The 57,042-nt window shown below is 71.0% G+C and carries 50 protein-coding genes, 1 other RNA gene and 1 pseudogene (1 of these 52 only partly in view); 36 read left to right on the forward strand and 16 right to left on the reverse strand.

Annotated elements, in window-relative coordinates:
* Positions 1-126: 126 nt before the first annotated feature.
* The 4 genes from ACZ53N_RS15590 to ACZ53N_RS15605 all read right to left on the reverse strand — a co-directional run bounded on the left by ACZ53N_RS15590 (position 127) and on the right by ACZ53N_RS15605 (position 7,583).
* Positions 127-1,008, reverse strand: a complete 882-nt coding sequence (locus tag ACZ53N_RS15590) for a carbohydrate ABC transporter permease (protein WP_469141384.1) — start codon at positions 1,006-1,008, stop codon at positions 127-129.
* The gene (locus ACZ53N_RS15595) at positions 1,005-2,369 is read right to left on the reverse strand and encodes a carbohydrate ABC transporter permease (protein ID WP_469141385.1); all 1,365 of its coding nucleotides are present in this window, start codon (positions 2,367-2,369) and stop codon (positions 1,005-1,007) included. The genes ACZ53N_RS15590 and ACZ53N_RS15595 overlap by 4 nt, the downstream gene beginning before the upstream one ends.
* A gap of 13 nt (positions 2,370-2,382) precedes the next feature.
* The gene (locus ACZ53N_RS15600; RefSeq protein WP_469141386.1) at positions 2,383-3,783 is read right to left on the reverse strand and encodes an ABC transporter substrate-binding protein; all 1,401 of its coding nucleotides are present in this window, start codon (positions 3,781-3,783) and stop codon (positions 2,383-2,385) included.
* 203 nt (positions 3,784-3,986) lie between these two features.
* Complete coding sequence (locus ACZ53N_RS15605; RefSeq protein ID WP_469141491.1) at positions 3,987-7,583, reverse strand: FtsK/SpoIIIE domain-containing protein; 3,597 nt, start codon at positions 7,581-7,583, stop codon at positions 3,987-3,989.
* 512 nt (positions 7,584-8,095) lie between these two features.
* Between ACZ53N_RS15605 and ACZ53N_RS15610 the strand changes: the two genes are divergently transcribed.
* The 4 genes from ACZ53N_RS15610 to ACZ53N_RS15625 all read left to right on the forward strand — a co-directional run bounded on the left by ACZ53N_RS15610 (position 8,096) and on the right by ACZ53N_RS15625 (position 14,305).
* On the forward strand, positions 8,096-9,949 hold the full coding sequence (locus ACZ53N_RS15610; protein ID WP_469141387.1) for a serine/threonine-protein kinase: 1,854 nt from the start codon (positions 8,096-8,098) through the stop codon (positions 9,947-9,949).
* 215 nt (positions 9,950-10,164) lie between these two features.
* Positions 10,165-11,490: a serine/threonine-protein kinase gene (locus ACZ53N_RS15615; protein WP_469141388.1), complete on the forward strand. Its 1,326-nt coding sequence runs from the start codon at positions 10,165-10,167 to the stop codon at positions 11,488-11,490.
* Positions 11,491-12,016: 526 nt separating this feature from the next.
* Positions 12,017-13,123, forward strand: a complete 1,107-nt coding sequence (prfB, locus tag ACZ53N_RS15620) for a peptide chain release factor 2 (RefSeq protein ID WP_469141389.1) — start codon at positions 12,017-12,019, stop codon at positions 13,121-13,123.
* 222 nt (positions 13,124-13,345) lie between these two features.
* On the forward strand, positions 13,346-14,305 hold the full coding sequence (locus tag ACZ53N_RS15625; protein ID WP_469141390.1) for an LPXTG cell wall anchor domain-containing protein: 960 nt from the start codon (positions 13,346-13,348) through the stop codon (positions 14,303-14,305).
* Between the two features lie 163 nt (positions 14,306-14,468).
* Here the strand turns inward: ACZ53N_RS15625 and ACZ53N_RS15630 are convergent, their stop codons facing one another.
* Complete coding sequence (locus ACZ53N_RS15630; RefSeq protein WP_469141391.1) at positions 14,469-14,663, reverse strand: hypothetical protein; 195 nt, start codon at positions 14,661-14,663, stop codon at positions 14,469-14,471.
* Between the two features lie 276 nt (positions 14,664-14,939).
* Here ACZ53N_RS15630 and ftsE point away from each other — a divergent pair, with 276 nt between their 5' ends.
* The 6 genes from ftsE to ACZ53N_RS15660 all read left to right on the forward strand — a co-directional run bounded on the left by ftsE (position 14,940) and on the right by ACZ53N_RS15660 (position 20,237).
* Positions 14,940-15,629, forward strand: a complete 690-nt coding sequence (gene ftsE / locus ACZ53N_RS15635) for a cell division ATP-binding protein FtsE (protein WP_130878113.1) — start codon at positions 14,940-14,942, stop codon at positions 15,627-15,629.
* Between the two features lie 9 nt (positions 15,630-15,638).
* Positions 15,639-16,550 carry a permease-like cell division protein FtsX gene (ftsX, locus tag ACZ53N_RS15640; protein ID WP_469141392.1) on the forward strand — a complete coding sequence of 304 codons (912 nt, stop codon included), beginning with the start codon at positions 15,639-15,641 and terminating at the stop codon, positions 16,548-16,550.
* A gap of 114 nt (positions 16,551-16,664) precedes the next feature.
* Entirely contained in the window at positions 16,665-17,903 is a 1,239-nt protein-coding gene (locus ACZ53N_RS15645) for a S41 family peptidase (protein ID WP_469141393.1), read from the forward strand.
* Between the two features lie 18 nt (positions 17,904-17,921).
* Complete coding sequence (gene smpB / locus ACZ53N_RS15650) at positions 17,922-18,428, forward strand: SsrA-binding protein SmpB (RefSeq protein ID WP_469141394.1); 507 nt, start codon at positions 17,922-17,924, stop codon at positions 18,426-18,428.
* 113 nt (positions 18,429-18,541) lie between these two features.
* Positions 18,542-18,912: a transfer-messenger RNA gene (gene ssrA, locus ACZ53N_RS15655) on the forward strand.
* Positions 18,913-19,091: 179 nt separating this feature from the next.
* The gene (locus ACZ53N_RS15660; protein ID WP_469141395.1) at positions 19,092-20,237 is read left to right on the forward strand and encodes a hypothetical protein; all 1,146 of its coding nucleotides are present in this window, start codon (positions 19,092-19,094) and stop codon (positions 20,235-20,237) included.
* Positions 20,238-20,345: 108 nt separating this feature from the next.
* Here the strand turns inward: ACZ53N_RS15660 and ACZ53N_RS15665 are convergent, their stop codons facing one another.
* Together ACZ53N_RS15665 and ACZ53N_RS15670 are read right to left on the reverse strand one after the other, a co-directional pair.
* Complete coding sequence (locus ACZ53N_RS15665) at positions 20,346-21,044, reverse strand: antibiotic biosynthesis monooxygenase (protein WP_469141396.1); 699 nt, start codon at positions 21,042-21,044, stop codon at positions 20,346-20,348.
* A 53-nt stretch (positions 21,045-21,097) separates the two neighbouring features.
* Positions 21,098-21,271: a hypothetical protein gene (locus tag ACZ53N_RS15670; RefSeq protein WP_469141397.1), complete on the reverse strand. Its 174-nt coding sequence runs from the start codon at positions 21,269-21,271 to the stop codon at positions 21,098-21,100.
* An 84-nt stretch (positions 21,272-21,355) separates the two neighbouring features.
* Here ACZ53N_RS15670 and ACZ53N_RS15675 point away from each other — a divergent pair, with 84 nt between their 5' ends.
* Positions 21,356-22,321 carry a LysR family transcriptional regulator gene (locus ACZ53N_RS15675; protein ID WP_469141398.1) on the forward strand — a complete coding sequence of 322 codons (966 nt, stop codon included), beginning with the start codon at positions 21,356-21,358 and terminating at the stop codon, positions 22,319-22,321.
* On the opposite strand, the gene ACZ53N_RS15680 is transcribed toward ACZ53N_RS15675, so the two are convergent.
* The 5 genes from ACZ53N_RS15680 to ACZ53N_RS15700 all read right to left on the reverse strand — a co-directional run bounded on the left by ACZ53N_RS15680 (position 22,318) and on the right by ACZ53N_RS15700 (position 26,010).
* On the reverse strand, positions 22,318-22,515 hold the full coding sequence (locus tag ACZ53N_RS15680; protein ID WP_469141399.1) for a DUF397 domain-containing protein: 198 nt from the start codon (positions 22,513-22,515) through the stop codon (positions 22,318-22,320). The genes ACZ53N_RS15675 and ACZ53N_RS15680 overlap by 4 nt on opposite strands.
* 483 nt (positions 22,516-22,998) lie before the next feature.
* On the reverse strand, positions 22,999-23,376 hold the full coding sequence (locus ACZ53N_RS15685) for a hypothetical protein (RefSeq protein WP_469141400.1): 378 nt from the start codon (positions 23,374-23,376) through the stop codon (positions 22,999-23,001).
* 137 nt (positions 23,377-23,513) lie between these two features.
* Positions 23,514-24,410, reverse strand: a complete 897-nt coding sequence (locus ACZ53N_RS15690; protein ID WP_469141401.1) for a helix-turn-helix domain-containing protein — start codon at positions 24,408-24,410, stop codon at positions 23,514-23,516.
* A gap of 533 nt (positions 24,411-24,943) precedes the next feature.
* On the reverse strand, positions 24,944-25,189 hold the full coding sequence (locus ACZ53N_RS15695) for a DUF397 domain-containing protein (RefSeq protein ID WP_469141402.1): 246 nt from the start codon (positions 25,187-25,189) through the stop codon (positions 24,944-24,946).
* Positions 25,186-26,010: a helix-turn-helix domain-containing protein gene (locus ACZ53N_RS15700; protein ID WP_469141403.1), complete on the reverse strand. Its 825-nt coding sequence runs from the start codon at positions 26,008-26,010 to the stop codon at positions 25,186-25,188. The genes ACZ53N_RS15695 and ACZ53N_RS15700 overlap by 4 nt, the downstream gene beginning before the upstream one ends.
* Before the next feature lie 112 nt (positions 26,011-26,122).
* Here ACZ53N_RS15700 and ACZ53N_RS15705 point away from each other — a divergent pair, with 112 nt between their 5' ends.
* The 5 genes from ACZ53N_RS15705 (at position 26,123) to ACZ53N_RS15725 (ending at position 28,781) form a co-directional block, all read left to right on the forward strand.
* A complete protein-coding gene (locus ACZ53N_RS15705) occupies positions 26,123-26,566 on the forward strand; it encodes an ATP-binding protein (protein ID WP_469141404.1) in 444 nt (147 codons plus the stop codon).
* Positions 26,470-26,799 carry a DUF6255 family natural product biosynthesis protein gene (locus tag ACZ53N_RS15710; RefSeq protein WP_469141405.1) on the forward strand — a complete coding sequence of 110 codons (330 nt, stop codon included), beginning with the start codon at positions 26,470-26,472 and terminating at the stop codon, positions 26,797-26,799. The genes ACZ53N_RS15705 and ACZ53N_RS15710 overlap by 97 nt, the downstream gene beginning before the upstream one ends.
* Before the next feature lie 25 nt (positions 26,800-26,824).
* A complete protein-coding gene (locus tag ACZ53N_RS15715; protein ID WP_469141406.1) occupies positions 26,825-27,442 on the forward strand; it encodes a hypothetical protein in 618 nt (205 codons plus the stop codon).
* Between the two features lie 20 nt (positions 27,443-27,462).
* The gene (locus ACZ53N_RS15720; RefSeq protein WP_469141407.1) at positions 27,463-28,059 is read left to right on the forward strand and encodes an HD domain-containing protein; all 597 of its coding nucleotides are present in this window, start codon (positions 27,463-27,465) and stop codon (positions 28,057-28,059) included.
* A gap of 113 nt (positions 28,060-28,172) precedes the next feature.
* The gene (locus ACZ53N_RS15725; RefSeq protein ID WP_469141492.1) at positions 28,173-28,781 is read left to right on the forward strand and encodes a CGNR zinc finger domain-containing protein; all 609 of its coding nucleotides are present in this window, start codon (positions 28,173-28,175) and stop codon (positions 28,779-28,781) included.
* Between the two features lie 23 nt (positions 28,782-28,804).
* On the opposite strand, the gene ACZ53N_RS15730 is transcribed toward ACZ53N_RS15725, so the two are convergent.
* Entirely contained in the window at positions 28,805-29,809 is a 1,005-nt protein-coding gene (locus ACZ53N_RS15730; RefSeq protein ID WP_469141408.1) for a CHRD domain-containing protein, read from the reverse strand.
* A 321-nt stretch (positions 29,810-30,130) separates the two neighbouring features.
* Here ACZ53N_RS15730 and ACZ53N_RS15735 point away from each other — a divergent pair, with 321 nt between their 5' ends.
* The 5 genes from ACZ53N_RS15735 (at position 30,131) to ACZ53N_RS15755 (ending at position 36,543) form a co-directional block, all read left to right on the forward strand.
* Positions 30,131-30,619: a sigma-70 family RNA polymerase sigma factor gene (locus ACZ53N_RS15735; RefSeq protein ID WP_469141493.1), complete on the forward strand. Its 489-nt coding sequence runs from the start codon at positions 30,131-30,133 to the stop codon at positions 30,617-30,619.
* Positions 30,616-31,344, forward strand: a complete 729-nt coding sequence (locus ACZ53N_RS15740) for an anti-sigma factor family protein (RefSeq protein ID WP_469141409.1) — start codon at positions 30,616-30,618, stop codon at positions 31,342-31,344. The genes ACZ53N_RS15735 and ACZ53N_RS15740 overlap by 4 nt, the downstream gene beginning before the upstream one ends.
* 166 nt (positions 31,345-31,510) lie before the next feature.
* Positions 31,511-33,904 carry a HelD family protein gene (locus ACZ53N_RS15745; protein ID WP_469141410.1) on the forward strand — a complete coding sequence of 798 codons (2,394 nt, stop codon included), beginning with the start codon at positions 31,511-31,513 and terminating at the stop codon, positions 33,902-33,904.
* A gap of 651 nt (positions 33,905-34,555) precedes the next feature.
* Positions 34,556-35,989, forward strand: coding sequence for an NAD-dependent malic enzyme (locus ACZ53N_RS15750; RefSeq protein WP_469141411.1), 1,434 nt, complete (start codon positions 34,556-34,558; stop codon positions 35,987-35,989).
* Positions 35,990-36,261: 272 nt separating this feature from the next.
* The gene (locus tag ACZ53N_RS15755) at positions 36,262-36,543 is read left to right on the forward strand and encodes an HU family DNA-binding protein (RefSeq protein ID WP_004951951.1); all 282 of its coding nucleotides are present in this window, start codon (positions 36,262-36,264) and stop codon (positions 36,541-36,543) included.
* Between the two features lie 349 nt (positions 36,544-36,892).
* On the opposite strand, the gene murA is transcribed toward ACZ53N_RS15755, so the two are convergent.
* A complete protein-coding gene (murA, locus tag ACZ53N_RS15760) occupies positions 36,893-38,239 on the reverse strand; it encodes a UDP-N-acetylglucosamine 1-carboxyvinyltransferase (protein WP_130878078.1) in 1,347 nt (448 codons plus the stop codon).
* Between the two features lie 252 nt (positions 38,240-38,491).
* Between murA and ACZ53N_RS15765 the strand changes: the two genes are divergently transcribed.
* The 15 genes and pseudogenes from ACZ53N_RS15765 to ACZ53N_RS15835 all read left to right on the forward strand — a co-directional run.
* A complete protein-coding gene (locus ACZ53N_RS15765; RefSeq protein WP_469141412.1) occupies positions 38,492-39,139 on the forward strand; it encodes a YqgE/AlgH family protein in 648 nt (215 codons plus the stop codon).
* Positions 39,140-39,303: 164 nt separating this feature from the next.
* On the forward strand, positions 39,304-39,597 hold the full coding sequence (locus tag ACZ53N_RS15770; protein WP_130878076.1) for a DUF3039 domain-containing protein: 294 nt from the start codon (positions 39,304-39,306) through the stop codon (positions 39,595-39,597).
* A 274-nt stretch (positions 39,598-39,871) separates the two neighbouring features.
* A complete protein-coding gene (locus ACZ53N_RS15775; protein WP_469141413.1) occupies positions 39,872-41,173 on the forward strand; it encodes an extracellular solute-binding protein in 1,302 nt (433 codons plus the stop codon).
* A complete protein-coding gene (locus ACZ53N_RS15780; protein ID WP_469141414.1) occupies positions 41,170-42,078 on the forward strand; it encodes a carbohydrate ABC transporter permease in 909 nt (302 codons plus the stop codon). Before ACZ53N_RS15775 ends, ACZ53N_RS15780 begins: the two co-directional genes overlap by 4 nt.
* Positions 42,075-42,917: a carbohydrate ABC transporter permease gene (locus ACZ53N_RS15785; protein ID WP_469141415.1), complete on the forward strand. Its 843-nt coding sequence runs from the start codon at positions 42,075-42,077 to the stop codon at positions 42,915-42,917. The genes ACZ53N_RS15780 and ACZ53N_RS15785 overlap by 4 nt, the downstream gene beginning before the upstream one ends.
* Before the next feature lie 4 nt (positions 42,918-42,921).
* A complete protein-coding gene (locus ACZ53N_RS15790) occupies positions 42,922-44,574 on the forward strand; it encodes a beta-N-acetylhexosaminidase (protein WP_469141416.1) in 1,653 nt (550 codons plus the stop codon).
* A 298-nt stretch (positions 44,575-44,872) separates the two neighbouring features.
* Positions 44,873-45,799 carry an FAD binding domain-containing protein gene (locus tag ACZ53N_RS15795; protein ID WP_469141417.1) on the forward strand — a complete coding sequence of 309 codons (927 nt, stop codon included), beginning with the start codon at positions 44,873-44,875 and terminating at the stop codon, positions 45,797-45,799.
* Positions 45,796-48,249 carry a 2Fe-2S iron-sulfur cluster-binding protein gene (locus ACZ53N_RS15800; protein WP_469141418.1) on the forward strand — a complete coding sequence of 818 codons (2,454 nt, stop codon included), beginning with the start codon at positions 45,796-45,798 and terminating at the stop codon, positions 48,247-48,249. The genes ACZ53N_RS15795 and ACZ53N_RS15800 overlap by 4 nt, the downstream gene beginning before the upstream one ends.
* 50 nt (positions 48,250-48,299) lie before the next feature.
* Complete coding sequence (locus tag ACZ53N_RS15805) at positions 48,300-50,585, forward strand: xanthine dehydrogenase family protein molybdopterin-binding subunit (RefSeq protein WP_469141494.1); 2,286 nt, start codon at positions 48,300-48,302, stop codon at positions 50,583-50,585.
* Between the two features lie 457 nt (positions 50,586-51,042).
* Positions 51,043-51,525: a hypothetical protein gene (locus tag ACZ53N_RS15810; protein ID WP_469141419.1), complete on the forward strand. Its 483-nt coding sequence runs from the start codon at positions 51,043-51,045 to the stop codon at positions 51,523-51,525.
* Positions 51,526-51,584: 59 nt separating this feature from the next.
* Positions 51,585-53,126, forward strand: a complete 1,542-nt coding sequence (locus tag ACZ53N_RS15815) for a WXG100 family type VII secretion target (RefSeq protein WP_469141420.1) — start codon at positions 51,585-51,587, stop codon at positions 53,124-53,126.
* 158 nt (positions 53,127-53,284) lie between these two features.
* Entirely contained in the window at positions 53,285-54,352 is a 1,068-nt protein-coding gene (gene mycP, locus ACZ53N_RS15820) for a type VII secretion-associated serine protease mycosin (protein WP_469141421.1), read from the forward strand.
* A gap of 106 nt (positions 54,353-54,458) precedes the next feature.
* Positions 54,459-54,803 (forward strand): hypothetical protein, encoded by a 345-nt coding sequence (locus tag ACZ53N_RS15825; RefSeq protein ID WP_469141422.1) that lies wholly within the window; start codon positions 54,459-54,461, stop codon positions 54,801-54,803.
* Positions 54,800-55,318, forward strand: coding sequence for a WXG100 family type VII secretion target (locus ACZ53N_RS15830; protein ID WP_469141423.1), 519 nt, complete (start codon positions 54,800-54,802; stop codon positions 55,316-55,318). The genes ACZ53N_RS15825 and ACZ53N_RS15830 overlap by 4 nt, the downstream gene beginning before the upstream one ends.
* Positions 55,216-55,461: pseudogene (locus ACZ53N_RS15835) on the forward strand (RHS repeat-associated core domain-containing protein); the annotation flags it as partial. The gene ACZ53N_RS15830 and the pseudogene ACZ53N_RS15835, both read left to right, overlap by 103 nt.
* A gap of 872 nt (positions 55,462-56,333) precedes the next feature.
* On the opposite strand, the gene ACZ53N_RS15840 reads toward ACZ53N_RS15835, so the two are convergent.
* Entirely contained in the window at positions 56,334-56,747 is a 414-nt protein-coding gene (locus ACZ53N_RS15840) for a hypothetical protein (protein ID WP_469141424.1), read from the reverse strand.
* 98 nt (positions 56,748-56,845) lie between these two features.
* Positions 56,846-57,042, reverse strand: partial view of a DUF4190 domain-containing protein gene (locus ACZ53N_RS15845; protein ID WP_469141425.1) — the 3' portion only. The gene runs 121 nt beyond the window's last position; the window shows 197 of its 318 coding nt (coding positions 122-318); its start codon lies beyond the right edge, outside the window; the stop codon is at positions 56,846-56,848.

Genomic DNA, 57,042 nt, shown 5'->3' on the forward strand with positions numbered 1-57,042 from the left:
TTTTTTTTCCTTCCCCTCCCTCTTCCTCCCCCCCCCCCCCCCCCCCCCCCCCCCCCCCCCCCCCCCCCCCCCCCCCACCGCCGCGCAGCGGAGGTGCACACGCGCCGATCCGCTGGACAGGCCCTGTCACTTGACCCCGCCCGCCATGATGCCGTTGACGAACTGGCGCTGGAAGGCGAAGAAGACCGCCAGCGGCACGATCATCGAGAGGAAGGCCCCCGGGGCGAGGACGTCGATGTTGCTGCCGAACTGCCTCACCTGCTGCTGGAGGGCGACTGTGATCGGCGGGTTGCCGCTGTCCGCGAAGATCAGCGCGATCAGCATGTCGTTCCACACCCACAGGAACTGGAAGATGCCCAGCGAGGCGATGGCCGGGCCGCCCAGCGGCAGCACCACCCGGGTGAACAGCCGTAGCTCCCCGGCCCCGTCCAGCCGGGCCGCCTCCAGCAGTTCCCGGGGGATCTCGGCGAAGAAGTTGCGCAGCAGGAAGACCGCGAAGGGCAGCCCGAAGGCGGTGTGGAAGAGGATCACCCCCGGTGTGGTCTCGAAGACCCCGAGCGTGTTGAAGAGCTTCGCGACCGGAATGAGCGCCACCTGCACGGGGACGACGAGCAGGCCGACCACGACCATGAACCACCAGTCCCGGCCCGGGAAGTCGAGCCAGGCGAAGGCGTAGCCGGCGAGCGCGCCGATCAGGATGACCAGCACCGTGGAGGGAACGGTGATCAGGGCGGTGGTGAGGAGGGACTCCATCACCTTGTCGTTGCCGAGCAGATTGCCGTAGTTCTCCGTCGTCAGCCCGCCGGGGTGGCTGAAGACCTGCCACCAGCCCGAGGCCTCGATGTCCGCCTCGTCGCGCAGCGAGGAGAGCAGCAGTCCGACCGTGGGCATCAGCCAGAACAGGCCCACGACGAGGAGGAAGACGCGCAGGGCGCCCCCGCCGGCCCGGGCTGCGATCCGCGCCGGAAGCGAGCGCTTCGCCCGTACGGCCGTGTCCGTGGTGGTCATCGCCGCCGCTCCCTTCGGATCCTTCGTATGTTCACGAGCATCACCGGCAGGACGAGCAGCAGCAGGAGCACGGCGATGGCGCTGCCGACACCCTGGTTGACGTCCGTGCCGAAGGACGACTGGTAGAGCTGCAGGGCGAGGACGTTGGCGTTGTCGAGGCTGGAGCCGGGGGCGATGATGTAGACGAGGTCGAAGATCTTCAGCACATTGATCATGAGGGTGATGACGACGACCGCGAGGACGGGCGCCAGCAGCGGCACGGTCACCCGGCGGAAGACCTGCCACTCGCTCGCGCCGTCGACCCGGGCCGCCTCCAGCAGTTCCCGGGGCACCCCCGCCAGGCCCGCCGCGACGAGGACCATCGCGAAGCCGGCCCACATCCAGATGTACGAGCCGATGATGGCGGGGGTGACGAGGGTGGGGCCCAGCCAGTCGACGCCGCCGTAGGAGGCGGCGAAGTTGGCGGCGGGAAGGCGCAGTCGGGCGCCCGCCGCGGAGTCGGGCAGGGTGAAGGTGCCGTCGGCGGCCGAGGTCGTCGAGGCGACGGTCTTCCCGTCCTTGACCGCCTCGACCCTGACGCCCGCCAGGGCCTTCTCGCCCTTGTCGATGCGTCCCGCCGTGCCGCTGCCGCCCTTGGCGAAGTCCAGCCACACCGTGCCGGTGACCTTCCCCGCCACCTCCCGCGGCGGGGCGGCGTCCCGGGCACCGGTCACGTCCTCCGGTTTGACGGCCACCAGCGGCAGAGCCGCCGGGGAGCCCGCCCGTACGGCCGACTTGGTGGTGAACGCACCGCCGCCGCTCGCCACCAGGTCCCCGGTCGGCCGGGGGTGCGCGCCGGGGAAGGGCGCGGGGTCGGCGAAGGTGTCGTGGACGCCGACCCACACCGCGTTGGCCACGCCGCGGTCCGGGTCCTGCTCGTACACCAGCCGGAAGATGATGCCCGCGGCGAGCATGGAAATCGCCATCGGCATGAAGACCACCAGCTTGAACGCCGTGGCCCAGCGGACCCGTTCGGTCAGGACCGCGAAGATCAGACCGAGGGCGGTGGCGACGGTCGGGGCGACGGCCACCCAGACGACATTGTTCCGCAGGGCCGTGCGGATCCGGTCGTCGGTGAAGACCTCGCGGTAGTTGTCGACGCCCACGAAGCCGCCGCCGGAGGCGTCGAAGAGGCTGCGGTGGACGGAGTAGCCGATGGGGTAGACGACGAGGGCGCCGAGCAGGGCCAGCGCGGGCAGCAGGAAGCAGGCGGCGACCCACGGCCGGGTGCCGAGCACGCTCCTGGGCGGGGTGACGGGCGGGTCGCCGGGCGTCGGCACGGGCCCGGAGGCCGGTCCGCCGCCCGCTGTCGCGGTCGACATGATGACGCGGCCGTCAGTTCTTGAACGCCTTGGCCGCGTCGGACTCCAGTTTCTGCTGGGTGCCCGCCACGTCCTTGGGGTTGCGCAGGAAGTCCTGGAGGTGCTTCCACTCGCCCTGCCCGGGCTTGCCGCCGAAGGAGGCGGGGGCCTGGTCGGACATGTCGAAGCGGAAGTCGTCGCCCGCCGAGACCAGCGCCTTGGCGATGGAGCGCAGCACGTCGTTGGGGTACACGGACAGGTCGAGGTTCTTGTTGGCCGAGATGAAGCCGCCCTCGTGCGCCCAGATGCCGGCGGCGTCGGAGGAGGCGAGGAAGGTCAGCAGCGCCTGCGCGGCCTTGCTGTCCTTGAGGGCCACCCCGACGTCGCCGCCGGTCACCACGGGCGCGTCGGAGCCCACCGCCGGGAAGGGGAAGACCTTGGCGTCGGTGCCGATCTTCACGTTCGCGCCGAGGATGTTGGCGGCCGCCATGTCGCCCTCGAAGACCATGCCCGCCTTGGCCTTCTCGCCGCCGACGAAGGTCTGCGTGACGGAGGCGGGGAAGGTGACCTGGATGGCGCCGTCGTTGCCGCCCGCCAGCAGCTCCTTCTTGCCGAAGAGCTGCCCGAGGGCGGTCAGGGCTTCCTTGACGGACGGGTCCGTCCATTTGATCTTGTGCTGGGCGAGCCGGTCGTACTTCTCCTTGCCCGCCTGGGAGAGATAGACGTTCTCGAACCAGTCGGTCAGGGTCCAGCCGTCCGCGCCGCCGACCGACACCGGCGGGACGCCGTAGTCGGCGATCACCTGGGCGGTGCGCAGGAAGTCGGCCCAGGACCGGGGTTCCTTCGCGCCCGCCGCATCGAAGATCTTGGTGTTGTACCAGACCAGGGACTTGTTGCTGGTCTTGAAGTACACGCCGTACCGCTTGCCCTCGTACGAGGCGAGGTCCTGCCACCCCTTGGCGTAGTTCTTCTCCAGCTGCGCGGTGACATCGCCGCCGAGCGGCTTGAGCCAGCCCTTCCGCGCGAACTCCTTGAGCACGCCCGGCTGCTGGAGCATCGCCACGTCCGGCGCCTCGCCGCCGGCTATTTTCGAGCCGATGAACGAGGACATGTCGTCGCCGCTGGGCACGAACGACACCTCGGCGCCCGTCCGCTTGGCGAATTCGTCCAGCACCTTCGTGAAGTTCTTCTGCTCCGCGCCCGTCCAGACGGCGGTGACCTTGAGCTTCTGCCCCTTGAGCTGGGGAAGGTCGACGGTGTTCGGGAGTGGTTTCGACGAGCCCGTCTTCCCGCCGCCCTGCGGATCCTTGTCGGCGTCGTCCCCGCAGCCGGCGGCTGTCAGGGCCAGTGCCACCGCCGCGACCAGAGCCAGCGCGCCTCGCGCCGCGCGGGCCCCGCGCGGCGAACTGCGAAGCGGTGAACGCGATATACGCATAGCCGTCCTCCCCGTGCCCGGTTCCCCGTGGACGGCCGCGCGCCGTACGTCGAACCGGCGTACGGCCTGTCTCCCGTGCCGACAGTCCTACGCCCGGTCCGGAGCTGCCGCAATACCGCCGCCGGTATCAACTCACCGATCGTGACCGGGCTGTGATGCGGCGTCACACCGGCGGTGCCGCGCGGGCCCCGTGGACCCGCCCGTCACGCCGGGCGGGGCGGGTCCGGCGGGAGGAGGGGCGGGGCCGGGGACGTGCCCGCCGACTGGGCGGCGCGCAGCAGGGCGCTGGCGAGCAGGGCCAGGTCGGTCGGGCCGTTGCCCAGCTCGCGCAGGGGGCGGCGGGTGGGCGGATCGCCCATGCGCTGCCAGTCCACGGCCACGACCGTCGGGCGCAGTGTCGCCGTCCGGGGGATCCGCCCCGTGACCCGGCCCGCCTGGAACGGGGTCATCGCGTCGTCGTCCGGCCGTTGCAGTCGGCCGCGCCCCGGGGCGGGTTCGCCCGAGCCGCTGCCGTCGCCCGCGCCGTCCGCCGACGCGGGCGCGATCTCCAGCGTGACGCGCAGCCCCGACCGCTCGACCGCCGCCGTGTCGGCCGTGCGGTCCGGGCGCCCGGACGCGGCGACCAGGTGCACGCCGAGCCGCTCGCCGTCCCGGGCCACGGACTCCAGCGCCCGCACGACGGAACCGGCCGCCGGGCGGCCCGTGCTGCCGAGAGCGGGAGCGACGAGCGCGTCGAAGTCGTCGACGAGGACGACGAGGCGGGGCAGGGCCGTCTCGGCGGTGCGCGCCGGACCGTCCTTCTGCGCGCGCAGCTTGAGGGTGCCGCTCGGCGCGGGGTCGAGGTCGCCGGACGCCGCGTCCGCCGGGCGGCGGGGCGAGATGATCTGCGCGGCGGTGTGCTGCGCGTGCCATCCGCAGAAGTCCAGCCGGCCCAGCAGCTCGGCGCGGCGCTTGAGCTCCGAGCTCAGCGCCTGCGCGAACTCCCGCATCCGCACCGGGTCGGCGGCGGCCAGATACGTCGACACATGCGGCAGGTCCGTACAGACCCGCAGCCCCTCGCCGCGCTCGGCGCCCGCCCCGTCGACCAGGACGAGCGAGAGCCGGTCGGGGCGGTCGGCGGCCGCCAGCGACGCGGCGAGCGAACGCAGCAGCTCGGTCTTCCCGCAGCCGGGCCCGCCCTCGACGAGCAGATGCGGGCCGTCGGCGGCCAGATCGACGGTCAGTGGCCCGTGCGGACCGGCGCCGAGGACCGCGACGGCCCGGCCGCCGGGCCGGGCGCCCCGGTCCGTGGCCGCCGCCCAACGGGCCGTCAGCGAGGCGGGGGTGGCCCGGGCCAGGCCCAGCTCGTCCAGTAGCCGCGCGGTCCGCGGCAGCGCCGCGACCACCCGCCCGGCCTGTCCGTGCGCCCCCTGCGCGTCCGCCATCCGCAGCGGCGCCAGGGCCCGCGCGAACCGCTCGGCCCACGCCGCCGAGACCGCGTCGACGGCGGCGATGACGGTACTGCCGCCGAGCGCCGCCGCGGGGTGGGCGCCGGGGCCGTGGGCGGGCGCCGGGACCGTACCGCCGTACTGCGTGGCGTGCCCGCCGGCAGGCGCGTACCCACCGGGCACCGCGACGCCGGCCTGCGGGCCCGCGCCCGCCTCGAACGCCGCGCCGCCGCGATGGAGCACCTGGACCACCGTGGCCACGTCCCCGCTCAGCAGCGCCACCGCGCCGCACTGCGGGAAGGCCGGGGAGAGCGCGCGGGCCGTATCGAGGGTGGCGGAGACGGGGGAGGCGGGGGTGGTCGCCGGGGTGTCCGCCAGGCACAGGAGGTGGATGCCCGCCGCCGGGCCGCCCGTGGCCAGCCGCGAGACCGTCTCCCGCAGCGCGGGCGAGCCGGGGTCGCCGTCGACGATCAGGATCGTGTACGGGCCGCTGTGGTGCTCGACGACCGACGCCACGGCCTCGGGTGCCGCACTCGCCCAGTTCGGCCCGAGGGGGCCGTCGTCGAGGCGGCGCACGAGCTCCGCCGTACGGGCCTCGGCCTGCTCGCGGTCGTAGGCGACCAGCAGCCGGCAGTCCTGCCCGTGGGTGGGCCGCAGCTGCGGCAGCCAGCCGAGCCAGGACCACTCCGCCAGCCGCTCCTCCGCGCTCCGCGAACGGTCGGCACTGATCAGGACGAATTCGAGCGCGGCGGGCGGGTGCAACGCCGCGAGCTGCGCGAGGACGGACCGGGCCAGCCCGGACAGCCGCTCCCGGGGGCCCGCCAGGCCGAGTGCCCCGACCTCCCGCAGCGCGACCGTCACCGGCACGGACGGCAGCAGCCCGCTGCCGTCGGCGGCGTACCGGTCGGTGGTGCCGAGCCGCACGGTCAGCAGGTCCGCGTGGTCGGGGCCGCGCTCCCACAGCCGGGGCCCGGGCCCGAGCGCGGTCAGCAGCACGCACGCCGGGTCGGGCCACCGCTCGCGCAGCGACTCCGCCAGGGCACGGGCCCGCTCCGCGTCGCCCTCGGCCGAGGGCGGCCACTCCTCGGCGACGACCGCCCGCTCGGCTCCCCGCCCGCCGGCCAGCCGCCGGGCCCAGGCACCTATGCCGCGCTGACGGCCGCCCCGCTTGCCCTCGGCCCGCTCCTCGCCCGCGGCGGGCGGTGCGCTCCGGTCGTCGGGAACGTCGAACTGGGTGCCGCGCCCGCCGTGGGTGATGTGCCCGCCGGGGGCGTACCCGTCGGGGGTGTGGTCCGGGGTGTAGGGGTCGGGTGCTCCGATGAAGCCGTTGTGGTGGCGCGGTCCGGGCACGGAGGGGTCGCCGAAGCGGCTCGGCGCCACGGCATCGGCCGAGCCGAAGTAGCCCTCGGTGAAGCCGGTGGGCCCGGGGAAGCCGACGATCCCGACCGACTGGTGGGTCTCGGCGGTCCTGGCCGAGCCCGCGGTGGCGTGCGCCATCGCGGGGCCGCCGCCGGCGTCGCCGAAGCCGTCGGCCGGGGCGGGACCGGCGCCTCGGGGGGCGCGGGCGGGCCCGGGGACGCCGCCGTATCCGCCGCCCGCGCCCGGCCCCGCGAACGCGGCGGAGCCCTCGGCCCACGAGGTCGCCCCCCGGGGCTGCCCGGCGCTGCCGGGGACCGTGCCCCCCGCCGCCACCCGGAGGTGCCCCTCCCCGTCCGGTGCCGCCGGAAGGACGCGCGGCGAGGTGTCGGAAGGGCTGTGCAGACTCAGCGTGGACTCGCCGACCCGCAGCAGCGTGCCGGGGGGGAAGGGGACCGGGCGCCCGTCGACCGGAGTGCCGTCGAGCACGGTGCCGTTGGTGGAGCCGAGGTCGTGCAGGGTGACGGCGCCGTCGTCGGTGACGGTGACCGCGCAGTGCAGCCGGGAGACATCGGGGTCGTCGAGGGGCACGTCCGCCGAGCTGGAGCGGCCGATGCGGACCTCGCCGCCGTGCAGCAGGTGCACCCCGCCCGCGTCCGGTCCCGAGACCACGTGCAGCCGGGCGGCCGCCTCCGGCACGCCGGACAGGAGCACGCCCGCGTGCCGGTCCGGGTCGGCCGGGGCGCCCAGGGACAGCACGGCGCCGTCGATCAGTGGTGGCTCGCCCAGCGCGCAGCGCTGCGCGTCGAGCCGCTCGGCGCCGGCATAGACGACGACGGCACCGCTGCCGAGATCGCAGCCCGCCGCCGCGGCGGCGGCCGCGAGGCCGCTCGCCACACTGGCGAGGGCCGTCCCGGCGGGGGCGGTCACCAGCACATCGCAGGCGCGCGTCGCGTGAGGGCCATGAGGGGGTGTGTGGCCGCTGAGCGGCCCGAGGACGGTCAGCCGGATCTGCATCGCCGTCAACGGTCCCTTCCTGCCCGGAGTGCCCGGCAGGGTTCCGCACTTCCCCCACCACGCACGGGCGCGTCGGCACGTACAGGTCACCACGTTCGCGCGGGGCCTCCCGCTCCCTCCCCGCCGCATCCGTGCTGTGAGCATCCTCGCACCTGCCACTGACGACGCGCCCGGCGAGAGCCAATTCGTGATCTTGAACGACCATCCGAAGGTGCGAAAACGTGAGGTCACGAACGCCGGATGGCGAAGTCGTGCCGCACCGTGTTCGCTCAGGGTTCGCTAAGGCCCGCTCCCGGTCCATCCCCGTCCCGTACCGTCAGCCGCCCGTGCCCGGTTCCCTCGCACGGGGGGCGTGGCGGGACGCGTGTGGCAACCATCTGTCCGGAACGCGCGTCTTTCCCGTGAGCCCCACTGAATGAGACCCGTCAACGGGCGGTGCGGCAGCACTACAGTGGGCGAATGGCCGGGCAGCGGCCACCGCAAGCTTGGATCACGATCAGGGAGCGCATGACGTGCGGCCGGTAGGCAGTAAGTACCTGCTCGAGGAGCCGCTCGGACGCGGAGCCACGGGCGTCGTCTGGCGAGCCCGCCAGCGAGAGGCGGCCGGCGCCGAGGCCGCCGTGGCCGGCCAGCCCGGCGAGACCGTCGCGATCAAGGTCCTCAAGGAGGAGCTGGCCAACGACGCGGACGTCGTGATGCGCTTCCTGCGGGAGCGCTCCGTCCTGCTGCGGCTCACCCACCCCAATATCGTCCGCACCCGCGACCTCGTCGTCGAGGGCGATCTGCTGGCGCTCGTCATGGACCTGGTCGACGGCCCGGACCTGCACCGCTATCTGCGTGACAACGGCCCCTTCACCCCCGTCGCGGCCGCGCTCCTGACCGCCCAGATCGCCGACGCCCTCGCGGCCAGCCACGCCGACGGCGTCGTCCACCGCGACCTCAAGCCCGCCAACGTTCTCCTGCGGAACGACGGCCAGGCGATGCACCCGATGCTCACCGACTTCGGCATCGCCCGCCTCGCGGACTCGCCCGGTCTCACCCGCACCCACGAATTCGTCGGCACCCCGGCCTACGTCGCGCCCGAGTCCGCCGAGGGCCGCCCGCAGACGTCCGCCGTCGACATCTACGGCGCGGGCATCCTGCTGTACGAGCTGGTCACCGGCCGTCCGCCGTTCGCCGGCTCGACCGCCCTGGAGGTTCTGCACCGCCACCTCAGCGAGGAGCCGCGCCGCCCCACCACCGTCCCCGAACCGCTGTGGACGGTCATCGAGCGCTGCCTGCGCAAGCGCCCCGAGGAGCGGCCCAGTGCCGAGAACCTCGCCCGCGCCCTGCGCGTCGTCGCCGCCGGCGTCGGCGTGCACGCCTCCCCGGCGCAGGCCGAGGCCGCGCTCGGGGTCGCCGCGCTGCTCGCCCCGGACCCCGAGCCCGCCCAGGTGCCCGGCACCGGCGCGGACGGCGGCACCGGCGGCGCCGCTTTCGGTGACGCCGAACCCACCCAGATGCTCCCGTCGAACGCGGGCTCCTACGACCCGAACGCCGCGACCAGCCTGCTGCCGAACACGCCGCCCGGCCCGGCCGGCTCGAACGCCGACCCGACCCAGGTCCTGCCCGCCGGCCCCGGCGGTCCGCAGGGGGGTGACCCCACCCGCGTCATGCCGCCGGTGCCCCCGGGCCCGCCGCAGCCCTCGGGCGACGACCCGCACCCGTGGCAGACCCAGCTGCGCGCGGCCCGCGACCGCAACGACCAGACGCAGGTCCAGTACCTGGACCCGAGCGAGGACCCGCTGCGCCGCCGCCCCACGCGCCGGGCCGGCGCGCCCCAGCAGCCCCCGCAGCAGCCTCCGCGTCACCAGCAACAGCCGCCGCAGGGCCAGCAGTACGGGCAGCAGCAGTACGGCCAGCAGCACGGGCAGCCGCAGTATGGCCAGCAGCACGGGCAGCCGCAGTATGGCCAGCAGCCGCCGCAGCCCCAGCCCCAGCAGTACTCCCCGCAGCGACCGCCCCAGCGGCAGCCGAGACAGCAGCCCCAGCGGCAGCCGCAGCCGCGCTACCAGCAGCCGCCGCAGCCCCAGCAGCAGCACCAGCCGCAGCGCTACGCCCCGCCGCCCGCACCCGAGCCCGCCGCCCCGCGCCGCGAGCCCAGGCCGCCGCGGCAGCGCAGCGCGAACCCGATGCGGATTCCGGGACTGGGCTGCCTCAAGGGCTGTCTGTTCATGATCCTCATCCTTGTCCTCGGGTCCTGGCTGGTCTGGGAGTTCACCCCGCTCAAGGACTGGGTCGCCGACGGCAAGAGCTTCTGGGACGCCACCTGGGACTGGGTCACCGACGTCAAGAACTGGGTCTCCGACCTCGGGTCGGGCACGTAACCCCGCTTCGGCACCGGCCGGGCCGGGGGCAGTCCCCCCGGCCGTCCCCTCTCCGGCACGATCTTGGAGACTTGTCGACATCTGAAGGGTGTTTTCTGCCGCAGAAGCGGCGGTCGGCACAGATCGGTGCCCCTAACATCCCTTCAGCCGCGTAGCTTTGTCGCCAACGCGCCCTCCCCGGGGGTCGGAGGACCAGGAAAGGAAGCCGAAGAGTCTTGGCACGGAAGATCGGCAGCCGGTACACCGCCCACCAGGTCCTGGGGCGCGGCAGTGCCGGCACGGTGTGGCTTGGCGAGGGCCCCGAGGGCCCGGTCGCCATCAAGCTCCTGCGTGAGGACCTCGCGTCCGACCAGGAGCTCGTCGGCCGGTTCGTGCAGGAGCGCGCGGCCCTCCTCGGCCTCGACCACCCGAACGTCGTCGGGGTGCGCGACCTCGTCGTCGACGGCGCCGACCTCGCCCTCGTCATGGACCTCATCCGAGGGACGGACCTGCGCACCCGCCTCGACCACGAGCGCCGCCTCGCCCCCGAGGCCGCCGTCGCCATCGTCGCCGACGTCGCCGACGGGCTCGCCGCCGCGCACGCCGCCGGGATCGTGCACCGCGACGTCAAGCCGGAGAACGTCCTCCTCGACATGGCGGGCCCCCTCGGCCCCGCCGGGGCGCACCCCGCGCTGCTCACCGACTTCGGCATCGCCCGCCTCGTCGACACCCCGCGCCGCGCCGCCGCCACCGGTGGGGTCGGCGGCTCCGCCGCCCCGGGCGGCCGTTCCCCGAACCCGCGCAGCGTCATCGGCACCCCCGACTACCTCGCCCCCGAGATCATCGAGGGCCTGCCGCCGCGCGCCTCCGTCGACGTCTACGCCCTCGCCACCGTGCTCTACGAGCTGCTGGCGGGCTTCACCCCCTTCGGCGGCGGCCACCCGGGCGCCGTCCTGCGGCGGCACGTCACCGAGACGGTGGCGCCGCTGCCCGGCATCCCCGACGAGCTGTGGCAGCTCATCGTCCAGTGCCTCGCCAAGGGCCCCGCGTCCCGGCTGCGGGCCTCGGAGGTGGCGGTGCGGCTGCGGGAGCTGCTGCCGAGCCTGGCCGGGTACCCGCCGCTCGACATCGACGAGCCCGAGGACGGGCAGAGCGCCGCGGACACCGGGCGCGACGGCGGCTACGACGACCGGTCCGCGACGACGGCCATGGCCGCCGAGCCGCGCCGCCGGGGCGTGGTGCCGCTCGTACCGGGCGCCGTCGCCGACTCCAGCCGCGAGACCCATACGAGCATGCGCGTGCCCGGTCCCGAGGAGCTGGCGGGCGGCGCCCACGGCACGGCCCGCGCCCCGCGCGCGGCCGGGGAGCGCCGGGCGGGCTCCGCGCGCCACCGGTCGGCTTCGGAAGCGCTGCGGCGCCGCCGTGTGAAGCTCGGCGCGGCCGCGGTGGCGCTGGCCGCGGCGGCCGGGGTGGGCGGCTGGTTCGCCGTGGCCGACCACGACTCCGGCGACGCCAAACCGGGCGTCCACCGCACGGAGCCTGAGCCCTCGCCGGGAAGGTAGCCCCAGGAGCGGGTGGCCCTCCGGCCCCGGTGGAAGCCCGGGGCACGGCGGTCGGCCGCGAACGCGAGCCTTCGCCGGGCAGGTGGCCCGCCCGCGGGCGGGCCGCGCCTTCGCCGGGCGGATCGCGTGGCGGGCCGTGGCAGCGCACCGGTGGCCTCCGGCCCGGTGGAAGGCCGGCCGCGGCGGCCGGGTGCGAGCCGCGAGCCTTCGCCGGCAAGTGCCCCCGGCGGGCAGGCCGCGCCTTCGCTGGGCGAACTCACGGCGGGGCCGTGGCAGCGCACCGGTGGCCTCCGGCCCGGTGCAAGGCCGGCCGCGGCGGCCGGGCGCGGCGCGATACACGGGGCCCGTTGGACGCCGCCCCGGCGACATGGCGCCCGGCCCCCTGCCGAAGGGAGACGCTCCACTCCCACCCCGGCTATTGAGGCAGCCCCCTATATAGCCGTTATGGCCCGGAAATACCCGCCCCGGAGATCTTCGGCGCCGACCTTCGGGCCGTGCAGCCCGGCGCAGCCGTTAGGCTGGGTGCGTGGCAGTCGTTGATGTATCCGAAGAGCTGAAGTCCCTCTCCTCGACCATGGGGTCGATCGAGGCCGTCCTGGACCTCGACAAGATGAGGGCCGACATCGCCGTGCTCGAGGAGCAGGCGGCGGCCCCGTCCCTGTGGGACGACCCGGACGCGGCGCAGAAGATCACCAGCCAGCTGTCGCACCTCCAGGCGGAGCTGCGCAAGACCGAGGCGCTGCGCAGCCGCATCGACGACCTCGCGGTGCTCTTCGAGCTCGCCGAGGCCGAGGACGACGCGGACACCCTCGCCGAGGCCGAGGCCGAGCTGACCTCGGTCCGCAAGGCGCTGGACGAGATGGAGGTCCGTACCCTCCTCTCCGGCGAGTACGACTCCCGCGAGGCGCTGGTCAACATCCGCGCCGAGGCCGGCGGCGTCGACGCCTCCGACTTCGCCGAGCGCCTCCAGCGCATGTACCTGCGCTGGGCCGAGCGCCACGGTTACAAGACGGAGATCTACGAAACCTCCTACGCGGAAGAGGCCGGCATCAAGTCGACCACCTTCGCCGTGCAGGTCCCGTACGCCTACGGCACGCTCTCCGTCGAGCAGGGCACCCACCGCCTCGTGCGTATCTCGCCCTTCGACAACCAGGGCCGCCGCCAGACGTCCTTCGCGGGCGTCGAGGTGCTGCCCGTCGTCGAGCAGACCGACCACGTCGAGATCGACGAGTCCGACCTGCGCGTGGACGTCTACCGCTCCTCCGGCCCCGGCGGCCAGGGCGTCAACACCACCGACTCCGCGGTCCGGTTGACCCACCTTCCGACCGGCATCGTCGTCTCCTGCCAGAACGAGCGCTCGCAGATCCAGAACAAGGCGACCGCGATGAACGTCCTCCAGGCGAAGCTCCTTGAGCGTCAGCGCCAGGAGGAGCGCGCCAAGATGGACGCCCTCAAGGGTGACGGCGGCAGCTCCTGGGGCAACCAGATGCGTTCGTACGTCCTGCACCCGTACCAGATGGTGAAGGACCTGCGTACCGAGTTCGAGGTCGGCAACCCCACCTCCGTGCTCGACGGCGACATCGACGGCTTCCTCGAGGCCGGTATCCGCTGGCGCAAGCAGCAGGAGAAGTAGTCCAACCGCTGACATAGCCGGGCATCACGCCCGTAACCGCCTTGACGCCACCCTGAAAACTGTGAAGGGTGGCGTTCGGCATGCGTATCACTGGGGCGCGTGTGGCGGGGGGCGAGCGGCCCGGCTGATTCGGCCGGTTCAGCCATGTGTGGTCCCCAGAGCGCCAAGGCCCCGTGAAGAGCTGCTCCAATGACGAGTTCAGCTACTGGGGGTAGCAGGCAGATGACGAAGAACACGCGACTGCGCGTCGCGCGAATAACTGCCGGTGCGGTGATCGTGGCGGGTGCGTCGCTGACCGCCGCCGGCGCGGCATCGGCCGCCGGGGTGGACGTCGAGGTCGGCGGCATCGGTGTGAAGGCGACCGTCGGGGCCGACCCGACGACCGAGCCCACCGTCGACCCGACCGTCGACCCGACCGAGATCCCGCAGCCGACGCAGCCGCCCACCACCGGCGGTTCGACGACCACGGGTGGCACGACCACGGGTGGCACGTCGGAGGGCGGCACCACGACGGGTGGCACCACCACGGGCGGGACCACGACCGGTGGCACGACCACGGGCGGTTCGACCACGGGCGGTACCACCACCGGCGGTTCGACGTCCGAGGGCTCGACCAGCGGCGGCAGCACCAGCGGTGGCTCGACCAGCGGCGGTTCCACCTCCGGTGGTTCGACCTCCGGCGGTTCGACCTCTGAGGGTTCGACCTCCGGCGGTTCCACCAGCGGCGGGACCACGACCGGCGGCAGCACCACGACCGGCGGTTCGACCTCCGGCGGCTCGACCTCCGAGGGTTCCACCTCCGGCGGCTCGACCAGCGGCGGCTCGACCTCCGAGGGTACGACCGGCGGTGGCACCACGACCGGTGGTTCCACCGGCGGTGACGACGACGGTGACAGCACCGGCGGTTCCACCGGCGGCGACGACCACAGCGGCTCCGCCACCGGCGGCAGCGGCAAGGGTGACGACGCCACGACCTGCCCGGTGGACACGGACTCCAACTGCGGCACCAGCACCGACGGCGGCGGCTCCAAGCCCGTGCAGCAGGCCAAGCCGAAGGAGCAGCTGGCCCAGACGGGTGCCGGTCAGACGTCCTTCCTGCTGATCGGCGCCGCGACGATGATCGCCGGCGGCATCGGCTTCCGGATGCTCCCGCGCCTGGTCAACCGGAACACCGCGGCCTGATCGGGTACACGTGTGATGACGGACAGAAGGCCCGGAGCGGGCAACGCTCCGGGCCTTCTGCCATGTCTACGGTGAGTAACCGTGCTCCGCGGGGGTTACGTCCCCGTGAGGATGCGCATACGCTCCGTCCGTACGCCGATCGTCGTCGAGCGTGGTCGAGTGATTACGCGGCGAAGCCGTGGGCGACCAGGGCCACCGCGATGAGCGCCACCAGCAGCGCGATCAAGGTGGCGGGCGTCAGCGCGGCGAACGCGCCTTCCTGCTGCTCAAGCCGCTGACGGCTGGCCCGGCAGACCGGGCACCTGCCCTCGCTGACCCGGCCCGCGCAGCTGGCGCACACCAGTCGGTCGCATGTCATGCGATCTCCTCCTCCGGCACGTCCAACGCGCGGGATACCCGTGTGGTTCCCCTTACCACTGTGCCAGCTTTCCCGCCGTTCGGCGCGACTGCTCGCGCGCAGCGCAAAACGAGGCCCAAATGTCCTCGTTTTGTCCCCGATGGTGTTGGTAATAAACGCGTCAACCCCGGATGCCGACTGCGCGTGCACCGGTGGTTCGCGTATGGTCACGCACACCGACGGGAGCCGCGCGCGCGGTGTTCCGTGCCACTATCCAGGTCGACGCGTGGTGCACTCGTGATCCGATTCGACAACGTCTCCAAGTCCTACCCGAAGCAGAACCGTCCGGCGCTCCGCGACGTCTCGCTGGAGATCGAGAAAGGCGAGTTCGTCTTCCTCGTCGGTTCCTCGGGTTCGGGCAAATCCACCTTCCTGCGGCTGCTGCTGCGCGAGGAGCGGGCCAGCCACGGTCAGGTCCATGTGCTCGGCAAGGACCTCGCCCGGCTCTCCAACTGGAAAGTGCCGCAGATGCGCCGCCAGTTGGGCACCGTGTTCCAGGACTTCCGGCTGCTGCCCAACAAGACGGTCGGCGAGAACGTCGCCTTCGCCCTGGAGGTCATCGGCAAGCCGCGCGGTGAAATCCGCAAGGGCGTGCCCCAGGTCCTCGATCTGGTGGGCCTCGGCGGCAAGGAGGACCGGATGCCCGGCGAGCTGTCCGGCGGTGAACAGCAGCGCGTGGCCATCGCTCGCGCGTTCGTCAACCGTCCGATGCTGCTGATCGCCGACGAACCGACCGGCAATCTCGATCCGCAGACCTCCGTCGGCATCATGAAGCTGCTGGACCGGATCAACCGGACCGGGACGACCGTCATCATGGCCACGCACGACCAGCAGATCGTGGACCAGATGCGCAAGCGCGTCATCGAATTGGAAAAGGGCCGGCTCGTGCGCGACCAGTCGCGCGGCGTCTACGGCTACCAGCACTGAAAGGACGCCATGCGCGCCCAGTTCGTCCTGTCGGAGATCGGCGTCGGTCTCCGCCGTAATCTCACGATGACCTTCGCGGTCATCGTCTCCGTCGCCCTGTCGCTCGCCCTCTTCGGCGGGTCACTGCTCATGCGCGAGCAGGTCAGCACGATGAAGGGCTACTGGTACGACAAGGTCAACGTCTCGATCTTCCTCTGCAACAAGGTCGACGTCGAGTCCGATCCCGCCTGTGCGAAGGGCGCGGTCACCGAGGACCAGAAGAAGCAGATCAAGGCCGACCTGGAAAAGATGCGGGTCGTCCAGAGCGTTCAGTTCGAGACGAGCGACGAGGCGTACAAGCACTACAAGGAACAGTTCGGGAAATCCCCGATCGCCGGTTCCCTGACGCCGGACCAGATGCAGGAATCCTTCCGGGTCAAGCTCAAGGACCCGTCCCAGTACAAGGTCATCTCCTCCGCCTTCTCGCAGCGCCCGGGCGTCCAGGTGGTGCAGGACCAGAAGACGCTGCTGGAGAACCTCTTCAATCTCCTCAACGGCATGAATCTCGCGGCGCTCGGCGTGATGGGCCTGATGCTCGTCGTGGCGCTCATGCTGATCGTCAACACGGTCCGGGTCTCGGCGTTCAGTCGCCGCCGGGAGACCGGGATCATGCGGCTGGTCGGCGCGTCCAGCATCTACATCCAGATTCCCTTCATCATGGAGGCGGCCTTCGCCGGGCTCCTCGGCGCGGGCTTCGCCTGCGTCCTGCTCGTCTGCGGCCAGTACTTTCTGGTGAACAACTGGCTCGCGCACCACGTCGACGTGATCCAGTTCATCGGCTGGGACGCGGTGCTCGCCAAGCTGCCGCTGGTGCTCGCGATCGGCCTGCTGATGCCCGCGCTCGCCGCCTTCGTCGCGCTGCGGAAGTACCTCAAGGTGTAGCCGCCCGCGCACCGGAGCACAGGACATGCGCCGAGGGCGCCGTGCGGCTTCGCCGTTACTTCGTTGACGGTCAACTCCCCGTACGGCGCCCTCTCGTGTCCTAGACTCTCGCGCATGCCCGGCCCGACGATGTTCGTTCCGCCGCGCCGCGTCCGTCGTGGAGCGGCTCTGACACTGGTCTTCGCGAGTGTGCTCGCGGCCGGTGCCACCGCCGGTTCCTGGGGGATGGACCGGCAGGACGGCGGGGAGCGCGAGGGCGGCAGGTCCTCCCGTACGGTCGCGAGGGCCGTCGACCGCCGGGCCGTGGAGGCAGCCGCCGCGCAGGCCGCGCGGAAGGGCAAGTCCGGTTCGGAGGCCGCCGCCGAGGTGGTCAGCCGCAGTGGCGACCGCTGGAGCGCGGTCTACAGCGCCCGCGAGTACGAAGGCTTCCAGCGCGCGTTAGACGGCGCGTACGTCGGCGTCGGTCTCTCCGCCCGGCGCGGGCCGGGCGGAGAGACCGAGATCGACGGAGTCCAGCCCGGCAGCCCCGCCGAGCGCGCCGGGCTCCGCCCCGGCGACCGGGTCCGCACGGTCGACGGCGCGGACACCACCGGCCGTCCCGTCACCGAGACCGTCGCCCGGCTGCGGGGCGACGCCGGCAGCCCGGCGCCCGGCGACGACGCGGGGAAGTCCTCGGTCCGGTCCGCCGCGGCCACACCCGGTACCCCCGTGCGCCTGGGGCTCCAGCGCGGGGACCGCACCTGGGAGCACACCCTGTACCGGCAGCGGCTGACCACCCGGAGCGTCACCGTCGACCGGCTCCGGGACGAGGAGGCGCCCGCCATCCGGATCAAGGTCGCCTCCTTCACCAAGGGCAGCGGCGAGCGGGTCCGGCAGGCGGTGCTGGCCGCCGGGCGCGGCGAGGGCATCCTGCTGGACCTGCGCGGCAACTCCGGCGGTCTGGTCACCGAGGCCGTCGACGCCGCCTCCGCCTTCCTCGACGGCGGCCTCGTCGCCACCTATGACGTGCACGGCGAGCAGCGCGTGCTCCAGGCGGAACCCGGTGGTCACACCCGGCCGCCGCTGGTCGTCCTCGTCGACGGCGGCACGATGAGCGCCGCCGAGCTGCTGGCCGGCGCCCTCCAGGACCGGGGCAGGGCCGTCCTCGTCGGCGGGCCCACCTTCGGCAAGGGATCCGTGCAGATGCCCAGTCGGCTCCCCGACGGCTCGGTGGCCGAGCTGACCGTCGGCCATTACCGCACTCCCGCCGGGCGGGCGGTCGACGGCCGGGGCATCACCCCCGACCTGGTCGTCCGTGGTGACGCCGAGCAGCGGGCCCGCACAGTATTGAGTGGCCTCGGGGTGGGGTCCTAGTGCGAGAATGACCGCGCTATGGCTAAGCAGAAGAAAGAGACCCCAGGTCGCAAGCTGGTCGCGCAGAACAAGAAGGCGCGCCACGATTACCACATTCTGGACACCTACGAGTGCGGCATGGTGCTGACGGGCACCGAGGTCAAGTCGCTCCGCCAGGGCCGGTCCTCGCTCGTGGACGGCTTTGTGCAGATCGACGGCGGCGAGGCATGGCTGCACAACGCCCACATCCCCGAGTACACCCAGGGGACGTGGACGAATCACAGCGCGCGCCGCAAGCGCAAGCTGCTGTTGCACCGTGCCGAGATCGACAAGCTCGACTCCAAGTCACAGGAGACGGGTCACACGATCGTGCCGCTGGCGATCTACTTCAAGGAGGGCCGGGCCAAGGTCGAGATCGCCCTCGCCAAGGGCAAGAAGGAGTACGACAAGCGGCAGACGCTGCGCGAGAAGCAGGACACGCGGGAGTCGAACCGCGCGATCGCCGCCGCGCGCAGGCGCCAGCGGGCGAAGCAGCAGACGCTGTAGCCCTCCCGGGGACCGCCCCCGGGAATACGCTGGCACCCTCGTGCGTTGGTCACGTACGATGGGCATCGCACACCACCGGGTGGTGCCGGGTGTGCACTTTGAAAAATCAACATGGGGATGATCGGTTTCGACAGCGGATGTCGAAGCAGGGGAAGCGTGTCGAGGAAGCGGCAATGATCTCGTAAACCATATGTCGCAACCTATAATCGCCAACACCAAGCGCGATTCCTTCGCCCTCGCTGCCTAAGTAGCGACTGCGTGAAGTGTCAGCCCGGGCTTGTTCCCGACCCGGATCCTGGCATCAGCTAGGGAACTAAACTTCTAGACCCGGTCACGGGGTCTGGAAGGAAATCAAACAGTGGCTGGGCCCGTCGGAGACTTGTTCGCGTGATCTCCGGGGCCGAGAAAAGCGCAGCGAACTGCACACGGAGAAGCCCTGATTCTGCACCGTTGGACGCGGGTTCGATTCCCGCCATCTCCACTCATCCCATGTGAGCCTGAGGCCCGAGACTACGTCTCGGGCCTCAGGTTTTTTTCCGGCTCTGTACGGGGAACGGCCGGAGTTGCTTTTGCCACCTGCGCAAACCCGGGAACATCCGCCGGATACGGGCAACCATCGGGCCGGGGCGGCCATCTTCCTCATTGACCGACAGGGGGTGTGCGGTGAAGTGGACTCGGACGGCGGTGGCCGTGGTGGGTGTGGGGCTGATGTGGCCGACGGCCGGCCTCGCGGTGGCCGACGACGGGCCGGGCGAGGGGGTGAACGTGCTGCTCAACGGCGCGTTCGACAACCGGCCCGGCGAACTGATCGACATCGACGTCCGGGGCGTCCGGGCGGGCGCGGACGTCACCGTCAGCTCGCCCGTCTTCGACCGGCCGGTCCGGCTGGCCCCCTCGGACGGCAGCCATCACGCGCGGCCCGCCGTCGAGATGTCCACTCCGCCCGGTACGTACCCGCTCAAGGTCAGGGCGGACGGCAAGATCGTGGCCAGGGAACAGGTGGAGGTCAAGGCCTCGGAACGGCCGACGTTCCACGTGAGCACGCCGGGTGACGAACTGCGGCCCGGCGAGGAGCTGGGGATGTGGTTCGACGATCTCTATCCCGGCGAGACCGGCGACGCCTTCACCGTGCGTTCCCCGGCCTTCCCCGCCCCCATCCGGCTGGCCCACGACCCCAAGGGCGCCGACTGGAACAACCCCCGGATGTTCTCCGCGCCCGTACGGCTGCCGGCCGACGCGAAGGACGGCACCTACAAGGTGGAGCTGACCGGCCCGGACGGTCGGACCCTCCAGAACGCGGACCTCGTGGTCCGCGCCGCCCGGCCCGGTGACAGCGACTACGTGGGCAAGGCGCGCGGCCCCGCCTTCTTCGCCGACAAGGACCGGCCGGAGGACGCCCGCAGCTCCGGCGCGAAGGTCGCGGCCGGTGGCTCGGTCAAGGTGCTGTGGAGCGACGAGTCACCCGATCCGGGCGAGGAGGACCGGCTGACCGCCACCTCCCCGGCCTTCGAACGCGCGGTGATGTTGAAGCGCGACGACAGCAAGGCGGGCGACGGCGACGACCCGCGCTACTACGGCCCGGCCCGCATCCGGACCGATCTGGAATCCGGCCGCTACCCCGTCACCGTCGTGAGCCACCACGGACGGGTGAAGAGGACCGGTCACCTCGTGGTCGCCGGGTCCGCCCCCACGTCCCCGGACGACGGCCCCGACCGCACGGTGCTCATCGTCGGCGCGGGCACGGGCGGGGCGGCTGTGGCGGCAGCGGCGGGCGTGGTGATCTTCCGGCGCGTCCGGAGCCGGGCGTAGCGAGCCCAGCCGAAACCAGCCCGTCCGGCGATTGAGGACGCGCCCGCAGGGCGCTCGCCGCCGCAGGCGGCAACGACGGCCCGCAGCCGAAGATCCGTCGGACACCCCCTAGCGGGCGGCGCCACGCGTCACAGAGCCATAGATCTCGTACCGCTTGAAGCCCAGGTGCCGCGTCCCGGCATGCTCCAGGACCTTGCCCCAAGCAGGGGAGGAGGCCAGGACGGGCAGCGCCGCCTCGTGGGCGGCGACATCGGCCCACTCGGAGTACTTCAGGACGCGAGTGCCGTCCTTGGTGAGGTGGAAGTGGGCGGCGACCAGCCCGGGCAGCGGGGTCTCCCGCTGCGCGGCGACGACGGTGTCGGCCCATGAGCGCTGCCGCTCGGGGGTGGTCGCGTCGACGGTGGCGAGGACGATCAGACGCGGTGTGAGGGACGTGTCCGCCGTGATGCTCCGGTAGACGTGGGTGCGGTGCAGCCCCGGGCGCTCGATGCCGGGGACGACATCGTCGAGTTTGCTGATCATGCCGTCGCGGCGGGCGCGGGCCCAGGCGAGATGGGCCTCGTCGCTGGTCCACTGGGAGTAGTGCAGAAGGCTGCTGCCGTCGGTGTTCAGGAAGATGTGCAGGGCGAGGGACCCGTCGGCGTCTCCGCCGGGGCCCCGGCCCATGGTGTCCGACCACTCTGCGAGAGCCATGTCGGCGGCGGTGCGGGAGCCCTCGGCGCTGCCGACGATCCATTCACTGACGAGGTGGGTGCCGGCGTCGGGGCGGCCGACGCGGGGCAGTTCGAGGCGCGGGGCGGTGGACATGGGTGGCCGGACTCCTTGCGGTGATCGCTGGCAGATGCGCTCAGCGTCGAACATCAACCGCGCTTGAGGTCAAGGCGGTTCGTGAAGAGACGGGCGAGCCGCCCGGGGCGCCGGCGCAGCGTGTTCCGTGCGGCCGCCGGGTCTGTGGCCGGGCGGGGCATGGCGATCAGGGTGCCGCCACTGACGGCGAAGAAGGGGGAGGGGCTGTGATGGGGCTGATTCGGCATGTCTCCAGCCTCGCTGGAGGGGGATACGGCGGTCCAACACCTGATCAGTGGCCATTAACGCGTCTGTGTTGTTAACTGCGCCGCATGCCGCACGACATGGAACCGCGACTGCTGCGAGCGTTCGTCGCCGTCGCCGACGAACTGCACTTCACCCGGGCGGCGGCGCGGTTGTACGTGGCCCAGCAGGCGCTCAGCCGGGACATCCGGCGACTGGAACAACGGGTGGGCGGCGAGCTGTTCGCGCGTACCACCCGGCAGGTGACCCTCACGGCGGAGGGCACCCGGCTGCTGCCGTACGCGCGGGCGGTACTCGCCGCGCACGACGAGCTGGCGGCGGCCTGCGTACGGGAGGAACGGCCGCTGCTCGTGGACATCGGCGCCGGCGTCGGCGTCCCGTCCCAGGTGCTGACGGCGGCCCGGGAGGCCGCACCCGAACAGGAGTTGATCGCCCGGTACCTCAGCGGCCTGACGGGCGCGGCGGGGGAGATCACCACCGGACGCCTGGACGTCTCCTTCGGCCGCGTCGCCGGCCTCGACCCGGCAGTACGGGCCCGCCTCGATCACCAGCCCGTGCGGTACGAGCCGATGGCCGTGCTGCTCCCGGAGGATCACCGGCTGGCGGAGCTGCGGGAGGTACCGCTCGGCCAATTGGCGGGCGAGACCCTCTACGCGGCTGCCGGAAACCCGATGACGGCGGAGTGGACCGACCTCGCAGAAAGGCTCTTCGAGGGACGGGGAATTCGCATCGCCGAGCCCTTCCCCGAAATCGAGGGGGACGAGGAGTTCATCCGCGTCATCCGCAAGCGGGGGTGGTCGGTGCTGGCGAGCGTCGAATTCATCGACGTGCCGGGCATGGTGCTGCGACCGCTGGTCGACCCGGTGCCGCTGTCGCCGGTGGCGATGGTGTGGCGGAAGGGCCTGCGACATCCGGGGCTGGACGCGCTCCGGGCGGCGGCGCGTGGGCTGGCCGCGTCACGGGGGTGGCTGGGAGGTCCGGTGGGGGCGGGGTGGCTGCCGCCGGATGACGCGGCGCTGATGGGGGCGGCTTAGCCCGTCGGCGACTCCAGGTGGGCGAGGAATTCCCGCCAGGGGCGGTGGGCGAAGGAAAGCGGGGGGCGGGTGGGGGCGTTCGAGTCGCGCACCCACACTTCGTGGAGGAGGAATGCGACCTCTACGCAGTTCCCCTCGATGTTCTGACTGAAGGTGCTCCTGCGCCAAAGTGGCCGAAAATTCTGGTCGCCCACGCGAGTCTCCCTCCCGCTCGGCCGGTGATTGATTGCTGACCGGGGAGGGATGCGGCCCAACTCCCCTGCTATCCCATCAGATTGGCAAGTAATTGGTGATCAGGGAAGGGCGGGTCGGAATGCAATTAAATATCTGGGAAATTCGGCATTTGCTCGTATGTGCTGCGGACTGTGCGCACCGAGGTCGTACACACTGTTTGTACGGCCGAGTACCGTTCCGGCGGTGCGGTCCATCGCCTAATCTGAGTTAGTGCCCGGCCCCGACTGTGTGTGGCAGAGGAGACGTCATGGGGAACTCGACCTCGGCCGGTCCGTCTCGAGGCGCCAGGCGAGCCTTGTGGTACGTGTACCTACTGGCTGCCGGCATTGCCGCGACGGGCTTCGGAGCCTTGATCGCGGCCGCCACCGGAGGGTCCGTGCTGGTGCACGTACTGGCCTCCGGGGCGGTGGTTGTCGCGGCAGGGTGGGCGGCGCCGTCCCTGCTCAGCTGGGCGTATCGCTGGGCTCGCCCTCGTTCGACGGGCTCGCGGGCTCCTCGCCGCGCGGGTTCGACCCGGTGAGCGACGATCTGCGGGAAGCGCGTGGCTGACGTCGGCGACTGGCTGCCGCGACCGCGGTGGTGCCCGCGCAACACCCGGCCGCCGTCAGCCAGGCCGAGGGGTTCGGTATCAGCAGAAGGGCCACGGTCACCAGCGCTCCGGCGCTCAACAGCACGCTGATGACGAGCAGGATCAAGTTCCGTGTCCTGCGGGAGTCCGTCACGATCTCCCGCAGGACGATGACGGCGATGTCCCAGGCGCTGGACGAGTCGTCAGGGTTCTGGCGTCGGCGAGGGCTCGGTCGATCGCTACGGCCGGCCATCGTTCCGCAATTCGTTGGTGCGTCCCCGTAGATGTGCTGCTCCGCCGCGCGTGAATCCGGGCACGGCAGGGCTGATTATGCTGTTCACGAATCGCTCCGAATCAACCTACTGCTGTAGGCATGGGAGACGGCCTCTCCTACGCCTCTACGCTCACTTCCACCGAGGGTCGGGCCTCCGGGACTCCGTTCATTCCTTCGATCGCCCGGTCGATCAAACGGGGTAGGTCTTCCCGAGGGGCCTGTGCTTCCAGCGCCCAGAAAGTTTCCAGATAGCGGCTGGTCGCTTCGGTGTCGTCACTGAAGACGGAGTCCCCGGACGTCTTCTCCAGATAGAGGATGTCGTCCATCTCGCCGTTGAATTCGAGAAGGACGAAGGAGCCTTGCAGGCCGACATGGGCGCCGACGCTGAAGGGGACGATCTGGATGGAGATGCCGGGGCGGGTCGCCATCTCCTTGAGATGGAGCAGTTGACTCTTCATTACCCCCGGGCCGCCGGTCCACCGATGGATCGCTGCCTCGTCGATGATGAAGAAGAACTCGGGGCGGTGCTCGCTCTCCAGCAACTCCTGTCGCTGGAGCCTGGCTTCGACGGCACGATCCATTCGCTCCCCTGTGATGTGCGGTGCGAAGGCCAGACTCGTCGCCCGCGTGTACTCCTCGATCTGCAGCAGGCCGGGGATCACGAGCGGTTCGAAGGACCGCACGATGCTTGCGGCCACCTCGTACGACAGCAGGTCCATGTAGGGCTTGGGGAGCAGCCCTCGGTACTCCCGGTACGGCATCTTCCGGCTGGCGCGGGCCAGCTCCAGGAAGTAGTCCATGCGCTGCTGGTCGGTGATCCCGTACTCGTGGAGCAGCGCCCGTAGGTCGTTGGTGGAGATCCCCACCTGGCCGGCTTCGATCCTGATCAGCTTGGAGGGGCTCCAGTCCATCCTGGCAGCCACTTCCAGCTGAGTGAGTCCGGCCTTGGTGCGGGCCTTCTTGAGCTCGGTGCGCAGTTGCCGCCGCTGTACCACGGCGCCCGGAGTAGCCACGATCGCTGGTCCTTCCCCGCAGGACAGGCAATCAGAGACTGCCCTGACGAAATCAGTGTGTGGTCGTTGTCAGCCCTCCGGCAAGTGGCTCGGACGCCACGCGGAAGGGGCCTGTCGGGGAGATGGCACCTCGCCCGCGCAATGTGCCAGCTGGCAGATGGCGCACCGGATGGCTGAGGGTTGGCAGGAAGGGCACTCCCAGGCAAGATGTTGATCTATTGCCTCATGCCGAATGAGCCTTCACAGGCAGGCTTCAAGATCATGCTAATGGGCTAAAAACGGCAGGCCAGAGCCACTCTTGTGCCGTAGGGCTGCGGCGCCGGAGCCTGATTAATCGCCGTGCGATTCACCCGTGAGGGGCGGATCGGATGCACTGGGGCGCACCTCACGCCCGGGGGCTCACGCGGTGCGGCTCGCCTCCGGCGGGGCTGCTTGTGGGTTCGTGCGTCCGGGGGACCGCCGACTACTCCACTCGGCGTGCGGTGGGTGGGCCGGTTGGCCTACGCGGGTGGGCCGGTTGGCCTACGCGGTACCTAGTCGGCGGTGCGGGCGAAGGCCGTGAAGGCCGACCAGGCCTCGGGGGTGACGGTCAGGCGGGGGCCGTCGGGGACCTTGGAGTCGCGGATGTGGATGGTGGTGGGGAGGGCGGCGACGCGCTTGCTGCCGCTGTAGCTCGACGTGTGCCAGGCGTGGGCGACTTCGACACAGTTTCCGCCCTGCTCTGTGCTGTAACTGGACCTGAACCACGCAAGGTTGTGGCTGAGCTGTGCGCTGGTCATGTCTCTCCTAGCAGCCGGTCCAACAGGCTCTTTGACTCTTCGGAGTTGAGAGCCTGTGCACGCAGCATTCCATATTTCCGTGTGAGGACGCTGACGTCGTCCGGCTCGGAAAAGAGGCGTCCCCCGAGCTGCGCTTCCACATAGGCGAGCTGCTGGTGGCTGGGTGTTTCCAGCAAGACAAAGGGACCGGAGAGGCCGGCGTGGGAGGTGTAGGCGAGGGGCATGACCTGGATGGAAACACCCGGCAAGTCGGTGGAAATTCGCAGATGGCGGATCTGCTCGTGCATGACCTTGGAGCCGCCGAGGCGGCAGTGCAGCACGTCTTCGGAGAGGATGAAGCTGAAAGTGACGGGCACCGTGCGATGTAGCAGCTCTTGTCGTTCGATCCGAGCCGCGACGCGCAGCTCGATCTCCTCCTCGCTGAGCGAAGGGGTGGTCGTGCGGAAGGTGGCGCGGGTGTAGTCCTCGGTTTGGAGCAAGCCAGGAATGACCTGGTTCTCGTACGAGTAGTGGGAGATCGCCTCCTTCTCGTGCGCCATGAACTCCTCGGCCCAGGCGGGGTACCTCTCGCGCGCGGACACGTACTCCACGCCTACCGCCAGTGCGCCGCCCGTGTTCAGGATTCGATCCAGCTGTTCCGCCACGTCAGGCAGGAGGGGCCGCCTTCCCTGCTCGATCGAAGCGATCGTCTCTTCGTGCACGCACAGACGATCGGCAAGCGCGCGCTGAGTGAAGCCCGCGTTCGTGCGGAACAGCGCGAGCTGGGCGCCAATGAGCTGCATGGACGTGGACTGCTTCTTGGCGTTCTTCCGGGTCTGCATGGAGACCAACTCCCCACCCACGGGTGCGAATGACCGGTGCGGGACCCGTACAAAAAATCTGTACGGGCTGACGCACTGGTCCACCCTAGTTACCCGCTGCGACCGTTGTGGCATGAAAGACGTGACTCAACTCCCGTACTTCCACAAGCGGTTCTACCGCCGTACTTCCAGATCCGTACCCATGGCCAGAGACTTCGGCCGTAAGACGCTGGAACGTTGGGGCCTCACCGACCGAGCCGAAGACATGTTGCTCTGCGTGAGCGAGTTGGCCACGAATGCCCTGCTGCACGGGGTGCCCGTCGGGCGGGGGTTTCTGCTCCACATGTGGCTGCTCGACGATCACGTCGTACGGCTGGAAATGCACGACAGCGGCGACGGGCGCCCCGTAGCCCGTACGACCACTCCGGCGGAGGAAGAGCGGGGCCGGGGGCTGCTGCTCGTGGACGCGCTGGCGGACAAATGGGGGGTCGGGGAGCGGGACCCCGGAAAAGTGGTGTGGTGCGAGTTCCATTGCGCCCCGCCCGAGGGGGCGGCCCCGCCCGAGGGGGCGGTGTGAGGGCCGTGGGGCGGCTCGTCCGGCCGTGCGTGCACCACTCGGGTTGGACGGAGACCGGAGGCGAAGCCCGGTGCGTGGATTGCGGGACGCGACGGTTCACGGACTACGGGGCGCTGAGGCCGCCCGAGCTGCCGGAGGCGGTGACTCCGTCCGATCACGCCCGCGACAAGGCGGACCGGGCGGCGGCCCGGCAGGTGTGGCAGCGTATTCGGCTCCGGTTACTCCCTGGGTAGGGTGACCGCCGTGCGAATAAAGAACGTGTCAGTGGTCGTAGTCAGTGCGGTGTGCCTGTTGGCCGCGGGATGCTCGGACGGCAGCTCCGGCAAGGACGACGGTGCCAAGCCCAAGCCGACCCATTCCGTGCTGCCGCAAAGGCTGGACAAGCCGGCGCCCATGCCGGAGGGGGAGCTACAACCCTCTCCGGCCGCCGACGCCCCTTTCAGCGAGAACCTGGCGTACGAGCTGCGACGCAAGACGCGGGACATGGCGCACGCGACGGGAAAGATCACCGCCGAGTGCCCCAAGGACGTGGGGTCGAAGAGCGGAACGCAGGTGACCTGCACCACCACCTTCGAGGACCTCAAGGTCGAGTGGAATGTGAGCATCGGCGGCAAGTCCGCCTTTTCGAACAACCTGGTGGAGTACAAGGCGACCCCGCGCCAGGGGATCCTCACCCGGGACGGTGTCGCCCGCCTCCTCTACGGCAACTACCGCGACAGCATCGATCACGCCCTCTGCAATGACATCCCCAAGGCCGTTCTGGTGCCTCTGGGCGTCCAGTCCAAGTACCGCTGCGAGGTCGTCATGAAGGGGAAGGAGCCTACGGGGTACGCGGATCCCGTGCGGGCCACCGACTCCGGGCCGCGCGCCTACTGACCGGTGGTGTAATCACCGCCATGAAGATCAACGAGCTGGTGATTCCCGATTCCTCGGCATGTTCGGCGGCGCTGGAGGTGGCGACCGCCTATTGCTCGCCCGCGTTGCTGAACCACTCGATTCGGTCCTATCTCTGGGCGGCGGCCCACGCGCAGGCGTCGGACATCGCCTTCGACGCGGAACTCCTCTACGTCTCGGCGTTGCTCCACGACCTCGGTCTGGTGAAGGAGTTCGACAGCCACACGGTTCCGTTCGAGGAGGCGGGCGGGCACGTGGCGTGGGTCTTCGGAGCGGCGGCCGGGTGGCCCGTCGAGCGGCGGGTGCGGGCCTCCGAGGTGATCGTGCGGCATATGGGGGACGGCGTGGACGTCGCGGAGGACCCCGAGGGGCACCTGCTGGCGTACTCGACCTCGGTGGACATCTCCGGTCGCGGCGCGGACGCGCTGCCCGCGGAGCTGCGCGCCGAGGTGCTGGGCCGCTACCCGCGGCTGGGGCTGGCCGAGGAGTTCACGGCGTGCTTCCGCGACCAGGCGGACCGCAAGCCGGACAGCGCCGCCGCCGCGGCCATGCGCGGCAACATCGCCGCCCGCATCGCGGTGAACCCCCTGGACGCGTAGCCGCACCGCCGGGCCCGTCCCCAGGGGTTACGGACTCCCCTTTCCGGCGGGCACCCTGGGGGTCTGTGGTGGTGACGCCACAGACCCCCAGAGGGAAGCGGGTGACAGGACACATGGCGGCGGCGAGGGCCTCCTACGACCCGCGGTTCGACTCCGGGCGGCTCTGTCTGGACCTGTTGGCCACGGGCGGGGGGCGGCTGGGCGAGGGAGCCGTGGAGCGGCTGGGCGGGCCGGAGGAGTTGCGGGCCTGGCTGGTCGGGGCCGGGGTCGTGCCGCCCGGCACTCCGCTCGGCGGCGTGGACGCGGGCTGGGTCGGGCGGTTCCACGCGGCGCGGGAGCTGTTGCAGCGGGTCGTCCACGCGGAGGTCGACGGGCGGGCCGCCGATCCGGATCTGGAGCGGGTCAACGCCCTCGCCGCGACCGTGCCGCCCGCCCTGCTCGCCGTCCGGGGCGGGGACGGGACGCTGGTCCGTCACCTCGCCACCGCGCCCGGCTGCGACGCCCTCGTGGGCCAGGTCGCCCGCGACGCGGTGGAGCTGCTCACCGACCCCGTCGCCCGTGGGCTGCTGCGGCGGTGCGCGGGGGAGACCTGTTCGCTGGTCTACCTCGACACCTCGCGGGGGCGTCGGCGCCGCTGGTGTTCCAGCGAGGTGTGCGGCAACCGCGAGCGCGTCGCCCGGCACCGGCGGCGTGCGATCGGCGGCGGTACCGGCCGGGGGTGATCCCCCCCGGCCGACAAGTGCCCTTACTTGGCCACGAACACGTAGTCCGCCTCGTACGGCACCGCCGCCTTCGGCTGCCGCTTCGGGTCGCACGAACCGGCCGGGGCCACGCCGCCCCGCGTGTTGAGCCGCAGGATCTCCGTGACCCGTGCGAGAAGCCCCCGGGCGGCACCCGACTGACCGGCCCGCAGGTCGAGTTCGGGAATGTTCCCGTCGCCGTTCGGGACCTTGGAGACCAGCTTCCCCGTGACCGCCGAGCCGTCGCGCGCGATCCACTGCGGGGCGCCCCCGGACCGTACGAAGGAATGGGCGATGGAACCGCTCAGCGTGGCGCTGACATTGTCCTGCGTGAATCCGTACGTCCCGTCGTCCTTCTTCGTGCAGGCGTAGATCTGGCTGCCCTTCACCACCGACGACTGGAAGCTGTTCACGGCGGTCGTCATGTCGAGCGGCGCGCTCAGTTCGTGGACCTGGCCGCGCACGGCCCCGCCGGGGAATTCGCCGGTGTGGAGATTGAAATAGAAGCCGTTCGGGTCGGACTTCAGCACGCCCAGCAACTTCTTGTCCGTGACTTTCACCGTGCCGGTCGCCGTCGTGCGGCCGTCGGGCAGTTTCTCCGCGAAGAAGGGGATTTTGACCGCGCCGTTCTTCCCCCGCGCGCCCTGGTGGACGTGCGCGGCCGTGGGCGTCGCGATGCCCCGGAACGAGAAAGCGAACGACACCTCGTCGCCCTGCACGCGCAGGAACGCGATCGCCCGCCCGTCCTTGTCGCCGACGGCCGGACCGCCCGCTGTGGGCACCTCGTTGACGCCGTTGAGGCTGCCCGCGAAGAACACGGCGTCGCCCCGGTTGGTGGCGCTGAGGGCGCCGGGCGTGCCCGTCGCGGCGCTCTCGTGGGTGGTGCCGTGCGACCCCGTCCGACCTGCGCCGTCCTCCTTCGCGTCGGCGGGGATCACCGCGAGGGTGATGCCGACGGCGGCTGCGGTCGCGGTGGCGCCGGTGGTCAGGACGATGCTCCTGCGCTTCATGATTCGGTCTCTCCCCGTAAGGCGGCCGGTACCCCCTGCAACGGCCTCTCGGGCTGTCCTACGGGCCTTTCCGCGCCCCGCGCTCAACCGCGTTTCGAGAGCTGAATCACAGGGGTGCCATTGAACGCCGAGCCCTTTCGATCCGTATGCGACCGGTACGTGATCCGTACGCCGGAAGATTTCCAAGATTTATCCGCCGGAACTGAGCCGATCACCCGCACCACCCGTATCCATGCGAGACCACCACGCGCTATCGACCTGGGGGAAGGCTTGCGCAAGGATGCCGTCGTGGCGGACAGGACGACTCCCGACGAGGAGCTGATGCGGGCGCTCTACGACGAGCACGCCGGCCCGCTGTTGGGCTTCGTGCTGCGTCTGGTCGGAGGCGACCGCCAGCGCGCCGAGGACGTCGTCCAGGAGACCCTGCTGCGCGCCTGGCGCAACGCCGACCGGCTGCGCGGCGCCACGGGTTCCGTGCGGCCGTGGCTGGTGACCGTCGCCCGGCGCATCGTCATCGACGGCCACCGCAGCCGGCAGTCCCGGCCCCGGGAGGTCGACGCCGGTCCGCTGGAACTGATACCCGCGGCCGACGAGATCGAGCGGGCGCTGCGCCTGATGACCATTTCCGAGGCACTGGGTGATCTGACCGAAGCACACCGAGAGGCTTTGATCGAGACCTATTTCAAAGGTCGTACGGTGAGCGAGGCGGCGGACGTGCTGGGCGTACCGGCCGGGACCGTACGGTCCCGCGTCTTCTACGCGCTGCGCTCCATGAAGCTCTCGCTCGAGGAACGGGGAGTGACGGCATGAACCCGCCGGCACAGCACACGGATGTGGGCGCCTACGCACTCGGCGTCCTCGACGAGGCGGACGCCGCCCGGTTCGAGGAGCACCTCGCCGCATGCGACCGGTGCGCCGCCGAGCTGGACGACCTGATGGGTCTGGAGCCGCTCCTCGCCGAACTCAAGGAGTCCTCGCCCGACCCCGGGGTGCCGGTCGCCCGGCCCGGCCCGGCGCTCCTGGACCGGTTGCTGAGCGAGGCCGGCGCTGTCCGCCGGGCGCAGCGCACCCGCCGCCTGTGCCTCGTCGCGGCGGCCGCCGCCCTGATCGTCGCCGGTCCGTTGGTCGGCGCCGCCGTCACCTCGCAGGACACGCCCAGCCACAGCACGGTGAGCGCGGCCAAGGCGATGTACGAGGAGGGCGACAAGATCGGCACCGTCGACCCCGTCACCAAGGTCGACGCGACGGTCTCCCTCCAGTCCAAGCCCTGGGGCACCCACGTCGCCCTCAAGCTCGGCAACGTCAAGGGCCCGCTGAGCTGCGACCTCGTCGCCGTCGGCAAGAACGGCGAACGGCAGGTCATCACCACCTGGGCCGTACCGCCGGGCGGCTACGGCCTGCCCAAGGCCACGGAGAAGTGGAGCAGGGCGCCGCTGTACACGCACGGCGGCGCGGCTCTCAACCGGGACCAGATCGACCGGTTCGAGGTCCGCACGCTCGACGGCAAGCGGCTGGCCACGGTCGACAACGCGTGACGGCCCAGGTGGACTCCGGACGGGCCGCGCGCCCGTCAGCCCATCCGTGGCCGTCTGTCAACGTGTGAACAGTCATAGCAAACCGCTCATGTCCTGACAGGTGCGCTCAGTACCCCTGTTCGCGTACGGTTGACGGCTGCCCTACGCACAGCAGAAGGGGGCCTGGGTGGCCGCGCAGAACGCCACGGAAGCGCACGTGGTGACGGAACCGGACGGGGTCCGCGACCGCGAGATCGGTGCCGAACAGCAGCATCTCGACCGGGTGTACCGACGCCTTGAGGAGAAGATCCACGAGGCCGAATTCCTCATGGACGACGCCGCCAAGCGCGGCCAGGTGGGAACGCCGGGAGCGCTCGCGGAGCGGGACGCCCAGGTGTTCCGCGCCGGCGTGCACCTCAATCGGCTGAACAGTGAGTTCGAGGACTTCCTCTTCGGGCGGATCGACCTGCTGCTCGGAAAGGACGGCAAGAAGGGCCCGGACGGGGCGTACACCTCCGTCGAGCCCGCCGACGACGCGGTGCGGGACGACCGGGCGGAGATCGCCGAGACGCTCCACATCGGCCGCATCGGCGTGCTCGACGCGGACTACGCGCCGCTCGTCATCGACTGGCGGGCGCCCGCCGCCGCGCCCTTCTACCGGTCGACCCCGGTGGCGCCGGGCCGGGTGGTCCGCCGCCGGGTCATCCGGTCCAAGGGCCGCAAGGTCCTCGGCGTCGAGGACGACCTGCTGCGCCCCGAGCTGACCGCGACGCTGGACGGGACGGAGCTGGCGGTGGTCGGCGACGGCGCGCTGATGGCCGCGCTCGGCCAGGCCCGCAGCCACACCATGCGGGACATCGTCGCGTCCATCCAGGCCGAGCAGGACATGGTCATCCGCGCCCCCGCCGCGTCGGTGACCGAGGTAGAGGGCGGCCCGGGCACGGGCAAGACCGCCGTCGCCCTGCACCGCGCCGCCTACCTGCTCTACCAGGACCGCAGACGCTACGCGGGCGGCATCCTCGTCGTCTCCCCGACGCCGCTGCTCGTCGCCTATACCGAGGGCGTGCTGCCCTCGCTGGGCGAGGAGGGGCAGGTCGCGATCCGCGCCGTCGGCAATCTGGTGGACGGTGCCGAGGCCGACACGTACGACGAGCCCGCCGTCGCCCGGATCAAGGGTTCCTCGCGCATGCTCAAGGTGCTGCGCAAGGCCGTGCGGGGTGCGCTGGACGCGCCCTCGGCCGCCCCGGCGGCCACCGCGTCGGCCGACGACGGCCAGTTGTCGCTGGAGGGCCTCGCCCCCGCCGCCCCGGCGGCCGGGACCCCGGACCGGCTGCGTGTGGTCGCCTTCGGCGGCCGGGTGGAGCTGGGCGCCGACGACCTGCGGCGCATCCGGCAGACCGTGCTCGGCGGCACCGCGCCCGTCAACCTGCTGCGGCCGCGCGCCCGGCGGCTGATCCTGGACGCGCTGTGGTCGAAGTCGGGCGCCGGCAAGCGCTACTCCGACCCGGAGCTGCTGGCCGAGGCGCGGCAGGCCTTCGACGAGGACATCTCCACCGAGGACTACTTCCTCGACTTCCTCGCCGCCTGGTGGCCGGAACTCACCCCTCGTGGGGTGCTCGCCGCGATGGCCGACGAGCGCAGGCTCTCCCGCTGGGCGCGCCGGGTGCTCAACCCGCGCGAGGTCCGGCTGCTGGCCCGGTCGCTCAAGCGGCTGGACGAGCACGGCCGGGGGCCGCTGTCCGTCCACGACGTGGCGCTGCTGGACGAGTTGGAGACGCTGCTCGGCGTCCCCTTCCGCCCCAAGCAGCCGCGCGAGGCGGACCCGCTGGCCCATCTCACCGGGCTGGAGGAGCTGATGCCCGAGCGCACGGAGACGCGGCGCGAGCGGGCGGAGCGGCTGGCCCTGGAGCGTACGGACTACGCGCACGTCATCGTCGACGAGGCGCAGGACCTGACGCCCATGCAGTGGCGGATGGTCGGCCGCAGGGGCCGGACCGCCACCTGGACGATCGTCGGTGACCCGGCGCAGTCCTCCTGGTCCGACCCGGACGAGGCGGGCGCGGCCCGTGACGAGGCGCTGGGCAGCCGCCCGCGCCGCCGTTTCGAGCTGACGGTGAACTACCGCAACCCCGCCGAGATCGCCGAGCTGGCGGCCAAGGTGCTGGCCCTGGCCATGCCCGGCATGCGCTCCCCGGCGGCGGTCCGCTCGACGGGCGTCGTGCCGCGCTTCGCGGTCGCGGGCGGCGATCTGGCGGCGTCCGTGCGGGACGAGGCGCTGCACCTGCTGGCCGACGTGGACGGCACGGTCGGCGTCGTCGTGCCGATGGGGCGTCGCGCGGAGGCACGGCGCTGGCTGGCCGGACTGGGCGAGAGGGTGGTCGTCCTGGGCAGCCTGGAGGCGAAGGGCCTGGAGTACGACGCGACGATCGTCGTGACGCCCGCCGAGATCGCCGACGAGTCCCCGGCGGGCCTGCGGGTGCTGTACGTGGCCCTGACCCGTGCGACACAGCGGCTGACGGTCCTGTCGGGCGAGCGCGACGACCCGGACGCGGACGGTGTGCCGGATCTTTTGCGGGACTGAGCCGTTCGCCCGGCGGGCGGTGCTTTGGCCGCGGGTCGCTGTGCCGCGGGCCGGCTGTGCCGCCTGCGGCGGCGAGCGCCCTGCGGGCGCGTCCTCAATCGCCGGACGGGCTGGTTTTGGCTGGGCTCAGCCAGATCAAGCCCGTCCGGCGATTGAGGACACCGCCGCGCAGCGGCTGGTAGGGAGCGGAAGGTCACGGCCCCGCGCAGCGGTCGTGGTGCGGGCGGCCACGGGCCGCAAGGTCCGTCCGGATGATCCGCCGGACAGGCAACCCGCACTACCGGAATCAGTTTCCGGGACGGTTTGTTAGCCTGGGTGTGGCACCGGCTCGATCCAAGCCCCCGGGCCCAACCTTAGTCGCTTCGAGCGACCACTTGCCGCGAGGCGAGCATGGCGGGTCGGTGCCACTCAAGCGATGTCCGACGGGCGTCCCTCTCAATGGAGAGGGACGCCCGTCGGCGTTGGCGGTACCGGTCCCACCCGGCTCGTCGACTCCCGTACGGCTCCCGTATGGCGGAAATTTCATTCCGAAAATCGGGGCTGGTTACCGGATACCGGCCAGTAGGTGGGACGATCGGACCCCGCGTTCCTGGGCGACCGCCGAGGTTCGCGCGTATCAAGCGACACAGGGAAAGCAGAGGGAAGTCGGCCATGGCAACGGCGCCTAGCGTCTCGTACTCGATGACGGTCCGACTGGAGGTTCCCGCCAGCGGGACCGCGGTCAGCCAGCTCACCACGGCCGTGGAGTCCTCCGGCGGGTCGGTGACCGGCCTCGACGTCACCGCCTCCGGGCACGAGAAGCTGCGGATCGACGTCACCGTCGCCGCGACTTCCACCGCGCACGCCGACGAGATCGTGGGCAAGCTCCGCGGCATCGAGGGCGTGTCGCTGGGCAAGGTCTCCGACCGCACGTTCCTGATGCACCTCGGCGGCAAGATCGAGATGGCGTCCAAGCACCCCATTCGCAACCGCGACGATCTCTCGATGATCTACACCCCGGGCGTGGCCCGCGTGTGCATGGCCATCGCGGAGAACCCCGAGGACGCCCGCCGACTGACCATCAAGCGCAACTCCGTCGCCGTGGTCACCGACGGCTCGGCCGTGCTCGGCCTGGGCAACATCGGCCCCAAGGCCGCGCTGCCCGTGATGGAGGGCAAGGCCGCCCTCTTCAAGCGCTTCGCCGGCATCGACGCCTGGCCGATCTGCCTGGACACCCAGGACTCCGACGAGATCGTCGCCATCGTGAAGGCGATCGCCCCCGGGTTCGCGGGCATCAACCTCGAGGACATCTCCGCGCCGCGCTGCTTCGAGATCGAGGCCCGGCTGCGCGAGGCCCTCGACATCCCCGTCTTCCACGACGACCAGCACGGCACCGCCATCGTCGTCCTCGCCTCGCTCACCAACGCGCTGCGTGTCGTCGGCAAGAGCATCGGTGACGTACGGGTCGTCATGTCCGGTGCGGGCGCTGCCGGTACGGCGATCCTCAAGCTGCTGATCGCGGCCGGCGTCAAGCACGCCGTCGTCGCGGACATCCACGGCGTCGTGCACGCCGCCCGCGAGGACCTGGTGGCCGCGAGCCCCGACTCCGCGCTGCGCTGGATCGCCGACAACACCAACCCCGAGGGCGTCACCGGCACGCTCAAGGAGGCCGTGCGCGGCGCCGACGTCTTCATCGGCGTCTCGGCCCCGAACGTGCTGAACGGCGAGGACGTGGCCGCCATGGCCGAGGGCGCCATCGTCTTCGCGCTCGCCAACCCCGACCCCGAGGTGGAGCCCGGCATCGCCCGGCAGACCGCCGCCGTGGTCGCCACCGGCCGCTCGGACTTCCCCAACCAGATCAACAACGTGCTGGTCTTCCCGGGTGTCTTCCGCGGTCTGCTGGACGCTCAGTCCCGCACGGTCAACACGGACATGATGCTGGCCGCCGCCAGCGCCCTCGCGAACGTCGTCACCGAGGACGAGCTCAACGCGAACTACATCATCCCGAGCGTCTTCAACGACAAGGTCGCGGGTGCGGTCGCGGGCGCCGTCCGGGAGGCCGCGAAGGCCGCCGGAGCGTCTGTGACGGGTACCACGACCCTCTGAGCACGGCGCGTCGCATGGCGCGGGGCTCCTGACGCCCCCATAAGGTGGCGGGCAGAAATCAGCCGCAGAGATGCGGCCGTATCCGAGGCTGTGGCGCTTTCCGTGTGACTCTCCAGGGTGCCGGATTGGCTTTCCCGCCACTGGTGGGGGCAGGATGCGTAACCGGGCGCGAGGGTCTGGCAACAGACCCGGGTCCGGGGACTGTCCGAGGGCCCTGGCAGCATCGGCTTCGATCTCACGCCTCATTGGCAAGAAGAACACGGGAGTACAACATGAACCGCAGTGAGCTGGTGGCCGCGCTGGCCGACCGCGCAGAGGTGACCCGCAAGGACGCCGACGCCGTTCTGGCCGCCCTCGCCGAGACCGTCGGTGAGGTCGTCGCCAAGGGCGACGAGAAGGTCACCATCCCCGGCTTCCTGACCTTCGAGCGCACCCACCGCGCCGCTCGCACCGCTCGTAACCCGCAGACGGGTGAGCCGATCCAGATCGCTGCCGGCTACAGCGTGAAGGTCTCCGCGGGCTCCAAGCTGAAGGAAGCCGCCAAGGGCAAGTAAGGCCTGAAGACGCCGAAAGGGCGGTCACCCCATCGGGGGTGACCGCCCTTTCGGCGTCCCTGCGGCCCTGTAAAGGCCATTACAGGTCCTTCCAGAGCCGCGAAAGCCCGTACGGCCCTCGCGGGGCTGTACGGGCTCTACGCGGCCTCACGGGCCTTACGGACCGTCAGGCGTGCCGTGCGGTCTCGGCTGCGGGCCGGCTCGGCCGCCCGCGGCGGCGAGCGCCCTGCGGGCGCCCTCAAGCGCCGGACGGGCTGGAAGGGGCTGAGCACAACCCGAACCAGCCCGTCCGGCGCTTGAGGACACCACCGCGCAGCGGTGGTGTCCTCCACGATCCGCCGGACACGGCCTAGGCGTGGTTGTGGTTGCCGTTCGGCAGTTCCACGTGCGCGCCCAGGTCCGCGAGCTTCGTCATGAAGTTCTCGTAGCCGCGGTTGATCAGGTCGATGCCGTGCACCCGGGACGTGCCCTGGGCCGCCAGCGCCGCGATCAGGTAGGAGAAGCCGCCGCGGAGGTCGGGGATGACCAGGTCGGCGCCCTGCAGCTTGGTGGGGCCGGAGACGACCGCCGAGTGCAGGAAGTTGCGCTGGCCGAAGCGGCACGCCGAGCCGCCGAGGCACTCGCGGTAGAGCTGGATGTGCGCACCCATCTGGTTGAGCGCGGACGTGAAGCCCAGCCGCGACTCGTACACCGTCTCGTGGACGATGGACAGGCCCGAGGCCTGCGTCAGGGCGACGACCAGCGGCTGCTGCCAGTCCGTCTGGAAGCCCGGGTGGACGTCCGTCTCCAGTGCGATGGCGTTGAGCGGACCGCCCGGGTGCCAGAAGCGGATGCCCTCGTCGTCTATCTCGAAGGCACCGCCGACCTTGCGATAGGTGTTGAGGAAGGTCATCATCGAGCGCTGCTGGGCGCCGCGCACGTAGATGTTGCCCTCGGTGGCCAGCGCCGCGCTCGCCCAGGAGGCCGCCTCCAGACGGTCCGGCAGGGCGCGGTGGTTGTAGCCGCCGAGCGAGTCGACACCGGTGATCCGGATGGTCCGGTCGGTGTCCATGGAGATGATCGCGCCCATCTTCTGCAGTACGCAGATGAGGTCCTCGATCTCCGGCTCCACGGCCGCGTTGGACAGCTCCGTGACGCCCTCCGCCAGCACGGCGGTCAGCAGCACCTGCTCGGTCGAACCGACCGAGGGGTACGGCAGGCGGATCTTGCAGCCGCGCAGCCGCTGCGGAGCCTCCAGGTACTGCCCGTCCTCACGCTTCTCGATCGTCGCGCCGAACTGGCGCAGCACCTCGAAGTGGAAGTCGATCGGCCGGCCGCCGATGTCGCAGCCGCCCAGGCCCGGGATGAACGCGTGGCCCAGCCGGTGCAGCAGCGGGCCGCAGAAGAGGATCGGGATGCGGGAGGACCCGGCGTGCGCGTCGATGTCGGCGACGTTGGCGCTCTCCACGTGCGAGGGGTCCAGGACCAGCTCACCGGGCTCGTCACCGGGGCGCACCGTCACACCGTGCAGCTGCAGCAGTCCGCGGACCACCCGCACGTCACGGATGTCGGGGACGTTGCGCAGTCGGCTGGGTCCGCTGCCGAGCAGCGCGGCGACCATGGCCTTCGGCACGAGGTTCTTCGCGCCGCGGACACGGATCTCGCCCTCGAGCGGGGTGCCGCCGTGGACAAGCAGTACATCGTCAGGGCCGGTCATGGATCTCGCGTTCCTGGAGTTGGGCAGGGGGCAAGAAGAAAGGGTAATGCGACCGGAGGCCCCTTCTGTTAGTCCCAGGGGCCTGTTCGTACGTCATGGCTTTGCAACAACACGCTGTGTTTATGGAATGGTCGCTACCGGTTATCGGCGCGGTGGCCATTTTCATACCCTTCTCATCCAACTCGGGACAACCCCGGCTCCGGACTTGCCGCCCACTCCCCGAACCGGCCGGAAATGCGGGATCATGTGGCCATGACCGAGGTGTCCTCGCTCACAGGACGGCTGCTTGTCGCGACTCCGGCGCTCGCTGACCCGAACTTCGACCGCGCGGTGGTGCTGCTCCTCGACCACGACGAGGCGGGCTCCCTCGGGGTCGTCCTCAACCGCCCGACCCCGGTCGGCGTCGTCGACATCCTGGCGTCCTGGGCCGCGCTGACCGGCGAGCCGGGTGTGGTCTTCCAGGGCGGCCCCGTCTCGCTGGACTCGGCGCTGGGGGTGGGCGTGGTGCCGGGCGAGTCGCACGACCGCAGCAGCCCGGGCCTCAAGGCCGCCAGGGGGGTCTCCGGGGAGACGGCGGAGGCGCCGGACACGGTCGTGGCCGGCGACGGCCCACTCGGATGGCGCAGGGTCCACGGCGCCATCGGGCTGGTGGACCTGGAGGCCCCGCCGGAGCTGCTGGCGGCGGCCCTCGGCAGCCTGCGGATCTTCGCGGGCTACGCGGGCTGGGGCCCCGGCCAGCTGGAGGAAGAGCTGATCGAGGGCGCCTGGTACGTGGTCGAGTCCGAGCCGGGGGACGTCTCCTCACCGGACCCGGAGCAGCTCTGGCGGGCCGTGCTGCGCCGCCAGCGCAACGAACTCGCGATGGTCGCCACCTACCCGGACGACCCGAGCCTCAACTGACCGGCCCGGCTCCGGCGAGCCTCCTCCGCCTCCCCGTCGCGTCCCCCTCGGGCGGGCGTTTTCCGGCCACGGCCCCGGGTGTGTCGTACCGCTCACCGACGGGAGGCACGGCGGCCGGGCCGGGGCGGGGCCGGTGGCGCCCTACCCCAGTACTCTTGGAAACCATGAGCACTCTTGAGCCCGAGCGCGGGGCAGGGACCGGCACCCTCGTAGAGCCGACGCCGCAGGTGTCGCACGGCGACGGCGACCACGAGCGCTACGCCCATTACGTCCAGAAGGACAAGATCATGGAGAGCGCGCTCTCCGGTTCTCCGGTCGTGGCACTGTGCGGCAAGGTCTGGGTCCCCGGGCGCGACCCGAAGAAGTACCCGGTCTGTCCCATGTGCAAGGAGATCTTCGAGACCATGGGCCCCGGTGGCGACAAGGACAAGGGCGGCAAGGGCGGCGACAAGAAGTAGCCCCCGCTCCACCCCTTCTCCTCGTCGGTGGGCTTCGAGCCCCCTCCGCCGGCCGGTGACGGCCTTCCTACGGCCCCTGGGACGCGCAGCCGCGCGTCCCAGGGGCCGTACGCGTTGCACGGGGTGCTTCCGCCGGTCACGAAGTGATCGCGGGACCGGGTGAACCGCCGCAGAACCCTTGTCGGGCCCGTCGGCCCGCCCCTAGCCTCCTCCCAATTGTGCAAAGCGAAACGCCCATTGCGTATGTTGCAACGCCAATCGGGAGGGGACCTCCATGCCGCTGTCCGCCCGCCTCACCGCCCCGGCGGTGCTCCTCGCGGCGGCGGGGCTCACCGCCGTCACCGCCTGCGCGCCCGCCACCTCCGTGGGCGGCGCGCGGGGTGACGCGCGGACCGGCACGCTGCGCGTCTGGCTCTTCCGGGAAGTCGACAACAAACCCAAGGAAGCGGTGGTCCGCGAGGCCGTCGCCGCCTTCACCGCCAACCACCGGGGCGTCAAGGTCGACGTCGCCTACATTCCCGTCGACACCCGCGCCCAGCGGATCAAGGCCGCCTTCAACGATCCGAAGAGCGCACCGGACCTCGTCGAATACGGCAACACCGACACCGCCGGGTATGTGCGCGACGGCGGACTCGCCGACGTCACCGCCGACCTCGCCACCTGGGCCGACGTCAAGGACACCGACCCGGCGGCCAAGAGGTCCGTGACCGTGGACGGCAAGCAGTACGGCGCCCCGCTGTTCGTCGGCGTGCGGGCGCTGTACTACCGCACCGACGTCTTCCGCGAGCTGGGCCTCAAACCCCCAAAGACCCTGGACGGGCTGGCCGACACGGCACGAAGGATCCACAAGGAACGCCCCGGGCTCTACGGACTGGTGGTGGGCGGCGCGTACACCTACGGGGCCATGCCGTTCGTGTGGGCGCACGACGGCGACATGGCGAGGCGTCAGGGCCGACGCTACGTCTCCGCCCTCGACGACGACGCGGCGAAGAAGGGCATCAAGGCCTACACAGACCTCTTCGGCGAGCACAACTGCCCCGCGAGCAAGTGCGCCCGGATGGGCGGCAACGACACCGTGCAGGCCTTCGCGTCCGGCAAGGCCGCCATGGCCATCGGCGGGGACTTCAGCCACCGGGCCGTCGAGAACGGCAAGGCCAAGGGCGCCTACGCGGTCGTGCCCCTGCCCGGAGTGCGGAAAGGGCACATAGCCCCGGCCTTCGCGGGCGGGAACAACCTTGGGGTGCTCAAGAGCAGCGCGCACCGCACGCTCGCCGTGGACCTGATGAAGTCCTTGGCCGGCAAGCGCACCCAGGCCCGCCTCTTCGACGCCATGGGCTTTCTGCCCACCTACACCGACGTACGGCGGGAGGCCGCACGCCGACAGCCCTTCGTCGAACCCTTCGTGCGCACCCTCGCGGCGGGCGCGAAGTCGGTGCCCGCCTCACCGGGCTGGGCGGCCGTCGACGCCGGACAGGTGCTGCCGACCATGTTCCAGGAGATCGTGAGCGGCCGTAGAAGCGTCGACGCGGCGGCCGAACGGGCGGCCCGGAAGATGAACGAGGCGTTCGCGAAGTGAGCGCCCGACAGCACGCCGGACGCTGGACGCCCTGGCTCTACCTCGCCCCCGCCCTCCTCGTCCTCGGCGGGCTGCTCCTCTACCCCATCTACCAGCTGGGCCTCATCTCCTTCCTCGAATACACCCAGGCCCAGGTCAGCGGAGGCGAGCCCACCAGCTTCCGGGGCCTGGCCAACTACCGCGAACTCTTCGCCGACGGCCAGTTCCGGCAGGTCCTCGCCGCCACCGTCGTCTTCGCGGCCGCCTGCGTCGCGGCCACCCTGGCCGTCGGCTGCGCCCTGGCCGTCCTCCTCACCAAGGTGCGCGCCGTGCCGCGCCTGGCGCTGATGCTCGCCGCGCTCGGGGCGTGGGCCACGCCCGCCGTCACCGGCTCGACGGTGTGGCTCTTCCTCTTCGACCCCGACCTCGGCCCGGTCGACAAGGCCCTCACCTGGGCGGGCCTGACCGGCTTCGACGGCTACGCGTGGACCTACGACCGCTACAGCGCCTTCGCGCTCGTCCTGCTCGAAATCGTGTGGTGCTCGTTCCCGTTCGTCATGGTCACCGTCTACGCCGGCATCCGCGCGATACCAGGCGAGGTGCTGGAGGCGGCCGCGCTGGACGGGGCGTCGCAGTGGCGGATCTGGCGCGACGTCATGGCGCCGATGCTCCGGCCGATCCTGACGGTGGTCACCATCCAGTCGGTGATCTGGGACTTCAAGGTCTTCACCCAGATCTACGTGATGACCAACGGCGGAGGCATCGCCGGGCAGAACATGACGCTGAACGTCTACGCCTACCAGAAGGCCTTCGCCTCCTCGCAGTACAGCCTCGGCTCGGCGATCGGAGTGGTGATGCTGCTGATCCTGCTGACCGTCACGGTCGGCTATCTGAGGCTGCTGCGGCGGCAGGGGGAGGAGATATGACCCGGCCCCGGCGGTTCGCGGCGGAGGCGGTGGCGCTGCTGACGGCGGCCGTGGTCGCCTTCCCGCTGTACTGGATGGTGCTGTCGGCCTTCAAACCGGAGGGCGAGGTGCAGAGCGACCGGCCGCGCCCGTGGACGCTCCACCCGACCCTGGACGCCTTCCGGCGGGTCTTCGGACAGCAGGACTTCGGTCGGTACTTCCTCAACAGCCTGCTGGTCGCGGCGGTCGTCGTCCTCGCCTCGGCGATCGTCGCCTTCCTCGCGGCGACAGCCGTGACCCGCTTCCGGTTCCGCTTCCGGACCACGCTGCTCGTCATGTTCCTCGTCGCGCAGATGGTCCCGGTGGAGGCCCTGACGATCCCTTTGTTCTTCCTCATGAGGGACGCGGGCGAGGTGGTGCCGGCCATCGGACTGAACACGCTCGGCTCGCTGATCCTGCCGCACCTCGCGTTCTCCCTGCCGTTCGCCGTCTGGATGCTGCGCGGGTTCGTCAAAGCGGTGCCGGAGGCGCTGGAGGAGGCCGCCTACCTCGACGGCGCGAGCCGCACGCGATTCCTGTGGCAGATCCTCTTCCCCCTGGTCTTCCCCGGCCTGGTGGCGACGAGCGTCTTCTCCTTCATCTCCACCTGGAACGACTTCCTCTTCGCCCGGTCCTTCATCGTCAGCGCCACAGAGAACTCCACGCTGCCGATGGCCCTCCTGGTCTTCTTCAAGGACGAGGGCAATGACTGGGGCGGCATCATGGCCGCCTCGACCGTCATGACCCTCCCCGTGCTGCTCTTCTTCGTACTCGTACAGCGCCGACTGGTCTCGGGCCTCGGCGGCGCGGTAAAGGATTGACGCCATGAATGACACCGGTACGGATCTGATCCCCGCACCCCGCCGCATCCGCGACGCGTTCCCCGGGGGCGGTGCGGTCCATGTGATCGACGAGGACACCGAGATCGACGCGGGACCCGGCACCGAGCGCGTGGCGCGGTGGCTGCGCGCCACGGTGGGCGCGGCGACCGGGCTGCCGCTCGCCCCGCACGGGGACGACGCCAACCGCATCATGCTGCGGATCCTGCCCGAGCTCGCCGAGGAGCACGGCAGCCACGAGGCGTACCGGATCGTTGTCGACGGCTACCTCGTCGTCATCGACGGGGCGAGCGAGACCGGTCTGTTCTGGGGCGCCCAGACCCTCCGTCAGCTGCTCGGCCCGGCGGCCTTCCGGCGGGCACCGGTCACGGCGAGGACGGGATGGCAGCTGCCCGCCGTCCGCATCGAGGACGCCCCGCGCTTCGCCTGGCGCGGCGTGCTGCTCGACGTCGCCCGGCACTTCCTGCCCAAGGGCGACGTCCTCGCCTATGTGGACCTGCTCGCCGCGCACAAGCTCAACGTCCTGCACCTGCACCTCACCGACGACCAGGGCTGGCGGCTGGAGATCAAGCGCCACCCGAGGCTCACCGAGGTCGGCGCGTGGCGCGCACGGACCAAGGTCGGCCACCGGGCGTCCCCCCTCTGGGACGAGCGGCCGCACGGCGGTTACTACACGCAGGACGACATGCGCGAGATCGTCGCCTACGCGGCCGAACGGCACATCACCGTCGTCCCCGAGATCGACATTCCCGGCCACTCGCAGGCCGCCATCGCCGCGTACCCCGAACTGGGCAACACCGACGTCATCGACACCACCTCGCTCTCCGTCTGGGACACCTGGGGCGTCAATCCGAACGTACTCGCCCCCACCGACACCACCCTCGCCTTCTACGAGGACGTCCTGACGGAGGTTCTCGACATCTTCCCCTCGCCGTTCGTCCACATCGGCGGCGACGAGTGCCCCAAGGACCAGTGGCGGGCCTCGCCGACCGCCCAGGCGCGGATCGCGGAACAAGGGCTGGCGGACGAGGACGAGTTGCAGAGCTGGTTCATCCGCCACTTCGACCGCTGGCTCACCGAGCGCGGCCGGCGCCTCGTCGGCTGGGACGAGATCCTCGAAGGGGGCCTGGCGGAGGGCGCCACGGTTTCCTCCTGGCGGGGCTACGGGGGCGGGATCGCCGCCGCCCGCGCCGGGCATGACGTCGTGATGTGTCCCGAGCAGCAGGTCTACCTCGACCACCGGCAGGCCGCCGGAGCCGACGAACCCGTCCCCATCGGCTTCGTCCGCACCCTGGAGGATGTCTACCGCTTCGAGCCCGTACCGCCCGAACTCGACGCCGCCGAGGCCGAGCGCGTCATCGGGACCCAGGCCAACATCTGGACCGAGGTCATGGAGAGCCGGCAGCGCGTCGACTATCAGACCTTCCCGCGCCTGGCCGCCTTCGCCGAGGTCGCCTGGTCCCATCTGCCCGCCCCCGAAGCCCGTGACTTCGCGGCCTTCGAACACCGGATGACCGGCCACTACGCCCGTCTCGACGCCCTCGGCGTCGACTACCGACCGCCCGGCGGCCCACGGCCCTGGCAGCGACGGCCCGGCGTGCTCGGACGCCCGATCGAGGGCGCGCCCCCAATCGTGTGAGCCATGGCGGAAGGTGACCGCCCGCGCGGTTCGCCCCTGGCACGGTGGTCCCCCTCATGTCCTCCACAGACTGCCGTAAGTCACGCAAGGGTTCCCAATGGTGGCAATCCGCCTACAGCGGAGACATAGCCGAAAAACGGACCATCCTCCTGGCCCGGTACGGAACGGCGGTTCGCGGACCCTCGCGACGACGGACTCGGAAGATGTGCCAGAGTTGCCACGTCCGGGCTGTCAGCACGTACCGTACGGCGGGATCAGACGGGCAACAGCCGGGAGCACCGGGGAAGGGGCAGCTGGGTTGACCACGCACGCACCGCAAGCGGCGAACACGGTGACGTTGCCGGGCTCGCTCGATGAGGCCGTCGAGGCCCTCGCCGCCATGCCCGCCGCCGTGCCCGTCGCGGGCGGCACCGATCTGATGGCTGCCGTCAACTCCGGACTGCTGCGGCCCGCCGCGCTCGTCGGCCTCGGCCGCATCAGCGAGATCCGCGGCTGGCAGTACCAGGACGGCCACGCGCTGCTCGGCGCGGGCCTCACCCACGCCCGGATGGGCCGTCCCGACTTCGCCGCCCTGATCCCGGCGCTGGCCGCCGCCGCGCGCGCCGCCGGGCCGCCCCAGATCCGCAACGCCGGCACCCTCGGCGGCAACATCGCCTCCGCCGCCCCGACCGGCGACGCGCTGCCCGTGCTCGCCGCCCTGGAAGCCACCCTCATCGTGGCGGGCCCCGGCGGCTCGCGGCGCGAGATCCCCGTCGGCCACCTGCTGGCCGGCTTCGAGATGCTGGCACCGGGCGAGCTGATCGGCTACGTCCGGGTGCCGCTGCTGCACGCCCCCCAGACCTTCCTCAAGGCCACCGGCCGTACGGGCCCGAGCCGGGCCACCGCGTCGGTGGCCGTCGTCCTGGACCCGGCCCGGCGCCATGTGCGGTGCGCGGTGGGCGCGGTCGCGCCCATGCCGCTGCGCCCGCTGGACGCCGAGCGCTGGGTCTCCTCGCTCATCGACTGGGACGGCGAGCGCACGCTCGCGCCCGAGGCGTGCGCCGCCTTCGGCGAGTACGTCGCGGCCGCGTGCATCCCCGACCCCGCACCCGCCGAGCCGGTCCTGGAGGCCGCACAGTCCCCGCAGCACGGTGAGCCGGGCGCCACCCTGCCGCCCGCCGTCCTGCACCTGCGTCGTACGGTGGCGACTCTGGCCCGCCGAGCACTGGGGAGGGCACTCGCGTGAGTGACGAACAGCAGCGACACGCCTCGCCGACCGGGGAGAGCGGCTGGCAGCCGATCCCCCGCGGCGCGGAACTGGACGCGGAAGGCACGACGTTCGTGCAGCTTCCGCCCGAGCTTCTCGCCCACCCGGGCGCGGCGACCCAGGGCGGCTCCTGGGACCCCCTGGCCGCCCCCGGCACGGGCGGCTACACCCCGCCGCCGGCCGCGGCCTGGCAGCAGTCGGCGCCTCCGTCACAACCGGCGCCCGTCCAGGAGTCGGTGCACGGCACGCCCGCGCACGGCACGCCCGCGCAGGCGCCGGACCAGTGGGCCACGCCCCACGCCTCCGCGCATGCCGCGGACCATGCGGTGAATCACGCGGTGAACCATGCCGCGAACCACGCCGCGAACCATGCCGTGCAGCACGCCGCGCATCAGGCTGCGAACCCCGCCGCGCAGCACGCCGCGCAGGAGCCGGTGCCGGTGGCGGCGGCCGGGGCGGGCGCGATGTCGGACCGGGACGCGGTGCCGGGTTCGGGCCAAGGAGCGTTCCCCGGCTCGGTTCCGGGGTCGGTGCCGGGCGTTCCGAGCGCGTCGGAATGGCCCGTTCCGGCCGGTTCGTACGACTACGCGCAGGTGCAGCAGCAGGGGCACGCCCCCATCCACGAGCAGAGCCACGGCCAGCCGCAGGACTACGGGCACATTCCGGCGGGTGATGGCGGCGGCGGTGACCCGCACCCGACGGAGCAGTGGCCCATGCCGTTCACCCCGGGCGGGTCCGGCGAGCACGCCGGCGCCGGGGAGGGCGCCCACGCGACGCACCAGCAGGGCGGGCCGACCGGTCAGTGGACGGTCCCGGCCGCCGGGGACGACCCGGTCGACGAGTCCGGCGAGTACGCCCTCAGCAACGCCGCCGACCCGCACGACACGGCGCAGTGGCCGGTACCGCACACCGGGCCCGACGAGGCCGTGAGCCCCGACGCCTGGCACCAGCCGATGGCGGCCGTGGGCGCGGAGACCGGATCGACGGGCCAGTGGTCGATCCCGGTCGCGCAGGACGACACGGCGGAGGAGTCCGGGGAGTACGCCTTGGGCGGCTTCACGGGCGGGGTCCCGGCGCCGGTCGCCTCCGCGTTCCCCGGAGCCGTCCCCGGCGCCGACGGACACGGTGCGTTCACCGCTGCGCAGCACGACACGCACGACAGCCACGTCACCGGTACGGGCGATCATCAGGCCGCACCGTGGACGCAGCCCGCCGCGGGCCCGGACGGCTCCCACGCCGGGCAGTCGCACGCGGAGGGCCAGGCCCTCCCGGAGACGCCGGCGGCCCCGGTGGCCCCCGCGGCGCCGGAAGGCGGAGCCGAGCACGAGCAGGCACCGGCAGCGGTGGACGCCGTCCCGGACGCCGAGACGGCTCCCGACGCCGCGCATCAGGACGCGTACCCGCACGTGGAGCAGCTCCCTCAGCCTGAGCCGTTCGAACAGGCTCCGGCGGACCACGCGCCGATCGAGCAGCAGTCGCAGCCTGTGGCTGAGCCCGAGTCGTCCGAATATCCGCAGGTAGCGGCGGATCTGCACCCGGTCGGCCGCGAGGTGGACGAGGCGGCAGCCCCGGAAGCCGACCCGCAAGCCGAAGACCTGCGAACCGAAGGCGTTCGAACCGAGGACCTGCGGACCGAAGACCTGCGGACCGAGGACCCGAGGCCGGATGCCCCGCAGTCCGAAGCCGACCAGGCGCCTCCGGTCGACAACCCGCACACCGAGCACCCCCACGCCTCGTACGTCCTGCGCGTCAACGGCACCGACCGGCCCGTGACCGACGCCTGGATCGGGGAGTCGCTGCTCTACGTGCTGCGCGAGCGCCTCGGCCTCGCCGGTGCCAAGGACGGGTGCTCGCAGGGTGAGTGCGGGGCCTGTTCCGTGCAGGTCGACGGGCGGCTCGTGGCGTCCTGCCTCGTGCCCGCCGCGACCGCCGCGGGCGCGGAGGTCCGCACCGTCGAGGGCCTGGCCGTCGACGGCCGGCCGTCGGACGTCCAGCGTGCGCTCGCCGAGTGCGGGGCCGTGCAGTGCGGTTTCTGCGTGCCCGGAATGGCCATGACCATGCACGATCTGCTCGAGGGCAACCACGCCCCGACCGAGCTGGAGACCCGCCAGGCGCTCTGCGGCAACCTCTGCCGCTGCTCCGGCTACCGGGGCGTCCTCGACGCGGTCCGCCAGGTCGCGGACGAGCGCGCCGAGTCGGCCGCGGCGCAGGAAGCGGCCAACGAAGCGGTGCACGAGCCGATGCATGAGCCGATGCACCAGACGATGCACGAGGCGGCCGACGGCACGGCGCAGGAGACGGCGTACGGAGCCGGCCCCGGGGCCGGTCCCGGCATCGGCCAGGAACAGGCGTGGCCGGGAGCGGACTCGGCACGCATCCCGCACCAGGCGGGCCCGCACGACGGTGGCAGCGGAAGGGCAACGGCATGACTGGAATGGGCGGCTCGGCCGGAGCGGCCGGAATCCCCGATCTCCCGGGGATGGCCCCTTCCGCACCCGCCACTCCCACCGAGCCCCCGACCCACGGCCTCGGTGTCTCGCTGCCGGCCGCCGACGCGGCCGCCAAGACCCAGGGCGTCTTCCCGTACGCCGCCGACCTGTGGGCCGAGGGTCTGCTGTGGGCCGCCCTGCTGCGCTCACCGCACCCGCACGCCCGGATCGTGTCGATCGACACGTCGGCCGCCGCCGCGATGACGGGCGTCCGGGCCGTGATCACGCACGCGGACGTCCCCGGCGACGCGGCCCACGGCCGCGGTGTCGCCGACCGGCCGGTGTTCGCGTCGGAGCTGGTGCGCCACCACGGCGAGCCCATCGCCGCCGTCGCCGCCGACCACCCCGACACGGCCCGGCTCGCCGCGGCGGCCATCGCCGTCGAGTACGAGCTGCTGGAGCCGGTCACCGACCCCGAGCAGGCCTTCGCGGCCGAGCCGCTGCACCCCGACGGCAATCTGATCCGGCACATCCCGCTCCGCTTCGGCGACCCGGAGGCGACCGGCGAGGTCATCGTCGAGGGCCTGTACCGGATCGGGCGCCAGGACCCGGCGCCCATCGGTGCCGAGGCCGCACTCGCCGTGCCGCGCCCGGACGGCGGCGTCGAGATCTACACCGCCTCCACCGACCCGCACGCCGACCGCGACCTGGCCGCCGCCTGCTTCGGGCTGGCGCCGGAACGGGTGAAGATCGTCGTCACGGGCGTGCCGGGCGCGATGGGCGACCGCGAGGACCCGGGCATCCAGCTGCCGCTCGGCCTGCTGGCGCTGCGCACGGGCCACCCCGTCAAGCTCGCGGCGACCCGCGAGGAGTCCTTCCTCGCCCACCCGCACCGCCACCCCACGCTGCTGAGGTACCGTCACCACGCCGATGCCGAGGGCAAGTTGGTGAAGGTCGAGGCGCAGATCCTGCTGGACGCGGGCGCCTACGCCGACTCCTCCGCCGAGGCCCTCGCCGCCGCCGTCTCCTTCGCCTGCGGCCCGTACGTCGTCCCGCACGCCTTCGTCGAGGGCTGGGCGGTACGGACCAACAACCCGCCCTCCGGCCACGTCCGCGGCGAAGGCGCCATGCAGGTGTGCGCCGCGTACGAGGGCCAGATGGACAAGCTGGCGGCCCGGCTCGGCATCGACCCCGCCGAGATCCGGCTGCGCAACATCATGGCCACCGGCGATCTGCTGCCCACCGGCCAGACCGTGACCTGCCCGGCCCCCGTGGCCGAACTCCTGCGCGCGGTACGGGACTTCCCGCTGCCCGCCCTGCCGCTGGACGACCCCGAGGCGGACTGGCTGCTGCCCGGCGGCCCCGAGGGCGCCGGCGAGCCCGGCGCGGTGCGGCGCGGCGTCGGCTACGGCGTCGGCATGGTCCACATGCTCGGCGCGGAAGGCGCGGACGAGGTCTCCACGGCCACGGTCAAGGTCACCGGTTCGGTGGCCACGGTCATCTGCGCCGCGGTCGAGACGGGCCAGGGCTTCAGCACCCTCGCCCGTCAGATCGTCCAGGAGGTCCTCGGGCTCGAAGAGGTCTACGTCGCACCCGTCGACACCGACCAGCCGCCCTGCGGCCCGGCCGCGCACGGCCGCCACACCTGGGTCTCCGGCGGCGCGGTCGAGCGGGCCGCGCGGATGGTGCGCACGCAGCTCCTCCAGCCGCTGGCCCACCAGTTCGGCATGTCCCACGAGCTGTTGACGATCGCCGACGGCAAGATCACGTCGTACGACGGGGTGCTCAGCACGACCGTCGCGGAGGCCCTGGACGGCAAGGAACTCTGGGCGACCGCCCAGTGCCGCCCCCACCCGACCGAGCCGCTGGACGACACGGGCCAGGGTGACGCGTTCGTCGGCCTCGCCTTCTGTGCCGTGCGCGCGGTCGTGGACGTCGACGTCGAGCTGGGCTCGGTGCGCGTGGTGGAGATGGCCGTCGCCCAGGACGTCGGCCGGGTCCTCAACCCCCGCCAGGCCCACGCCCGGATCGAGGCGGGCATCACCCAGGGCGTCGGCGCGGCCCTCACCGAGAACCTCCGCACCACCGGCGGCCTCGTCCGCCGCCCCGACCTCACGGGTTACTCCCTGCCCACGTCGCTCGACACCCCCGACATCCGCATCGTGAAGCTGGTCGAGGAGCGCGACGTGGTCGCCCCCTTCGGCGCGAAGGCCATCAGCGCGGTCCCGGTCGTCACCTCCCCGGCGGCGGTGGCCGCGGCGGTACGGGCGGCGACGGGCCGCCCGGTCAACCGACTGCCGATCCGGCCGCAGTCGGCGGTGGGGGCGCAGGCGTAGGACGTCGCCGGACGGCTGGTTGGGCTGAGCTGGTTGGGCTGAGCCCAGCCACTTCAAGCCCGTCCGGCGTTTGAGGACGCGCCCGCAGGGCGCCCGCCGACAGGCAACAAGACGGCCCCATAGTCGAAAGGCCGCCCCTAGTAGGCTCCCGAATGCTGTGCACACGGCTCGGGGGGATCGTTCACACACGTCAGCGCTGTCAGCGCCACGTACGGCCGTTTCGCGACGCATCGGCCCGTACACGGTCATCACTCGGCCGGACGGCGGCGACAGGTTCGGGTCGCTGCCCGGGGCCCGTCATTGGGGACGCGGAACTGACGGCGCTGCCGGTGTTCTGACGCACGATTTCGAACACATGAGTACTCGTACTCATGTCGCTGTCACTGCCTGTCAGTAGGCTGGGGACGCATGGTGATGCATTGGCTGACGGGGAAGACGTGAGGGGCGGGCAGTAGACGTGGTGGACGGTGCCGGTGGGGCGGCGGGGGCGAGCGGCCAGACGGCGAGGTTGGAAGCCGACCTGGAACAACTCAAGTCTTTCCAGGGACGGGTGGACGCCCTCCTGACCGACCTCACGGGCTCCGAGGGCGGCCCGGACCGCCTCACGGGCAACCGCCTCGCGCAGGCGGTGCTGGGTAAGTCGTTCGGCGAGGCCGACGCCCTGTACTCCGCGTACGACGACGTCCACACCCAGCTGGCGACCCTCTCCCAGCTCCTGTTCGACCAGATCGAGGCGCTGGGCACGGCCATCCACGCCTCCCGGGTCGGCTACGCCAACATCGACCAGGAAGCGCGCGAACGCATGTGGGCCATCCAGGAGAGGGCCAAGGAGCACTACAACCGCGACCGGGACCCGCACCCCGCGAAGGACGTCCCGTCGGAGCCGAGTGCGAAGCCGACGCCGCCCCCGACGCCGGGCAGCCAGAAGGGCAGCATCTGATGACCACCCCACCTCCGGGCGGCGTAGGCCCGGTCATCCGGCGAACCGTCAACCCCGCCATGATCACGACCGACTTCGAGTCCCAGACCCACGAGCAGTTGCGCGCGATGATCGAGAGCGCGGATCCGGCTGCCACCCGGGCACTCGGCGACAGGCTCAAGACCGCCGGTGTCGCCATCGGCAAGATCGGCGAAGACCTCCGGACGTACATGTCCCACGTCAACTGGGAGGGCGAGGCCGGCGACGCCTTCCGCACGTGGGGCGCGAACATGGTCAACGCCACAACGCGGCTGGGGGAGTTCAGCGACAAGGCGGGCACGTGGATGGGCCACGCGGCGGAGACGCTGAGCTCGGTCAAGTCGTCGATGCCGGAGTACTCGGCGTCGTCGAAGACGACCCTGAACTCCTACCTGTCCCAGCACCCGGGAGGCTTCCTCCTCAAGCCCCCGACGTCCTCCGACGCCCCCAAGCCGGGCGGCGGCGTCCTGGCGGGCCCCACCCCGGAGGCGGCTACGGCGGCCCAGAAGCGCCTCGACGAGGACCACGCGGAGGCGGTGAGCCTGATGCGGAAGCTCGCGGGGTCGTATGTGTGGTCGGCGCACAACATGGGGCAGGTGGAGAGGCCGCAGTTTCAGCCGGTGAAGGAAAAGTTCATGCCGACGCCCGGAATTGACGGCGCGGATTACGTCCCGGCCCCAGGCGCTGCTGTACGTCCTGGTCAGGCCACCGAACCTGGGGTGACAGGCCCGCAGGCATACGAGGGAGGACCAGCCCGTGCCGCCGACACGGCTGTGCCCTCAGAACATGAGGGCCGGGTCGATGTAGCCGCAGTTGCAGGCGCAAGCGAGGGTGCGGTGTCCGGCCCTCGTCAGGAAACCGGCTCCGCTGCTGTGGAAATCGATGGTGGAGTGGCGACAACACAAGCTCCAGCCCTCCCCTCTAAGGGGCCAGTGGTCCCTTCCCACGAGGGTGGCGCGCCCGACCGGGCCTTGCCGTCCCTGCCCCAGAGCCTGCCTCCATTGGGGGATATCGGTCATACGAAGACGGGTGTCGTGAGGGGAGCGCCGATCGGCGAAGTACGGCAACGGATGGTCCCTGGAATGCCTGGGCAGGGTGTTGGAGGCGGGGCAGGCCCTGGTCAGGGCATCGGTGGCGGGCGGGTCAATATGCCCCGGATAGGCGTACCCAACGACGGCATCGTCGGCGGTCGGCCGATGCCACGCGCGACGGGGCCGTCACCGACCCAGGCCGCCCGAGGAACTGTCATCGGCGGCACTGAGTCTGGTTCAGGCCGCCCCCCGGTGGGCCACGGTATCGGCGCGGCCATTCCGGGAGCTCCGTCGGGCCGGATGGGCGGAGGCCAAGGCGGCGGTCGACGCCTGGCAACCGAAAGTGGCGGAGTTGTAGGCGGTCGTCTTGCGGGGGCAATGGATCGACCGTTCACACCAGGTGGAACGGGGCTTGTTCGAGGCCCGGGAGAGGCGAATCGGTCGCTCAATCGGAGCGCCTCCAGGTCCCGGCAACGTCCCGACTACCTGGTCGAGGACGAAGAGCCCTGGCCGCAGAGCGACCGACGTATCGTCCCACCCGTCATCGACTGATCTCAGGCAGAGGCAGACACATGCATCGCAGCGCAGGTTCCGGGACCGGCAGGCGGAGGGGCTTGGTATGTGGTGTCGCCGCACTCGTGGTTCTTGCGATCTCCGCTCAGTCCGCTCGTGCGGACGCAGTTCGTTCGCAGCAGTGGCACCTGGATGCCATGCGGGCTGAGGAGATGTGGAAAGCCAGTACAGGTGACGGTGTGACGGTGGCAGTCGTCGACAGCGGCGTGGACTCCGAGCTACCTGACCTACGTGGTCGGCTTCTTCCGGGCAGAGACTTTTCAGGAATCGCCGGAGGGGCTGACTCTGACTATGACGGCCATGGAACCAGGATGGCTGCGCTAATTGCAGGAACTGGAAAGGGTAGCGCAGGGGCAGGTGCCATGGGACTGGCGCCCGGAGCCAAGATTCTTCCCTTGCGTGTTGTCAACGACAAGGCCCCAGTAACTCAGACAGCACCAGGCACTGCCATGAGTGCGGCGATCCGGTATGCGGCGGATTCTGAGGCGAAGATCATCAATATTTCGATGGGAAGGCCAGAAAGGAGCTCGCTGGAGGCGGATGCCATTGAGTACGCCATCTCTAAGGGCAAGCTGGTATTTGCTGGTGTCGGCAACTGGGGCAATAAAGCTAACCCTGTCGTTTACCCAGCGGCGTTCCCTGGAGTGGTGGGCGTAGCCGGAGTGGACCAGGAGATCGAAGCGACGGCGGAGTCGGAGCGCGGTCCGCAAGTCGACCTGGCAGCCCCGGGCGACAACTTGGTCATCACCTGCAAGGGCGGCACCGGAGTCTGCCGGAGCCACGGGACCAGCGGCGCCACCGCCCTAGCATCGGCCTCCGCCGCCCTCCTCTGGTCCGTGCACCCCGACTGGACCGCCAACCAAATCACCCGCGTCCTCATCAACACCGCCGGCGGCCCCCAGAACGGCGACAAGCGCAGCGACTCGATCGGCTACGGAGTAGTCCGCCCCCGCATCGCCCTCAAGAACCCCGGCGACCCGGGTCCCGCCGACGTGAACCCCCTCCCGGGCCCCAACGCACCCGCGCCGCAGGCAACCGCATCGCGCGCCACCGGCGGCATGCCCCCGCGCTCCGCCGCCAATGACAACGGCGACGGCCTGCTCTCGACGCGCAACGTCCTCGCGGTAGGCGTCGCTGCCGCAGTAGCGGCAGCCGTCGCCATTCCGGTGGGGCTCAATAGGCGTCGCAGGTCACGCCGGATGTAGCGTGCCGCAGGCATCCGCGCGATCACAGGGCATCGCGCACACCGATCAGACAGCAAAGCACTAGTCGTGAGGGTTCCGGGAAGGAACTCCGTGGGGGAGACGCGTCGTGAGCGACAGCGGCAAGGTTCTGGACATCAAGACCGAGGACATCAAGTCGTCCGCACCGGTCTTTCACGAGCAGAGCCAGAAGCTGAGCGATGCACTCACCAAGCTTGTGCAGACCTTGGACGGCCTCGGCGAACCGTGGGGTGATGACGACGGGGTCAAGAAGTTCGTGGCCTCCTATCTCAAGCAGCAGAAGGCCATCGAGCGTGCCACGGCCACCCTTGTCCTGGGCCTTGTCAGCGTCCATGAGGCGATGAACGACATGGCGGACGGCCACGTCGAGAACGACGATCTGATCGCAGGGATGTTCGCCAAGGCCAAGCCCGGGCACGGCGGCGCCAAGTGAGTGTTGCGGACGAGGCGAAGAACGCCCTCAAGGCGATAGGCCTGCACTGGCCGGACGGCGATCCGGGCAAGCTGCGCAAGGCCGCCGCCGCTTGGGAGACGTTCGCCGACAGCGTCGACGCGGTGCGCACCCCCGTGAACAACACCGCCGGTGCGCTCATACGCAATAACAAGGGCGAGGCGATCGACGCCTTCGAGACCTTCTGGGGCCGTTACGCGGGTGACGGGGGCAAGGGCTGGCTGAGCGATATCGCGAAGGCTGCCCGGGAGATGGCCACGGGGCTCAAGAATCTGGCGAAGGTCATCGAGGATGCCGTCGACAAGCTGCAGGAAGCCCTCGCCATCAATGCCGTGGTCATCGCCGCTGGTTTCGGCCTGGCGGCCTTCACCGCCGGCCTTACCGCCGAGGCGTCCGCACCACGCTCTGGGGAGCCCGCTTGCCGGCTCCGCCGGAGGGTGCTGTCGACTGCCCTCTTCGTTTCCCGGGGCAGTACCACGATGCCGAAACGGGCCTGAACTACAACTACTTCCGCTATTACGATCCGGGGATCGCGAGTTATGTAAGCCCTGACCCGCTTGGGCTTGATCCCGCACCCAATCAGCACGCCTATGTTCTCAATCCCTTGAGTTGGATAGATTCGCTGGGGTTGCAAGGTTGCTCGAACCTGAAATTTGAGCCTTCTCCGAAACATGGAAAAACGCAGCGAGGGGATGCGGCCCCCGAGCCCGCCAACCCTCAGGCAGCCTTGGACAGGTCAGTATCTTTGGGTCCCAATACGACGCGCAGGGTGAGTGTTGACCGTGAATCGGGCGAATTCTCCGTGTTCGATCAAACTCATCCCGGCAAGGACATCTATCATGGTCATGCCCGGTCCTGGGGTGAATTGAACCCCAAGATGCAGAGTGCGTTGCGGAAGGCGGGGCTGGTGAATGGGAAGGGTAAGATTATCGCTCCAGAATAGTAAAGGAAGATGACGGGGTGAATGAATGTGAGAGGTTAATGGAATATAGATCGCCGATTCCTGTCTCGCGAGAAGAAGCCGAGGAAGCTTTTTTGAGTGGGAGTGTGGATGAAATCTGCCCGGTGCTGATTTCAGTGGCACTTAACGACCCCGACCGAGAATGGGTGGAGGCGCGGATTGTTACCTACTTGCGGCACGATGATGCAATATTGAGAAGGTGTGCTGCAGTTTCACTTGGGCACTCGGCGAGAGTTCGTGGCGTGGTTGGCCCGGAAGCCCTGGCCACTCTTCGGGCTCTAGTAGCCGACCCTGCGATGGTCGGGTCTGCTGAGGACGCGATGGATGACATTGAGATGTTTACGCGTAGGAAGTGGTAGCCAGCCCTGATCTCTCTGCGGCGGGATCTGCGGGCTGGCCGTGAAGCATTGGAACGCCACAGCCTCAAGCTTCCCTCACTGCGGGTGGAGCGTGCCGCCATCGAGGAAGAGCTCATCCAACTCGGTGGCGCACGTCCGGACGTGGTGCGGGGGCTTGTCGAAGCGCTGTGCGACCGGCCGCCGAGATAGTCGTTAGCTCGCCACCCGTTCCCGCTCCGCCTCCGCCCCCTTCAGGGGGAGTACCCACAGCGCGGCCCACAGCACCGTTCGTGTCACCAGGCCCGCCAAGGCCGCCGCCGCGATGCCGTTCACGTGGAGGTCACCGCCCGCCAGGGCGAAGAGCCAGGCGGCCAGGAGCCATATCAGGGTGTCCTGGAGCCAGCCCGCCGCTCCGAGGATGAGGAGGACCGCCGGGACCTTGGGGCGGGTGAAGACCGGGGTGGTGTCCACCACGGTGGTCAGGATCATGAAGAGGAGGGCGGTCAAGGCCGCCGTCAGGAGTCTGTCCGGCAGGCCGTCGCCGCCGAGGGTTACTCCGGGAAGGAGGCCCGCGGACAGCGCAATGCCCGCCAGCAGGCCGATCTTGCGCTGGTTTTCTTCAGTCATGGGCGTGACTGTGACATGACGTCACCGCTCGCGAAAAATCCCGGAACCGGCCCAGCGCCCTCCCGTGGCCGGAATCCGACCCGCACCCACCAGCGATGTCACGGGAACGACTGAGACAGCTGGTGCATAAGCCACACCATGCCGCCCACCACCGTGAGCGTGACGGCGGAGCCGATAAAGAGCCCTATGAGAGCCATGCGGCCATTGCTCGCCTCGCCGCGCCTCGCCCTGCGGACACCGACCGTGCCAAAGATGATCGCCGCGATGCCGACCGGGATCGTGAGGAGGATCCCCC

This window comes from Streptomyces sp. NPDC033229 (genome assembly GCF_055576875.1).

Bases quoted from the DNA above. Each gene is read 5' to 3' on its own strand.
- ACZ53N_RS15590 (WP_469141384.1), bottom strand. From the start codon at position 1,008: ATGACCACCACGGACACGGCCGTACGGGCGAAGCGCTCGCTTCCGGCG.
- ACZ53N_RS15595 (WP_469141385.1), bottom strand. From the start codon at position 2,369: ATGTCGACCGCGACAGCGGGCGGCGGACCGGCCTCCGGGCCCGTGCCG.
- ACZ53N_RS15600 (WP_469141386.1), bottom strand. From the start codon at position 3,783: ATGCGTATATCGCGTTCACCGCTTCGCAGTTCGCCGCGCGGGGCCCGC.
- ACZ53N_RS15605 (WP_469141491.1), bottom strand. From the start codon at position 7,583: ATGCAGATCCGGCTGACCGTCCTCGGGCCGCTCAGCGGCCACACACCC.
- ACZ53N_RS15625 (WP_469141390.1), top strand. From the start codon at position 13,346: ATGACGAAGAACACGCGACTGCGCGTCGCGCGAATAACTGCCGGTGCG.
- ACZ53N_RS15630 (WP_469141391.1), bottom strand. From the start codon at position 14,663: ATGACATGCGACCGACTGGTGTGCGCCAGCTGCGCGGGCCGGGTCAGC.
- ftsX (WP_469141392.1), top strand. From the start codon at position 15,639: ATGCGCGCCCAGTTCGTCCTGTCGGAGATCGGCGTCGGTCTCCGCCGT.
- ACZ53N_RS15645 (WP_469141393.1), top strand. From the start codon at position 16,665: ATGCCCGGCCCGACGATGTTCGTTCCGCCGCGCCGCGTCCGTCGTGGA.
- smpB (WP_469141394.1), top strand. From the start codon at position 17,922: ATGGCTAAGCAGAAGAAAGAGACCCCAGGTCGCAAGCTGGTCGCGCAG.
- ACZ53N_RS15665 (WP_469141396.1), bottom strand. From the start codon at position 21,044: ATGTCCACCGCCCCGCGCCTCGAACTGCCCCGCGTCGGCCGCCCCGAC.
- ACZ53N_RS15670 (WP_469141397.1), bottom strand. From the start codon at position 21,271: ATGCCGAATCAGCCCCATCACAGCCCCTCCCCCTTCTTCGCCGTCAGT.
- ACZ53N_RS15675 (WP_469141398.1), top strand. From the start codon at position 21,356: ATGCCGCACGACATGGAACCGCGACTGCTGCGAGCGTTCGTCGCCGTC.
- ACZ53N_RS15685 (WP_469141400.1), bottom strand. From the start codon at position 23,376: ATGGCCGGCCGTAGCGATCGACCGAGCCCTCGCCGACGCCAGAACCCT.
- ACZ53N_RS15695 (WP_469141402.1), bottom strand. From the start codon at position 25,189: ATGACCAGCGCACAGCTCAGCCACAACCTTGCGTGGTTCAGGTCCAGT.
- ACZ53N_RS15700 (WP_469141403.1), bottom strand. From the start codon at position 26,010: ATGCAGACCCGGAAGAACGCCAAGAAGCAGTCCACGTCCATGCAGCTC.
- ACZ53N_RS15705 (WP_469141404.1), top strand. From the start codon at position 26,123: ATGAAAGACGTGACTCAACTCCCGTACTTCCACAAGCGGTTCTACCGC.
- ACZ53N_RS15710 (WP_469141405.1), top strand. From the start codon at position 26,470: ATGGGGGGTCGGGGAGCGGGACCCCGGAAAAGTGGTGTGGTGCGAGTT.
- ACZ53N_RS15720 (WP_469141407.1), top strand. From the start codon at position 27,463: ATGAAGATCAACGAGCTGGTGATTCCCGATTCCTCGGCATGTTCGGCG.
- ACZ53N_RS15725 (WP_469141492.1), top strand. From the start codon at position 28,173: ATGGCGGCGGCGAGGGCCTCCTACGACCCGCGGTTCGACTCCGGGCGG.
- ACZ53N_RS15730 (WP_469141408.1), bottom strand. From the start codon at position 29,809: ATGAAGCGCAGGAGCATCGTCCTGACCACCGGCGCCACCGCGACCGCA.
- ACZ53N_RS15735 (WP_469141493.1), top strand. From the start codon at position 30,131: ATGCGGGCGCTCTACGACGAGCACGCCGGCCCGCTGTTGGGCTTCGTG.
- ACZ53N_RS15740 (WP_469141409.1), top strand. From the start codon at position 30,616: ATGAACCCGCCGGCACAGCACACGGATGTGGGCGCCTACGCACTCGGC.
- ACZ53N_RS15750 (WP_469141411.1), top strand. From the start codon at position 34,556: ATGGCAACGGCGCCTAGCGTCTCGTACTCGATGACGGTCCGACTGGAG.
- ACZ53N_RS15755 (WP_004951951.1), top strand. From the start codon at position 36,262: ATGAACCGCAGTGAGCTGGTGGCCGCGCTGGCCGACCGCGCAGAGGTG.
- murA (WP_130878078.1), bottom strand. From the start codon at position 38,239: ATGACCGGCCCTGACGATGTACTGCTTGTCCACGGCGGCACCCCGCTC.
- ACZ53N_RS15765 (WP_469141412.1), top strand. From the start codon at position 38,492: ATGACCGAGGTGTCCTCGCTCACAGGACGGCTGCTTGTCGCGACTCCG.
- ACZ53N_RS15770 (WP_130878076.1), top strand. From the start codon at position 39,304: ATGAGCACTCTTGAGCCCGAGCGCGGGGCAGGGACCGGCACCCTCGTA.
- ACZ53N_RS15775 (WP_469141413.1), top strand. From the start codon at position 39,872: ATGCCGCTGTCCGCCCGCCTCACCGCCCCGGCGGTGCTCCTCGCGGCG.
- ACZ53N_RS15785 (WP_469141415.1), top strand. From the start codon at position 42,075: ATGACCCGGCCCCGGCGGTTCGCGGCGGAGGCGGTGGCGCTGCTGACG.
- ACZ53N_RS15790 (WP_469141416.1), top strand. From the start codon at position 42,922: ATGAATGACACCGGTACGGATCTGATCCCCGCACCCCGCCGCATCCGC.
- ACZ53N_RS15805 (WP_469141494.1), top strand. From the start codon at position 48,300: ATGGCCCCTTCCGCACCCGCCACTCCCACCGAGCCCCCGACCCACGGC.
- ACZ53N_RS15815 (WP_469141420.1), top strand. From the start codon at position 51,585: ATGATCACGACCGACTTCGAGTCCCAGACCCACGAGCAGTTGCGCGCG.
- mycP (WP_469141421.1), top strand. From the start codon at position 53,285: ATGCGGGCTGAGGAGATGTGGAAAGCCAGTACAGGTGACGGTGTGACG.
- ACZ53N_RS15840 (WP_469141424.1), bottom strand. From the start codon at position 56,747: ATGACTGAAGAAAACCAGCGCAAGATCGGCCTGCTGGCGGGCATTGCG.